General features: G+C 69.3%; 56 protein-coding genes (1 of these 56 running past the window's edge). 29 read left to right on the top strand and 27 right to left on the bottom strand.

Going from position 1 to position 55,742, the window contains the following annotated elements; genetic code table 11:
• Positions 1-229, bottom strand: the 5' end (the start) of a protein-coding gene (locus DT074_RS18180) for a phospholipase D-like domain-containing protein (RefSeq protein WP_162914990.1). Its footprint begins 1,250 nt before the window's first position; 229 of the gene's 1,479 nt are visible here — the first part of the coding sequence; its start codon is at positions 227-229; its stop codon lies beyond the left edge, outside the window.
• A 157-nt stretch (positions 230-386) separates the two neighbouring features.
• Here DT074_RS18180 and DT074_RS18175 point away from each other — a divergent pair, with 157 nt between their 5' ends.
• Complete coding sequence (locus tag DT074_RS18175) at positions 387-614, top strand: DUF2171 domain-containing protein (RefSeq protein ID WP_119421282.1); 228 nt, start codon at positions 387-389, stop codon at positions 612-614.
• 36 nt (positions 615-650) lie between these two features.
• On the opposite strand, the gene DT074_RS18170 is transcribed toward DT074_RS18175, so the two are convergent.
• Positions 651-1,418 carry an SDR family NAD(P)-dependent oxidoreductase gene (locus DT074_RS18170; protein ID WP_119421281.1) on the bottom strand — a complete coding sequence of 256 codons (768 nt, stop codon included), beginning with the start codon at positions 1,416-1,418 and terminating at the stop codon, positions 651-653.
• Between the two features lie 13 nt (positions 1,419-1,431).
• Entirely contained in the window at positions 1,432-1,989 is a 558-nt protein-coding gene (locus DT074_RS18165; protein WP_119421280.1) for a GFA family protein, read from the bottom strand.
• 62 nt (positions 1,990-2,051) lie between these two features.
• Between DT074_RS18165 and DT074_RS18160 the strand changes: the two genes are divergently transcribed.
• From DT074_RS18160 to DT074_RS18145, 4 genes are all read left to right on the top strand, one after another.
• Entirely contained in the window at positions 2,052-2,987 is a 936-nt protein-coding gene (locus tag DT074_RS18160) for an LLM class flavin-dependent oxidoreductase (RefSeq protein ID WP_162914989.1), read from the top strand.
• Positions 2,988-3,067: 80 nt separating this feature from the next.
• Complete coding sequence (locus tag DT074_RS18155) at positions 3,068-4,915, top strand: PAS domain S-box protein (protein WP_368744755.1); 1,848 nt, start codon at positions 3,068-3,070, stop codon at positions 4,913-4,915.
• An 88-nt stretch (positions 4,916-5,003) separates the two neighbouring features.
• Positions 5,004-6,002 (top strand): aldo/keto reductase, encoded by a 999-nt coding sequence (locus DT074_RS18150; RefSeq protein WP_162914988.1) that lies wholly within the window; start codon positions 5,004-5,006, stop codon positions 6,000-6,002.
• Between the two features lie 16 nt (positions 6,003-6,018).
• The gene (locus tag DT074_RS18145) at positions 6,019-6,405 is read left to right on the top strand and encodes a VOC family protein (RefSeq protein WP_119421276.1); all 387 of its coding nucleotides are present in this window, start codon (positions 6,019-6,021) and stop codon (positions 6,403-6,405) included.
• Positions 6,406-6,421: 16 nt separating this feature from the next.
• Here the strand turns inward: DT074_RS18145 and DT074_RS18140 are convergent, their stop codons facing one another.
• From DT074_RS18140 to DT074_RS18130, 3 genes are all read right to left on the bottom strand, one after another.
• Complete coding sequence (locus DT074_RS18140) at positions 6,422-7,057, bottom strand: trimeric intracellular cation channel family protein (protein WP_119421275.1); 636 nt, start codon at positions 7,055-7,057, stop codon at positions 6,422-6,424.
• Positions 7,058-7,136: 79 nt separating this feature from the next.
• The gene (locus DT074_RS18135) at positions 7,137-8,375 is read right to left on the bottom strand and encodes an acetyl-CoA C-acetyltransferase (RefSeq protein WP_119421274.1); all 1,239 of its coding nucleotides are present in this window, start codon (positions 8,373-8,375) and stop codon (positions 7,137-7,139) included.
• Positions 8,376-8,448: 73 nt separating this feature from the next.
• Positions 8,449-9,447 (bottom strand): LLM class flavin-dependent oxidoreductase, encoded by a 999-nt coding sequence (locus tag DT074_RS18130; RefSeq protein WP_119421273.1) that lies wholly within the window; start codon positions 9,445-9,447, stop codon positions 8,449-8,451.
• Positions 9,448-9,583: 136 nt separating this feature from the next.
• On the opposite strand from DT074_RS18130, the gene DT074_RS18125 reads away from it, so the two are divergent.
• The 3 genes from DT074_RS18125 (at position 9,584) to DT074_RS18115 (ending at position 12,858) form a co-directional block, all read left to right on the top strand.
• Positions 9,584-10,891: a peptidase C69 family protein gene (locus DT074_RS18125; RefSeq protein WP_119421272.1), complete on the top strand. Its 1,308-nt coding sequence runs from the start codon at positions 9,584-9,586 to the stop codon at positions 10,889-10,891.
• A gap of 20 nt (positions 10,892-10,911) precedes the next feature.
• Positions 10,912-11,700: an SDR family oxidoreductase gene (locus tag DT074_RS18120; RefSeq protein WP_119421271.1), complete on the top strand. Its 789-nt coding sequence runs from the start codon at positions 10,912-10,914 to the stop codon at positions 11,698-11,700.
• A gap of 69 nt (positions 11,701-11,769) precedes the next feature.
• The gene (locus DT074_RS18115; RefSeq protein WP_119421289.1) at positions 11,770-12,858 is read left to right on the top strand and encodes a DNA topoisomerase IB; all 1,089 of its coding nucleotides are present in this window, start codon (positions 11,770-11,772) and stop codon (positions 12,856-12,858) included.
• Here DT074_RS18115 and DT074_RS18110 read toward each other — a convergent pair.
• Positions 12,846-14,204: a DUF3179 domain-containing protein gene (locus tag DT074_RS18110; protein WP_162914987.1), complete on the bottom strand. Its 1,359-nt coding sequence runs from the start codon at positions 14,202-14,204 to the stop codon at positions 12,846-12,848. The genes DT074_RS18115 and DT074_RS18110 overlap by 13 nt on opposite strands.
• A gap of 173 nt (positions 14,205-14,377) precedes the next feature.
• Between DT074_RS18110 and DT074_RS18105 the strand changes: the two genes are divergently transcribed.
• Both DT074_RS18105 and DT074_RS18100 read left to right on the top strand, forming a co-directional pair.
• Positions 14,378-15,301, top strand: a complete 924-nt coding sequence (locus DT074_RS18105) for a DMT family transporter (protein ID WP_162914986.1) — start codon at positions 14,378-14,380, stop codon at positions 15,299-15,301.
• Between the two features lie 7 nt (positions 15,302-15,308).
• Positions 15,309-16,235 carry a DMT family transporter gene (locus DT074_RS18100; RefSeq protein WP_119421268.1) on the top strand — a complete coding sequence of 309 codons (927 nt, stop codon included), beginning with the start codon at positions 15,309-15,311 and terminating at the stop codon, positions 16,233-16,235.
• On the opposite strand, the gene DT074_RS18095 is transcribed toward DT074_RS18100, so the two are convergent.
• A complete protein-coding gene (locus DT074_RS18095; protein WP_119421267.1) occupies positions 16,236-17,522 on the bottom strand; it encodes a methyl-accepting chemotaxis protein in 1,287 nt (428 codons plus the stop codon). It lies immediately after the preceding gene.
• Between the two features lie 29 nt (positions 17,523-17,551).
• Positions 17,552-18,076 carry a PAS domain-containing protein gene (locus tag DT074_RS18090; RefSeq protein ID WP_119421266.1) on the bottom strand — a complete coding sequence of 175 codons (525 nt, stop codon included), beginning with the start codon at positions 18,074-18,076 and terminating at the stop codon, positions 17,552-17,554.
• Between the two features lie 218 nt (positions 18,077-18,294).
• Between DT074_RS18090 and DT074_RS18085 the strand changes: the two genes are divergently transcribed.
• From DT074_RS18085 to DT074_RS18070, 4 genes are all read left to right on the top strand, one after another.
• Positions 18,295-19,515, top strand: coding sequence for a CaiB/BaiF CoA transferase family protein (locus DT074_RS18085; protein ID WP_119421265.1), 1,221 nt, complete (start codon positions 18,295-18,297; stop codon positions 19,513-19,515).
• Between the two features lie 11 nt (positions 19,516-19,526).
• Positions 19,527-20,315: an SDR family NAD(P)-dependent oxidoreductase gene (locus DT074_RS18080; protein WP_119421264.1), complete on the top strand. Its 789-nt coding sequence runs from the start codon at positions 19,527-19,529 to the stop codon at positions 20,313-20,315.
• Positions 20,316-20,406: 91 nt separating this feature from the next.
• Positions 20,407-20,781 (top strand): YciI family protein, encoded by a 375-nt coding sequence (locus tag DT074_RS18075; RefSeq protein ID WP_119421263.1) that lies wholly within the window; start codon positions 20,407-20,409, stop codon positions 20,779-20,781.
• Positions 20,778-22,016, top strand: coding sequence for an RNA polymerase sigma factor (locus tag DT074_RS18070; RefSeq protein WP_119421262.1), 1,239 nt, complete (start codon positions 20,778-20,780; stop codon positions 22,014-22,016). Before DT074_RS18075 ends, DT074_RS18070 begins: the two co-directional genes overlap by 4 nt.
• Before the next feature lie 23 nt (positions 22,017-22,039).
• On the opposite strand, the gene DT074_RS18065 is transcribed toward DT074_RS18070, so the two are convergent.
• Together DT074_RS18065 and DT074_RS18060 are read right to left on the bottom strand one after the other, a co-directional pair.
• Positions 22,040-22,396, bottom strand: a complete 357-nt coding sequence (locus tag DT074_RS18065; protein ID WP_119421261.1) for a DUF488 domain-containing protein — start codon at positions 22,394-22,396, stop codon at positions 22,040-22,042.
• 38 nt (positions 22,397-22,434) lie between these two features.
• Positions 22,435-23,424: an NAD-dependent epimerase/dehydratase family protein gene (locus DT074_RS18060; protein ID WP_119421260.1), complete on the bottom strand. Its 990-nt coding sequence runs from the start codon at positions 23,422-23,424 to the stop codon at positions 22,435-22,437.
• 101 nt (positions 23,425-23,525) lie between these two features.
• Between DT074_RS18060 and DT074_RS18055 the strand changes: the two genes are divergently transcribed.
• Complete coding sequence (locus DT074_RS18055) at positions 23,526-24,086, top strand: hypothetical protein (RefSeq protein ID WP_162914985.1); 561 nt, start codon at positions 23,526-23,528, stop codon at positions 24,084-24,086.
• A 7-nt stretch (positions 24,087-24,093) separates the two neighbouring features.
• Here DT074_RS18055 and DT074_RS18050 read toward each other — a convergent pair whose 3' ends face one another.
• Entirely contained in the window at positions 24,094-25,260 is a 1,167-nt protein-coding gene (locus DT074_RS18050; protein WP_368744754.1) for a cobalamin-independent methionine synthase II family protein, read from the bottom strand.
• 7 nt (positions 25,261-25,267) lie between these two features.
• Positions 25,268-25,774, bottom strand: a complete 507-nt coding sequence (locus tag DT074_RS18045) for a hypothetical protein (protein WP_119421258.1) — start codon at positions 25,772-25,774, stop codon at positions 25,268-25,270.
• Between the two features lie 173 nt (positions 25,775-25,947).
• Here DT074_RS18045 and DT074_RS18040 point away from each other — a divergent pair, with 173 nt between their 5' ends.
• Positions 25,948-26,322: a response regulator gene (locus tag DT074_RS18040; RefSeq protein ID WP_119421257.1), complete on the top strand. Its 375-nt coding sequence runs from the start codon at positions 25,948-25,950 to the stop codon at positions 26,320-26,322.
• A 17-nt stretch (positions 26,323-26,339) separates the two neighbouring features.
• On the opposite strand, the gene DT074_RS18035 is transcribed toward DT074_RS18040, so the two are convergent.
• Positions 26,340-26,699, bottom strand: coding sequence for a hypothetical protein (locus DT074_RS18035; RefSeq protein ID WP_119421256.1), 360 nt, complete (start codon positions 26,697-26,699; stop codon positions 26,340-26,342).
• A 166-nt stretch (positions 26,700-26,865) separates the two neighbouring features.
• On the opposite strand from DT074_RS18035, the gene DT074_RS18030 reads away from it, so the two are divergent.
• A complete protein-coding gene (locus tag DT074_RS18030; protein ID WP_119421255.1) occupies positions 26,866-27,585 on the top strand; it encodes a Crp/Fnr family transcriptional regulator in 720 nt (239 codons plus the stop codon).
• 20 nt (positions 27,586-27,605) lie between these two features.
• Here the strand turns inward: DT074_RS18030 and DT074_RS18025 are convergent, their stop codons facing one another.
• The 4 genes from DT074_RS18025 to DT074_RS18010 all read right to left on the bottom strand — a co-directional run bounded on the left by DT074_RS18025 (position 27,606) and on the right by DT074_RS18010 (position 30,350).
• Positions 27,606-28,382 carry an MBL fold metallo-hydrolase gene (locus DT074_RS18025; RefSeq protein WP_162914984.1) on the bottom strand — a complete coding sequence of 259 codons (777 nt, stop codon included), beginning with the start codon at positions 28,380-28,382 and terminating at the stop codon, positions 27,606-27,608.
• A gap of 65 nt (positions 28,383-28,447) precedes the next feature.
• Positions 28,448-29,929 carry a M81 family metallopeptidase gene (locus DT074_RS18020; RefSeq protein WP_119421253.1) on the bottom strand — a complete coding sequence of 494 codons (1,482 nt, stop codon included), beginning with the start codon at positions 29,927-29,929 and terminating at the stop codon, positions 28,448-28,450.
• On the bottom strand, positions 29,926-30,120 hold the full coding sequence (locus DT074_RS18015) for a DUF2842 domain-containing protein (RefSeq protein WP_368744753.1): 195 nt from the start codon (positions 30,118-30,120) through the stop codon (positions 29,926-29,928). The genes DT074_RS18020 and DT074_RS18015 overlap by 4 nt, the downstream gene beginning before the upstream one ends.
• Before the next feature lie 8 nt (positions 30,121-30,128).
• Positions 30,129-30,350 (bottom strand): hypothetical protein, encoded by a 222-nt coding sequence (locus DT074_RS18010; protein ID WP_119421251.1) that lies wholly within the window; start codon positions 30,348-30,350, stop codon positions 30,129-30,131.
• Positions 30,351-30,545: 195 nt separating this feature from the next.
• Here DT074_RS18010 and DT074_RS18005 point away from each other — a divergent pair, with 195 nt between their 5' ends.
• Positions 30,546-31,292, top strand: a complete 747-nt coding sequence (locus tag DT074_RS18005) for a tetratricopeptide repeat protein (RefSeq protein ID WP_368744757.1) — start codon at positions 30,546-30,548, stop codon at positions 31,290-31,292.
• Here the strand turns inward: DT074_RS18005 and DT074_RS18000 are convergent.
• From DT074_RS18000 to DT074_RS17965, 8 genes are all read right to left on the bottom strand, one after another.
• A complete protein-coding gene (locus tag DT074_RS18000) occupies positions 31,287-31,709 on the bottom strand; it encodes an iron-sulfur cluster assembly scaffold protein (RefSeq protein WP_119421249.1) in 423 nt (140 codons plus the stop codon). The genes DT074_RS18005 and DT074_RS18000 overlap by 6 nt on opposite strands.
• A 3-nt stretch (positions 31,710-31,712) precedes the next feature.
• Positions 31,713-32,939: an aminotransferase class V-fold PLP-dependent enzyme gene (locus DT074_RS17995; protein ID WP_119421248.1), complete on the bottom strand. Its 1,227-nt coding sequence runs from the start codon at positions 32,937-32,939 to the stop codon at positions 31,713-31,715.
• A 5-nt stretch (positions 32,940-32,944) separates the two neighbouring features.
• A complete protein-coding gene (locus DT074_RS17990) occupies positions 32,945-34,567 on the bottom strand; it encodes an NTP transferase domain-containing protein (RefSeq protein WP_119421247.1) in 1,623 nt (540 codons plus the stop codon).
• A 7-nt stretch (positions 34,568-34,574) separates the two neighbouring features.
• Positions 34,575-35,273, bottom strand: coding sequence for an XdhC family protein (locus tag DT074_RS17985; RefSeq protein ID WP_119421246.1), 699 nt, complete (start codon positions 35,271-35,273; stop codon positions 34,575-34,577).
• 4 nt (positions 35,274-35,277) lie between these two features.
• Positions 35,278-35,616: an XdhC family protein gene (locus DT074_RS17980; RefSeq protein ID WP_119421245.1), complete on the bottom strand. Its 339-nt coding sequence runs from the start codon at positions 35,614-35,616 to the stop codon at positions 35,278-35,280.
• 28 nt (positions 35,617-35,644) lie between these two features.
• A complete protein-coding gene (locus DT074_RS17975) occupies positions 35,645-36,907 on the bottom strand; it encodes a vWA domain-containing protein (protein ID WP_119421244.1) in 1,263 nt (420 codons plus the stop codon).
• 10 nt (positions 36,908-36,917) lie between these two features.
• Complete coding sequence (locus DT074_RS17970; protein ID WP_119421243.1) at positions 36,918-37,838, bottom strand: AAA family ATPase; 921 nt, start codon at positions 37,836-37,838, stop codon at positions 36,918-36,920.
• A 135-nt stretch (positions 37,839-37,973) separates the two neighbouring features.
• Positions 37,974-38,351: a Ros/MucR family transcriptional regulator gene (locus DT074_RS17965; RefSeq protein WP_368744752.1), complete on the bottom strand. Its 378-nt coding sequence runs from the start codon at positions 38,349-38,351 to the stop codon at positions 37,974-37,976.
• 701 nt (positions 38,352-39,052) lie between these two features.
• On the opposite strand from DT074_RS17965, the gene DT074_RS17960 reads away from it, so the two are divergent.
• The 7 genes from DT074_RS17960 to DT074_RS17930 are packed head-to-tail and all read left to right on the top strand — an operon-like array spanning position 39,053 to position 46,562.
• Complete coding sequence (locus DT074_RS17960; RefSeq protein WP_162914983.1) at positions 39,053-40,642, top strand: ABC transporter substrate-binding protein; 1,590 nt, start codon at positions 39,053-39,055, stop codon at positions 40,640-40,642.
• 24 nt (positions 40,643-40,666) lie between these two features.
• The gene (locus DT074_RS17955) at positions 40,667-41,608 is read left to right on the top strand and encodes an ABC transporter permease (protein WP_119421240.1); all 942 of its coding nucleotides are present in this window, start codon (positions 40,667-40,669) and stop codon (positions 41,606-41,608) included.
• Position 41,609: 1 nt separating this feature from the next.
• Positions 41,610-42,488: an ABC transporter permease gene (locus DT074_RS17950; protein WP_119421239.1), complete on the top strand. Its 879-nt coding sequence runs from the start codon at positions 41,610-41,612 to the stop codon at positions 42,486-42,488.
• Positions 42,485-43,501, top strand: a complete 1,017-nt coding sequence (locus DT074_RS17945; RefSeq protein WP_119421238.1) for an ABC transporter ATP-binding protein — start codon at positions 42,485-42,487, stop codon at positions 43,499-43,501. The genes DT074_RS17950 and DT074_RS17945 overlap by 4 nt, the downstream gene beginning before the upstream one ends.
• A complete protein-coding gene (locus DT074_RS17940; protein WP_368744751.1) occupies positions 43,498-44,496 on the top strand; it encodes an ABC transporter ATP-binding protein in 999 nt (332 codons plus the stop codon). Before DT074_RS17945 ends, DT074_RS17940 begins: the two co-directional genes overlap by 4 nt.
• Positions 44,493-45,611, top strand: a complete 1,119-nt coding sequence (locus DT074_RS17935; protein WP_119421237.1) for a diaminopropionate ammonia-lyase — start codon at positions 44,493-44,495, stop codon at positions 45,609-45,611. The genes DT074_RS17940 and DT074_RS17935 overlap by 4 nt, the downstream gene beginning before the upstream one ends.
• 15 nt (positions 45,612-45,626) lie before the next feature.
• Positions 45,627-46,562, top strand: a complete 936-nt coding sequence (locus DT074_RS17930) for an N-carbamoyl-D-amino-acid hydrolase (RefSeq protein ID WP_119421236.1) — start codon at positions 45,627-45,629, stop codon at positions 46,560-46,562.
• A gap of 107 nt (positions 46,563-46,669) precedes the next feature.
• On the opposite strand, the gene DT074_RS17925 is transcribed toward DT074_RS17930, so the two are convergent.
• Complete coding sequence (locus DT074_RS17925) at positions 46,670-47,689, bottom strand: NAD(P)/FAD-dependent oxidoreductase (RefSeq protein ID WP_119421235.1); 1,020 nt, start codon at positions 47,687-47,689, stop codon at positions 46,670-46,672.
• Positions 47,690-47,790: 101 nt separating this feature from the next.
• On the opposite strand from DT074_RS17925, the gene tsaE reads away from it, so the two are divergent.
• From tsaE to addA, 4 genes are all read left to right on the top strand, one after another.
• On the top strand, positions 47,791-49,272 hold the full coding sequence (tsaE, locus tag DT074_RS17920) for a tRNA (adenosine(37)-N6)-threonylcarbamoyltransferase complex ATPase subunit type 1 TsaE (protein WP_119421234.1): 1,482 nt from the start codon (positions 47,791-47,793) through the stop codon (positions 49,270-49,272).
• Entirely contained in the window at positions 49,269-49,997 is a 729-nt protein-coding gene (locus DT074_RS17915) for a nucleotidyltransferase family protein (protein ID WP_368744750.1), read from the top strand. The genes tsaE and DT074_RS17915 overlap by 4 nt, the downstream gene beginning before the upstream one ends.
• A 16-nt stretch (positions 49,998-50,013) precedes the next feature.
• A complete protein-coding gene (gene addB / locus DT074_RS17910) occupies positions 50,014-52,920 on the top strand; it encodes a double-strand break repair protein AddB (RefSeq protein WP_119421232.1) in 2,907 nt (968 codons plus the stop codon).
• Positions 52,917-55,742, top strand: a 2,826-nt coding sequence (gene addA, locus DT074_RS17905) for a double-strand break repair helicase AddA (RefSeq protein WP_119421231.1), incomplete at its 3' end; no start/stop codon positions are given. The genes addB and addA, both read left to right, overlap by 4 nt.

Raw genomic sequence — 55,742 nt, 5'->3', positions numbered from 1 at the left:
TCGAGCGCTCTGCCTTCTGCAGTGCGGCAGCCAGATTGGCGAAATAGGCTTCGCCGTCGATCAGGACCGCCGCTTCTCGCGCTTCGGCGGTGCGCCAGCAGTTATTGCCTGGAGACAGAATCCACCCCCCGGTCCGCACCCGCTCGCCGCCAGAACCAGCTTGCGCCGCGTGGCGGCAATCACGCCGATCCAGCGGTCCGAACCAGGCCGTAGAGGCATCGGGGTCCACTTCATACGCTCCTAGAGACCGACCTCACTCCCCATCCGGCGCGACGCTTTGCATAGGGCGAACGTTTCTGCGGCGAATTGGTTCAAATGGACTCCGTCGCGGAACGAACCTGTATCGACCTCGGTTTTCCGGGTCGTCTCAACGGAAGGAGGCAACCATGAGCGTGCAAGCGAACAACATCCGCGAACATATGGAAGTGCTGGGTTCCGACCGCCAGCGCGTCGGCACCGTCGACCATGTCGAGGGCAACCGGCTCAAGCTGACCAAGAACGACGCGCCGGACGGCCAGCATCACTACATCGACCTCGCCTCGTGCGACCGCGTCGAGGGCGACAAGGTGGTGCTGAACCAGACCTGCGAGCAGGCCCGGAAATCCTGGCACTGACCGGAACCGTGAACGGGGCCCAGGAGCGGGCCCCGTTCACATCCGCCCGCCATCGACGACGAAATTCTGCGCGGTGACGAGGCGACTGTCGTCGCTTGCCAGCCACAGCGCCATGCGGGCGATGTCGGGCGGGTAGAGCTTCTCCTTCAGGCATTGCGCCTGCATCAGCGCCTTCTCGCTTTCGGGCGTCAGCCAGAGGTCGATCTGGCGCTGGGTCATGATCCAGCCCGGCGTGATCGCGTTGAGGCGGATCCCGTCCGGCCCGAGATCGCGGGCGAGGCCGCGCGTCATGCCGATCGTCGCCGCCTTGGCCGCTTGGTAGACGGAGAGGTTCGGCGTCATCACGTGGTAGCTGACCGAGGAGAAGTTCACGATCGAGCCGCCGCCGGTCCGCTTCATGCCCGGCGCCACCGCCTGGATGGCGAAATAGGCATGCCGCAGGTTCACCGCGATGCGCTCGTCCCAGTAGGCTGGCGTCACGTCCTCCAGCTTGTGGCGGTCGTCGTGCGCGGCGTTGTTGACCAGGACGGTGATCGGGCCGTGCGCCGCGGCCACCTCGGCGAGCGCCGTCTGATAGGCGCCGATCTCGCGGAGATCGCAGAGCTTGAACAGCGGCTTCGCGTGGCCGGCGGCGGCGATCTTCTGGACCAGCGCCAGCGAGGCGCCCTCGTCGATATCGGCGAAGGCGACACGCGCGCCCTGCGCGGCGAAATGCTTGACGATCGCGGCGCCGATGCCGCTGCCGCCGCCGGAGACGAAGACCGAGCGGCCCTTCAGGCTGGGGTAGATCGCAAAATCCGGCATCGAATTTCCTCCCTCAGAAGATTCCCTCGGCGTCGCGGCGCTTGCGGCGGCGCGGGCGCTCCCACATCACGCCGGGAAAGCCCTTGAGCGGCACCAGCGCCTCACCGCGATAGATCCACTCCACCTGGTCCTCCAGGCCGAGATGGTAGAGCGGCTCGCGCCCGGTGCGGCCGGCGAACAGCGCGCGCGGCACGTTCACCATCTGCGGCGCATGCGCGCGCTCATAGGCGAGCGGCGTGCCACAGCGGGCGCAGAAGCTGCGCACCGCGGCCGTCTCCGGTTCCTCGTAGCGCGTGACGTGCCGTTCGCCCTCGACGATGCGGAAGCGGCTCCGCCAGCTGCCGACATAGGTCGCGTAGGCGGAAGCATGGGCACGCCGGCTGGCGGCCGAGTGGTCGTGCCAGGCCCAGCGCGCCGGCACGCCGATCGCAAGCTTGACCGCACCGCAGGCGCAGCGCCCCTCCGCCTCCTTCGCCGGGGCCTTCCGCACCGCCGCCTTCCGCAAGCCCTTCGGCGGGCCGGTCAGCAGGTCGGCCGGGAAATCGTCTGGCAGACCTGTCGCCTTGCGCATGTCGAACCTCTCGCTGTCAGACGTCTATGATAGCGCCCGGACCGAAGGGAGAGGGAACGGCCATGCCGAAGCTCGGATACCTGCTGCCGACACGCGAGCGGGTGATGGAAGGGCAGCACGAAACCGCGCCGCTCTTCGCGCTCGCCGAACGCGCGGAAGGCCTGGGCTTCGCCTCACTCTGGATCGGCGATTCGCTGCTGGCGCGGCCGCGGCACGATCCGCTCACCCTGCTCGCTGCCATCGCCGCCCGCACGAAGCGGGCCGAGCTCGGCACCGCCGTGCTGCTGCCGGCACTGCGCAACCCGGTGGTGCTGGCGCATCAGGTGGCGACTTTGGACCGCATCGCCGAGGGCCGTCTGATCCTCGGCGTCGGCATCGCCACCGACGTGCCGAATATCCGCGCCGAGTTCCAGGCGGCCGGCGTGCCGTTCGAGCAGCGGGTCGGCCGCATGAACGAAGGCCTGGCCCTGGCCCGCGCGCTCTGGCGCGGCGAGCCGGTCGAATGGGACGGGCGCTGGCAGGTGAAGGGCGGCACGCTCGGGCCGACACCACAGCGGCCGGGCGGACCGCCGATCTGGATCGGCGGCTCGGTCGCGCCGGCGCGCGAGCGGGCCGGCAAGCTCTATGACGGCTGGTTCCCGAACGCGCCGACCGCGGCCGAGTACGGCCCGCAGTTTGCGGAGGTGAAGGCCGCTGCACGCGCCGCCGGGCGCGATCCTTCGGCGCTGACCGGTGCGATGTACCTGACCCTTGCGGTCGACGACGACGCGGCCCGCGCCGGGGCGCGCCTGGACACCTATCTCGAGCGCTATTACGGCCAGCCGGCGGCGGCGATGAAGAAGCGGCAGATGTGCTATGCCGGCCCGGCCAGGGGAGCCGGGGCCTGGCTCAAGGGTTATGCGGATGCCGGGGCCGGCCATCTCGTGCTGCGTTTCGCCGGCGACCATGAGCGCCAGCTGGATACGGTTTCGGCCCTGAAGCGGGAACTTGGCTGGTAGATGCCGGCCGGGCCGGGAACCAATCGCCTGCCGGCGCGTTATGGCTCTCCAGCCCGCGTTTGGTCCACACCATGCCCCAGATGAATTCCGAGGCCGCGGAGATCTCCGAGGCGCTGCGACAGCGCCTCGGATCGGAAGCGTTCCTCGACGCTCTGCCGATCGGCATCTATTGCTGCGATCGCGAGGGCATCATCCGTCAGTTCAACCGCCGCGCCGCGGAGCTGTGGGGCCGTGCGCCCAATCTTGGGGACGCCGAAAACCACTTCTGCGGTTCGCACTGCTTGTACCGTCCGGACGGCCGCATCCTGCCCGCCGACCAATCCCCAATGGCAACCGCATTGGCGACTGGCCGACAGGCAAAGGACGTCAAGGCGATCTTCGAGCGACCTGACGGCAGCCGGATCACCGTCCTGGCCAATGTCGAGCCGCTGTTCGACGAGGCGGGCCGCGTGATCGGCGCGGTCAACTGCTTCCAGGACATTTCCGAACTGGCCGAGCCCCAGACCGAGGGGCATCTGGCCGCGATCGTCGCGTCATCGGACGACGCCATCGTCAGCAAGACGCTGGATGGGATCATCAAGTCGTGGAATGCCGGCGCGGAGCGCATCTTCGGCTATACGGCGGCGGATATGATCGGGCAGCCGATCATCAAGATCATTCCCCCGGAGCTGCATGCCGAAGAGGCGGACATTCTGACCCGGCTGCGCCGGGGCGAGCGCATCGAGCATTTCGAGACGGTTCGGGTGGCGAAGAGTGGCCGGCGCCTGGCAATTTCGCTCACCGTCTCGCCGATCCTCGGAGCAAACGGCCAGGTGATCGGCGCTTCCAAGGTGGCCCGCGACGTCACCGAGCGGAAGCGCGCCGAGGAGCTGCAGCAGCTGCTGATAAGCGAGCTGAACCATCGGGTGAAGAACACGCTCGCCACCGTGCAGTCGATGGCGAGCCAGACGGTGCGCCGCGCCGCCACGCCGGGCGATTTCGTTGCCAGCTTCAGCGGCCGCCTGCAATCGCTGGCCCGCACCCATGACCTGTTGACCCAGAGCGCGTGGAACGGCGCCGATCTGGGTTCGCTGGCGCGCGATCAGCTGGTGCTGGGCGGACCCGAGAGCGGCCGCATCGCCTTCGGCGGGCCGCAGGTCTTGCTGGAGCCGCAGGCAGCACTGCACCTGGCGCTGGTCCTGCACGAGCTCGGCACCAATGCCCGCAAGCACGGGGCGCTGTCCCGCCCGGATGGCCGCGTCGCGCTGCACTGGGACGTGCGCACGACGGGATCTGGGGGCGGCAAGGAGCTGAGGCTGCATTGGCAGGAAAGCGGCGGTCCGCCGGTTTCGGTGCCTTCCAGCCATGGCTTCGGCACCACGCTGATCGAAAAGAGCCTGAGCGCGCATGGCGGCGGCGCGACCCTGCACTACCGCGCCGAAGGCGTCGCCTGCGACATCGCGCTGCCGCTGACCGATCCCGGTGCCGGCGGCGTCTTTGCGGTGCCGGCTCGCGACGGTGCATTGCCGCCGCAAGCCGCAGCGGTCCCGTCGCTGCAGGGACGGCGCGTCCTGGTGGTGGAGGACGAAGCGCTGATCGCACTCGACATCGCGGCGACCCTGGAAGAGGCGGGCTGCGTCGTGGTCGGTCCGGCCTCGACTCTGGAACAGGCGAAGGCGGAAATCCACGCCACGTCCATCGATGCCGCCTTGCTGGATGCCAACCTGGCCGGCCAGCCGGTCGACGAAGTGGCCGAGGCGCTCGCCGCGCGCGCCATCCCTTTTGCCTTCCTGACCGGCTATGGTCGGCAGGCCCTGCCGGCGGCGCACCGCCATGCGCCACTGATCCGCAAGCCCTTCGTGCCGCGCGAAGCGATCGAGGTCGTCGGCCGGCTGCTCGCACCCGACAATCGCGTGGTCAGCCTGAGGCCGAAAGGTCATAGCATCTGACGCCGCCGGCCCCTTGTCCGGCCGCCTTGCAGCATCGACACTGTCGCGCCGAGTGCTTGGGCCTGGGAGAAGACTGGGAGGAATGGCAATGCAGATGCGCGATTTCGGCCGCACCGGCCTGAAGGTTTCCGTGCTCGGCTTCGGCTGCGGCGCGGTCGGCGGGCTGATGGTGCGCGGCAGCGCCGCCGAGCAGGAGCAGGCGCTCGGCACCGCGCTCGATGCCGGCATCAACTACTTCGACACCGCGGTCCTCTATGGCAACGGCGCATCGGAAACCAATCTGGGCCGTGCATTCAAGGCATTGAAGCCGAAGGGCGCGCTGGTCGGCACCAAGGTCCGGCTCGCCGTCGGCGAGCGCGGGCGCATCGAGGCGGCGATCCGCGCCTCGCTGGAAGGCAGCCTGAAGCGGCTGCAGATGGAGCGGGTCGACATCCTCTACCTGCACAACCCGATCACGATGGCCGGCAGCGGCGAGACCCTGACCCCGGCAGAAGTGCTCGACCAGGTCGCCCCGGCGCTCGCTCGCCTAAAGGCGGAAGGCAAGATCGGCGTGGCGGGGCTGAGCGCGGTCGGCGAGACGCCGGCGCTGCACGCGGCGATCCACCGGGGCGGCTTCGGCGCCGCGCAGGTCGTCTACAATCTGCTCAATCCTTCCGCCGCCCGCGCGCTGCCGGCCGGCTATCCGGGGCAGGATTACGGGCGGCTGTTCGAGCGGACGAGCGCCGCCGGGACCGGCGTGGTCGGCATCCGCGTCATGGCGGGCGGCGCGCTCTCGGGCATTGCCGAACGCCATCCGATCGCCAGCCCGCCGCCGGAGCCGATCGGCTCGGCGCCGAGCTATGACGGGGACCTCGTACGGGCCGAAGCCTTCCGGCCCCTGATCGCCGAGGGCTTCGCTGGCAGCCTGGCGGAGGCCGCGACCCGCTTCGCCTTCTCGCATCCCGCCATGGGCACGATCCTGGTCGGCATGGCGAGCTTCGAGCAGTTCCAGGCCTCGCTGGACGCGGTGCGGAAAGGTCCGCTGCCGCCGGCGGCGCTCGATCTGGTCGCCCGCCTGCAGCAGGGCCTCGCCGCGCCACCGCGATGACAGGGAGGCGGACGCCATGCGGATCAAGCTGTCCAGCGTGATGGTGGACGACCAGGCGAAGGCGCTCGCCTTCTATACCGGCATACTCGGCTTCCGGAAGAAGCAGGACGTGCCGATGGGCGGCGCGCGCTGGCTGACCGTGGTGGCGCCCGACGACATCGACGGCGTCGAGCTGCTGCTGGAGCCGATCGGCTTCGACTTCGCCCGCACCTATCAGAAGGCGCTCTACGATGCGGGCGTGCCGATCACCGCCTTCCAGGTCGATCACATCGAGAGCGAATACCAGCGGCTGAGCCGCGAGGGCGTGGTGTTCCGCGCCGCGCCGGAGAAACTGGAAGGCGGCCCGACCACCGCCGTGTTCGAGGATACCTGCGGCAACCTGATCCAGATCTTCCAGGTCTGAACCGGGCCGGGCCGGGTCATTTGCCCGGCCGGAATACCGGCAGCTTCCAGCCGCGATAGAGCGCCATCAGGCGGAGAAACAGGCAGGTCCCCGCGCCGACCAGCGCCGTGACGGTGGCCGGCAGGCCGAGTTGCGCGCCGGCCACCACGACCAGCGTGCCGGCCAGCGCGGCGACGGCGTAGATCTCGGCCCGCAGCACCACCGGCACCTCCGCCGTCAGCACGTCGCGCACCATGCCGCCGCCGATGCCGCTGAGCACGCCGAGCGCTGCCGCCATCGGCCAGTTGATGCCGAAGTCCAATGCCTTCTGCGTGCCCGCCACGGCGAAGACGCCGAGACCGGCAGCGTCGAAGAACTGCACCGGATGGCGCAAGCGCTGCAGCAACCGGTCGAACCGCATGGCGAACAGCGCCGCGACCGTCGCCAGCGCAAGATAGTGCCAGGTGGCGACAGCGGCCGGCGGCACGGCGCCGATCAGGAGGTCGCGCAGGATGCCGCCCGACACCGCCGTCACGAAGGCGAGCACCAGCACGCCGAACAGATCGAGCCCGCGGCGCATGCCGAGCGCGGCGCCGCTGATCGCGAAGACGAAGGTGCCGATCAGGTCGAGCGACCAGACGAGGGCCACCGCCGGCCCGCCTTCGATCAGCATGCGGAACCGGTCCGCGCCATCGCGAAACGCGGCGGGGCGGCCGAAGCCGCCCCGCCCGCCTTCCGCACCGGAAGGAGCATCACATGCGCTCGATGATCACCGCCGGTGCCATGCCGCCAGCGGCGCACATGGTGACCAGGCCGCGCTTCAGGTCGCGCCGCTCCAGCTCGTCGAGCAAAGTGCCGATCAGGATCGAGCCGGTGGCGCCGATCGGATGGCCGAGCGCCATGGCGCCGCCGTTGACGTTGACCTTGTCGCGGTCGAGCTTGAGGTCGCGGATGAATTTTTCGGCCACGACGGCGAAGGCCTCGTTGATCTCCCAGAGGTCGATGTCGTCGACAGTGAGGCCGGCCTTGGCCAGCGCCTTCCTCGCCGCCGGCACGGGCGCGTTCAGCATCAGGGTCGGGCTGTCGCCCATATTGGCCATGGCGACGACGCGGGCGCGCGGCTTCCAGCCCTTCTTCTTCGCGTAAGCGGGCGAGGCGAGCAGCAGCGCCGCGGCACCATCCACCACGCCGGAGGAATTGCCGGCATGGTGCATGAATTTGATCTCGAGGCCGGGATACTTGTCTGTGATCAGCTTGCGGTAGGTGGTGCCGTGATTGTCGAGCGGCACATCCGCCATCGCCTCGAAGGAGGGCTTCAGCGCCGCCAGCGCTTCGGCCGTGGTGCCCGGGCGCGGAAACTCCTCATGGTCGAGCGCGAGCGTGCCGTCCTCCTTGTAGACCGGCACCAGCGACTTCTTGAAATGGCCGTTCTTGATCGCGGCGGCGGCGCGCTGCTGGCTGACCAGGGCGAGCGCGTCCAGATCGGCGCGCGGAATGCCTTCGAGCGTCGCGATGGCATCGGCGCAGACGCCCTGATGCGATTGCGGGTGCTTGGCGCGCAGCCGGAGATTGCCGCTGTCCATCATCGGCGGGCCGGCATCGGCGGCGCGCCGGCCGGTCATCGACATCATCTCGGTGCCGCCGGCGATCACCACATCCTCCATGCCGGACATGATCGACGCCGCGGCCAGATTCACCGTGGTGATGCCGGAGCCGCAGAAGCGGTCGAGCGTAACGCCGCTGGAGCGGATATCGTAGCCGGCATCGAGCGCCGCCATGCGGCCGAGATCGCCGCCCTGCTGGCCGACCTGGGAGCTGGTGCCCCAGATGATGTCGTCCACTTCGGCGGTGTTGATCTCGTTCCTCTCGGCCAGCGCCTTCAGCACGGTGGCGCCGAGCTGCTGGGGATGGATTTCGGCCAGCGCGCCCTTGCCGAGCTTGCCGATGCCGCGCGGCGTGCGGCAGGCATCGATGATGTACGCTTCACTCATGTCCTGGGCTCCTCCGGAATCGACCAGGCCGGATTGTGGGCGCCGGCCATTGCGGGGGATTGTCGGCGCCGGTTCAGGCCTTGGCAAGCCGGGTCTGCACTTCCGCCGCGATCTCGAAGGAGCGGAGCCGAGCCCGGTGGTCGTAGATCTGGCCGGTCAGCATCAGCTCGTCGGCGCCGGTCTCGGCGATGATCTGGGCGAGGCGGCGCTCCACCGTCGCCGGTGCGCCGACCGCGGCGACGGAGAGCGCGCGCTCGACGCCCACCTTCTCCATCGGCGACCAGAGCGCTTCCATGTCGTCGACCGGCGGCAAGAGCGGCGTCGGCATGCCGCGGCGCAGGTTGACGAATTGCTGCTGCGCCGAGGTGAGGATGCGGCGCGCCTCGGCATCCGTATCGGCCGCATAGATGCCGACGCCGACCATGGCATAGGGCTTGGCGAGCTGGGCCGAGGGCTCGAACCGGCTACGGTAGAGCTCGAGCGCCTGCATCAGCGCTGCCGGCGCGAAATGCGACGCGAAGGCGAAGGGCAGGCCCAGCATGGCGGCGAGCTCGGCCCCGAACAGGCTGGAGCCGAGGATCCAGATCGGCACGTTGGTGTCGGCGCCGGGCACGGCACGGATCACCTGGTTCGGCCGCACCGGCCCGAGCAGGGCCTGCAGCTCCAGCACGTCCTGCGGGAAGTTCTCGGCCGCCTGCATGATGTCGCGGCGGAGCGCATGGGCGGTACGCTGATCGGTGCCGGGCGCGCGGCCGAGGCCGAGATCGATGCGGCCGGGATAGAGCGAGGCGAGCGTGCCGAACTGCTCGGCGATGATCAGCGGCGCGTGATTGGGCAGCATGATGCCGCCAGAGCCGACGCGGATGCTCTTAGTACCGCCGGCGACATGGCCGATCACAACGGCGGTGGCCGAGCTGGCGACGCCGGGCAGGTTGTGATGCTCGGCCAGCCAATAGCGGTGATAGCCCCAGGCTTCGGCGTGCTGCGCGAGATCGAGCGTGTTGCGGAAGGACTGCGCCGGATCGCTGCCCTGGAGAATGGGAGAGAGATCCAGCACGGAGAACGGAATCATGCACGACCCTTGGGACAGACGCCGAACCGGCGGCGGTCCTTGATATAGGGGCAGATCGGTGCGGGGCAACCCGGGCGCTTTGCCGAGGCGCACAGCACGGATAGGCTCGGCAGCGAATCAGAGGGGGAATGGGCGTATGTGCGACACCATGGTCGCGCTCGGCGACCAGACAGTCGATGGCGCTGTCCTGTTCGGCAAGAACAGCGATCGCGAGCGCAACGAGGCGCAGTACCTGGAAGCGGTGCCGCGCGGGCGCCACGCCAAGGGCGCGAAGGTCAAGCTGACCCATATCGGCATCGAGCAGGCCCCCGAGACGCATGCCGTGCTGCTGTCCAAGCCGTTCTGGATCTGGGGCGCCGAGATCGGCGCCAACGAGCACGGCGTGGTGATCGGCAACGAAGCGGTGTTCGCCAGGCGCCTGCCGGCGCAGAAGCCCGGCATCATCGGCATGGACTATCTGCGCCTCGGCCTCGAGCGCGCCGCCTCGGCCGACGAGGCGCTCGACGTCATGACGCGGCTGCTGGCCGAGCACGGCCAGGACGGCAATTGCGGCCATCTGACCAGGCGCACCTACCACAATTCCTACCTGATCGCCGATCGCAGCGGCGCCTGGGTGCTGGAGACGGTCGGCCGTGACTTCGTGGCCGAGCGGGTGCAGGGCGTGCGCAGCATCTCCAACGCCTTCTCGATCGGCCACCGCTACGACCGCATCAGCGACGACCTGAAGGCCCAGGTGGGCGACCGGCCGGTCGCCAGCAGCATCACCAACCCGCAGCGCGATGCGCTGAGCCAAGGGCATCAGCGTTGCATGCGTTCGGCGAGCCTGCTCGGCAACCGGCGCGGACGGCTGGACCTGCCCGCGATCCTGGCGGCCTTGCGCGACCACGGCCCCGCCGAGGCGCGCTGGCAGCCCGACCAGGTGAAGACCAAGACCATCTGCATGCACGCGGCCTGGGGCACGTCCGGCGGGCAGACGACCGGCGCCATGGCGAGCTGGCTCAAGCCCGGCCGCCGGCCGGTGCATTGGGTCACCGGCTCGGCGGCGCCCTGCCTCTCGGTGTTCAAGCCGGTCTTCGTCGATCTCGGCCTGCCGGTCGAGGAGAAGAAGCCCACGGGAAAGTACGACGCGCAGACGCGCTGGTGGCGCCACGAGGCTCTGCACCGCGCCGTGCTGGAGGACTACGCGCCGCGCGCGGCGAGCTTAGCCGCCGAGCGCGACCGGCTGGAAGCCGAGTTCGTGCACCGCATCGCCAAAATCGCCGAGGCCGATGCAGCGACGCGGCGCGACGTGGTGGCCGCCTGCTGGGAAGAGGCAGACGACGCCGAAGCGCGCTGGCGGATGGCCACGGCGGCACTGCCCATCGCCGAGAAGCCGGCCATGGCCTATCGCCGCGCCTGGTCGAAGTTCAACCGGCTCGCGGGCTATGCTCCGGGAGCCGCGTAACGAGAAGGACGGGAGGAGCCATGCATCCGAAGGACAAGGTCTGCGTCGTCACCGGCGCGGCGGGCGGCATCGGCGAGGCAATCGCGCGGGCCTATGCCGCGGCCGGCGCGCGCGGTGTCGTGGTGGCCGACCTGCCGGCGGCGGGTGACCGGCTGAACAAGGCAGCGCGCGAGATCGGCGGCCTCGCCGTCGCCGGCGATATCGGCCGCGAGGCCGATGTGCAGGCTCTGGTCGCCGCCGCCGAGGCGAAGTTCGGCCCGGTCGACATCTTCTTCTCCAATGCCGGCATCGCGCGACCCGGCCACGAGGACGCGCTGGATGCCGATTGGGAGGCAAGCTGGCGCGTGCATGTGATGGCCCACGTCTACGCCGCCCGCGCGCTGGTGCCCGGCATGCTGGCGCGCGGCTCGGGCTATCTGCTCAACACTGCGTCGGCGGCCGGCCTGCTCGCCTCCATGGGCTCCGCCCCCTATGGCGTCACGAAGCATGCGGCGGTCGCGCTGGCCGAGCATCTCGCCATCCAGTACGGCGACCGCGGCATCCGCGTCTCGGTGCTGTGCCCGCAGGCGGTGGACACGGCGATGTATCGCGGCGCCGGCACCACGGCGGCCGGGGTCGACGGCATCATGAAGCCTGCGGAGGTGGCGCAGGCGGTGCTGCAGGCGATGCAGGAGGAGCGGTTCCTGATCCTGTCGCACCCGGTGGTGCACGACTACATGCAGCGCAAGGCCGGCAATATCGACCGCTGGCTTGCCGGCATGCGGCGCCTGCGCGACAAGACCGGCGAGGGCCAGCGGCGCGGGCAATAGCCGGAAGGGAACCGCAAGGCAGCCTCGGCCGTTCTCCGTTCCGCCGATTGCGGGATGGAAGTGAACGGGATGGCCGCGGGCCAAAGCGAAAAGGCAAGGATCGCTGCGATCGCCGAGGCGGCCGGCCTCAAGCTCGGCTCGGTCGGCTCGCTGACCATCCGGCGCGAGCGGCGCGGCAAGGGCTTCTGCTATCGGAACGGTCTCGGCAGGCTGATCCGCGATGCCGATACGATCCGCCGCATCAGGTCGCTCGCCATCCCCCCGGCCTATCACAATGTGCGCGTCGCACCACATCCGCGGCAACATCTGCAGGCCGTCGGCATCGATGCCGCGGGCCGACGGCAGCATCGCTATCATCCGGATTGGGCCAAGGTGCGCGAGCGCTTGAAGGTGCAGCGGCTGGCCAGCATGGTCGACAGCCTTCCGGCGGTGCGCGCCCGGGTCGCCCGTGACCTCAAAGGCAAGGACACGGATCGCCGGCTCGCCTCGGCGATCGCGGTGGCGCTGATCGACGATCAGTTGATCCGGGTGGGATCGGAGAGCTATGCGCGGCGCGATGGCGGGCGCGGCGCGGCGAGTCTGCTGAAGCGCGATGTCACGGTGAATGCGCGGGAACTGGAGTTCTGCTTCCGCGGCAAAGGCGGCAGCATCGTCAACTGTACGACGACACATGCCAGCCTGGTCAGGGCGATCCGCCGCATGCTCAAACTGCCGGGGGCGCGCCTTCTGCGCTTTCACGACGAAGCCGGCCGCCTTCGCAACCTCACCTCGGCGGAGGTGAATCGCTACCTTCAAGAAGCCGCCGGCAGCCCGGTCACGGCGAAGGATCTGCGCATGCTCGGCGCAAGCGCCGCCGCGGCGGAGCTGTTGGCGAAGGTCAAGCCCGCCCGGGTCGAGCGCAGGCGTCGCAAGCAGGTCGCCGAAGTGATCGCCGAAGTAGCAGAAAGCCTGGCCAATACCCCGGCCGTGGCGCGCAAGAGCTATGTGCACGAGGCGATTCCGATCGGATTCGAGACCGGCACGCTGGCCCGGGTGCATGCGCGGACGCGCGGCGGCGGCGGCGTGCGCAAGGCGGAGAAGACGGTTGCCCGCCTCGCCCGCCGCTACGCGCGCAAGCCACCCGGCCCCGGCGTCGCCGGACCCGCTCACTCCCGGTAGAAATCCGCCTCGGGCAGATAGCCGGACCAGGCGAACCAATAGGCGACATGGCCGGGCAGGCGATCGAGCCGCGCGCCGTCCGGCCCGACCAGCGCCGTCTCTTCCATGCGCCAGCTCGCGCCGTCCTGAGTGAGCAGCGCCGCGCTCGCCCCCTTCGCGAACGGTCGGCCGTTGCCGCGATAGGCGCGCACGGTGCGCTCACGGGCGGAGCCGATCAGCACCAGCGGCGTGTCGCCGATCCGGTCGTTGATCACCTTGCCCGCGCCGAAGGCGGCAAGCGGCCAGGCCTTCTCGCGGCCGTCGAGGCGCAGGCCGAACACCTGATCCTTCGGCTTCAGGCGGCCGTCCTTGGTCTCGATCGGGAACATCAGGTCGGGACTGGCGAAATAACCGCCATAGGGCCGGCCCGGCGTGTAGTCGCGCACATGGCCGGTCTCCAGTGACAGCACGCGCGTCATCGGATGGCGCGCGCGCCACTCGCGCCAGGAGGCGATGGCGACCGGCAGCACCTTGAGTTTGATCTCCCCGGCGGCGAGCGGGCCGATCACCGGCCGGCCGCTGAACTGGTTCCAGAGCGTGTCGGTCTGCCGGTCGTACATCAGCTTGTTGGAGCGGTAGAGCAGGCCGGAGGAGCCGAACACGAAGGGCTCGGCCCGCCCCTCCACGCGGGTGTCGAACAGAATGCCGGCGCCGCAGAGCGTGCAATAGGCGAGCGCCACCGGCACGCCGCCGACCACGTCGTTCGCCATCTCGTGCCAGTCCATGATGCGGAACGGATAGGCGCGGGCGTCGCCTTCGATCTCCACGCCGAAGACCGGCTCGTCGTCGGTCAGGTAGCGCGCCTCGGCCGCCGCAACCATCGCCGGATTGACCAGCGCCGGGATGCCGTCCTTGCGCACGCCGCCCCAGGTGACCTCCTCGATGCGGATGCGGTGCGGCGGCGGCGCCATCAGGAAATCGGCGAAGGCGAAATCGAACTCGCCGAACAGGCCCGCCTTGAACGTGGCGTAGCCTTGATAGGGCCTGATCTCCGGATGGGCTTCCTGCCAGCGCATCCAGTTGAACCATTCGCGGTCCGGCTCGCCCGCCGCGACCGCGCCGGTCACCGCCTGCAAGGTGCGGTCGATCTCGTCATGGTGGTTGAAGTTGAGCCGCATCACGTCGATCAGCCCGGCGACCACGTCCGGCTTGCCGCGGGCGCGGAGCCAAGCATGCGCCGCCGCCCGCGCGGCCGGGCCGCCGGCATAGAGCTTCCACAGGTGGTCGTTGATCGTCTCGGCTTCGGGATCGGCATCGGCCGCCCGCGCCGGACGCCAGAGCGCCGCCGCGGCCGCGCCCCACAGCATGCCTCTCCGGTGCATCGCCCAGGCCATGGCGGCAGGATAGAGCGCCGCCTCCGGCGCTCCGATTGACGTGTATGTGATACCCGCCGCCGGGGCTGCGCATGGCCGCCGTGTTGGCATCGCGGGTGGCCGGAGGTCGGCCGGCGGCTATAGTCTGGCCGCGAAGCGGAGGAAACGTGGCCGGACGGGGCATTGAGCTGGTGGGCGGGTTGAGCCCCACCTTGCGCGGCATGCTGTGGATGGGAGCCAGCGGCGCGCTGTTCTCGGTCATGAACACCGCCATGAAGGCGATGTCGCACGACCTCGACCCCTGGGTGGTCGGCTGCCTGCGCTACAGCTTCGGTTTCCTGGTGCTGACGCCGCTGATCTGGCGGATCGGTCCGGCTGCGTGCATGACGCGGGCGCCGCTGCTGCAGATTGCGCGCGGCGGATTGCATGCCTGCGGCATGCTGCTGTGGTTCATCGCCCTCCCCTCCGTCAGCATGGCGGAGCTGACGGCAATCGGCTTCACCGGCCCGATCTTCATCTGCCTCGGCGCCGTGCTGTTCCTCGGCGAGCGCATGACGGCGCCGCGCGTGGCGGCGGTGGCGACCGGCTTCCTCGGCGTGCTGATCGTCGTGCAGCCGTGGTCGCAGGGCGCCTTCACCGAAGTCACCATCGGCAACCTTTTCCTGCTCGGCGCCGCGCCGCTCTTCGCCGCATCCTTCCTGGTGGCCAAGGTGCTGACCCGGGTGGACCGGCCGGAGGTGGTGGTGTTCTGGCAGCACCTGACCGTCGGCCTGCTGCTGACGCCGTTCGCCCTCGCCTACTGGACACCGCCGAGTCCGCCCCAGTGGGCCGCGCTGGCAGCGCTCGGCGTGCTCGGGTCGCTCGGGCATTACTGCATGACGCGGGCCTTCCGCGTCGCCGATATTTCGAGCGTGCAGTCGGTCAGCTTCCTCAATCTGGTCTGGGCATCGATCGCCGGCTATGTGGTGTTCGCCGCCATTCCGGGCCTCTGGACCCTGATCGGCGCGGCCGTCATCTTCGCCAGCACCATCCTGCTGGCGCGTCACGAGGCACAGGCCGCCCGCGCCGCCGCGCCGCGCGCGGCCGCCTGAACCCGCGATGTCCGCCGCCTCCGCGCCCGAGCGCCTGGTCGAGGCCCTGATACCGAACCCGGTGGTGCGCGGCCTGCTCTACGCGGCGCTGGCCGGCGTGATCTTCCAGCTGATGAACATGGTGGTGCGCCAGCTCACCCTCGAGCTGCCGCCGCTGGTCGTGTCCTGGCTGCGCTGGACCTTCGGCTTCATGCTGGTGCTGCCGCTGTTCCTCCCGGTCGGCCTCGCCGTCGCCCGCACGCGACAGTTTCCGCGTCATCTGCTGCGCTCCGGCTTTCACGCCGCGGCCTATACGATGTGGTACCTAGCCATCCCGCTGATCAGCCTGGCCGAGGCGGCGGCGATCAGCTTCTCCGGCCCGATCTTCGTGACCCTTGGCGCCGCGCTGGTGCTGGGCGAGCAGGTGACGGCGCGGCGCTGGGTCGCCGTTCTGGTCGGCTTTCTCGGCGTGCTGGTCGTGCTGGCGCCGAAGCTTTCGCTCGGCATCTCGGCCAGCATCGGCGTGCTGCTCCTGCTCGCCTCGGTGCCGCTGGTCGCCGCCTCCAACCTGACGGTGAAGTATCTGACGCGGGCCGATGGCACGCTGACCATCCTGTTCTGGCAGAACGTGCTGGCCTCGCTCCTCTTCCTGCCGATGGCGCTGTGGTTCTGGGTGACGCCCTCGCCGCTCCAGCTGGCGCTCGCGCTGCTCGCGGCCGTGTTCGGTACCACGGCCTATTGGCTGATCACGGCCTCCTACCGCGCCGCCGACATCTCGGCGACGCAGTCGATCGTGTTCCTGTCGATCGTCTGGGCGACCGGGCTCGACTGGGTCGCCTTCGGCAAGCAGCCCGATCTCTGGACCATCGCCGGCGCCGCCATCATCGTCGGCGCCGCCGCCTTTGCCTCGCACCGCGAGGCGAAGGCGACACGCGCCGCGGCGAAGGTCGCCTAGCTAAGCCCTGATCTTCACCAGGAAGCCGTCCACCTCGCGACGCAGCATCTCCGACTGCCGCGCCAGCTCGCCGGAGGCCGATTTCAGATCGCCGGCGGCGTTGCGCGTCTCGCCGGCCATGCTGGACACCGCGTCGATGTTGGAGGCGACCGTGCGGGCGCCGGTCGCCGCGTCCTGCACGTTGCGGCTGATCTCGCCCGTGGCCGCGCTCTGCTCCTCCACCGCACCGGCGATGGCGAGCGAGATCTGATTGATCTGGTCGACCGTGCGGCCGATCGACTGGATCGCGCCGGCTGCCTGCTGGGTCCGCTCCTGGATGCGGGCGATCTGCGCGCCGATCTCCTCGGTCGCCTTCGCGGTCTGATTGGCCAGCGCCTTGACCTCGGACGCCACGACGGCGAAGCCCTTGCCCGCCTCGCCGGCCCGTGCCGCCTCGATGGTGGCGTTGAGGGCGAGAAGATTGGTCTGCCCGGCGATCTCGCGGATCAGCCGGACCACGTCGCCGATCTGCTGCGCCGACTGCACCAGCGCCGCGACGCTCTGGTTGGTGCGGCTGGATTCCTCGACCGCCGCGCTGGCGATGCGCCCGGCCTCGCTGACCTGGCGGCTGATTTCGCCGACCGAAGCGGTCAATTCCTCCGTCGCCGCCGCGACGGTCTGCGTGTTGCTCGACGCCTCCTCCGAGGCGGACGCCACCGCATCGGCCCGCTGGCCGGTTTCCTGCGACAGCTTGCTCATATTGCCGGCGGTCGTATCGAGCTCGGTGGCGGCGCCGGCCACCTGGTCCACGATGCCGGAAATGGCCGCTTCGAAAGCATCGGCCAGGCGATGCCGCTCCGCCCGCGCCTCGGCCTCCATCCGCTGCATCGCCTCGCGCGCGGTATTGATGACCCCGGCACCGGCACGAAACGATCCCGTCATGCCCTCCAGCAGGAAGGGCCGGTGGTATTCCCCGCGACTGGCGTGCTCCAGCGAGGCGGAGGCTTCGCGGATGAAGGCGTCCGAGAGGTCGAACACCCGGTTCAGCGCATTGAGGAACGGCACCGCGTCGCCGAGATGCTCGATCTGCAGGACGCGCGCCTCGAAGTCGCCCTTGGCCACGCGCCGGCAGGCCTCCGTTGCCTTGCCGAGCGCTTCGGCGAGGCGTGTCCGGTCAGCCTCGGCGGCGGCGAGCGCCGCGTCGCTGGCCGCAAGACGCATCTCCAGCTCGGCAATGCGGGGATCATCCATGATCACCGCCGCCGGAACGGTGCCGGCGGCAATGTTGCGACGGGGGGAGAAGAACATTCTGCAAATTCCTGGGCCGACGGGCGGCGCTAGATGGAAAATATGAAGGCGGCGTAGCTCTTTCCGGCGGCGTCCAGTGCCCGTTGCAGCACCTCCTTGCCGGCGGCGATCGCCTCGCGCGGCCCTGCCGCGGCAATCTCCGCCCGTCGCATCTCGCCGTAGAGCGGCTCGACCTGCTCGATCGCGCTGCGGCTCGGCACCCGCCGGTTCGAGTGGAAGCCGACAATGCTGCCCGCGGCATCCCGGCTCGGTGTGACATGGGCGAGGACCCAGTAGTGATCGCCCGACTTGGTCATGTTCTTCACATAGGCGAAGATCTCGCGGCCGCTCTGGATCGTCTCCCAGAGCACGGCGAAGACGCTGCGCGGCATGTCCGGATGACGGATCATGTTGTGCGGCTGGCCGAGCACCTCGCCCTCGCGGTAACCGGCGATGCTGAGGAACACGTCGTTGGCATAGACGAGCTTTCCCTTCGCATCGGTCTTGCTGACGATGACATCGTCGGGATCGAAGAAAACTTCCTTCCCGGTAGGGGAGATCGAAGAACGGGCCATGGCTCCATCATCTCAAACAATCGCACGGGATGAATCTGCGGTCCGAGGCTTAACCCTCGCTGAAAAAGCCGGATACGTAGTGTCGCTTAGGCCATCTGGCCGCGGCCGGCTGACGCAGCCCTCCCCGTGCGGCGCGCAGATCACCTTTGCAGCCGCGAGCCTGCACAATTTCCTCGCACATGTAAGATTGGCCGGTCCAATGGGAGGAATCGCCGCAAATGGCTCAATCCGGTCGTCCGCCGCTTGCCGGCATCCGCGTCGTCGACTTCTCGCGCGTCATCGCGGGGCCGATGTGCACGCAGATCCTGTCCGATATGGGCGCCGAGGTGCTGAAGATCGAGAACCCCGACGGCGGCGACGACACCCGCAAGGGCGCGGGGCCGCGCATCGGCGGCGAGCCCGGCACGTCCGACGGCGAGAGCCACTTCTTCATCACCTTCAACCGCGGCAAGAAGAGCGTCGCGCTCGACTTCACCACACCGGAGGGTCAGGCGATCGTGCACAAGCTGCTCGCCGATGCCGACGTGATGGTGGAGAACTTCCGCCCCGGCGTGCTGAAGAAATACGGCTTCGACCACGAGACCTTGGCGAAGCGCTACCCGAAGTTGATCTACCTCTCGATCTCGGCCTATGGGCAGTCGGGGCCGCTCGCCGACCGGCCGGGCTATGACCCGGTGCTGCAGGCCGAGAGCGGCATGATGTCGGTCAACGGCGAGGCCGACCGGCCGGGCGTGCGCCATGGCATCGCCGTGGTCGATACCATGACGGCGATTCATGCGGTTGCCGCGATCAACGCGGCGCTCTATGCCCGGCGCGATACCGGGCGCGGCCAGTATATCGACCTTGCGCTGTACGACACGGCGCTGGTCTCGCTCGGCAATCTCGGATCGTACTACCTGATCGGCGGGGAGAACCCGAAGAGGGCCGGCAACGGGCATTTCGCCTCGGCGCCGAACAATTCCTTTCCCACGAAGAACGGCCATATCTATATCGCGGCGGCGAACCAGAAGCTGTTCACCGATACCTGCAAGGCGCTCGGCCATCCGGAATGGGCGACCGATCCGCGCTTCGCCAAGCTCACCGACCGGGTCAAGAACAAGGCCGAGCTCTATCGCCTGATGGGCGATGTGCTGATGACCGACACCAAGGAGAGCTGGGCCGAGAAGCTGCGCCACCTGCCGGCCGGGCCGATCCGCGACATGAACGAGGCGCTGGAATATCCGGAAGTGAAGCGCCGCGGCATGCTGAAGACCTACCGGCACAACAGTCAAGGGCCGATGCCGATCATCGGCTCGAACTACCATTTCTCCGACACGCCGGTGGACGACAGCCGGCCGCCGCCGGCGCTGGGCGAGCACACGGAGGAAGTGCTGCAGGGTCTCGCCGGCTGCTCCGCCGCCGAAATCGCAGACCTGCGCGAGCGCAAGATCGTCGGCTGAGGGAGGCTCTGATGACGGGAAGATTGGCCGGCAAGGTCGCGGTGGTGACCGGCGCGGCGCCGCGCGGCGAAGGCGTCGGCAACGGCATGGCGACGGCAATCCTGTTCGCGCGCGAGGGCGCCAAGGTGGTGCTGGTCAACCGCCAGGCCGGCCGCGCCGAGGCGCTGGCCGAGCAGATCCGGCGCGAGGGCGGCGAGGCCGCCGTCTTCGCCGGCGACGTCACCAAGGCCGATGACGCCGAGGCCATGGCGGACTTCACCACTGAGCGCTACGGCCGGCTCGACATCCTGCACAACAATGTCGGCGTCGGCGCGCCCGGCACGCCGGAAACGGTCTCGCTCGCCGACTGGCACCGGGCACTGGAGACCAACCTCACCTCCGCCATGCTGTGCGCGAAATACTGCCTGCCGCGGATGAAGGCGGGCGGCGGCGGCTCCGTCATCATGGTGTCGTCGATCGCCGGCGCGCTCGGGTTGATGGGCAGCCCCGGCGCCATCGCCTATGCGACCTCGAAGGCCGGCCTGCACGGCTTCACCTTGTCGCTCGCCGCCGACTATGCCCAGCACAACATCCGCGCCAATTGCATCATCGTCGGCTCCGTCAACACGCCGATGGTGGCGCATCTCGGGCCGGAGGCGCGCGAGCGCCGGCGGCAGATGGTGCCGCTGCAGACCGAAGGCACCGCCTGGGACATTGCTCATGGCGCGGTCTACCTCGCCTCCGACGAGAGCCGCTGGGTGACCGGCATCCTGCTGCCGATCGATGGCGGGCTCTGCGCGCTGCGGGCCTGGCCGCGGTAGCCTCACAAATATTCCTCGGCACCGTGTCGGCAGCCGGCATAGTCGTTCGTCCTTGGGGTGACATGGCCCCGGCGAACGGCGGGTATTCGGCATGCTGTATGCGGTTCTTTGTTACAACGTCGAGGACGTGATCGGCACCTGGAGCAAGGCCGAGGACGAGGCCGTCATGGCCAAGCTCCGCACCGTGCAGGAGAAATGGTCGGCCCAGGGCCGGCTCGGGCCGGTGGCCCGACTGCTCCCCACCACCGCCGCGACCACCTTGCGCAAAGGCCGCGACGAGCCGCTGGTGATCGACGGCCCGTTTGCCGAGACCAAGGAACAGCTGCTCGGCTTCTACATGGTCGATTGCAGCTCGCTGGACGAGGCGCTGGGCTTCGCCAGGGAGCTGGCCGAGGCCAATCCGGGCACCGGCTCCTATGAAGTGCGGCCGGTCGGCATCTTCCGGCCGGGCTCGGTCGCCACGTGACCGATCTCGACTGGATCGGCAGGGCGCTCGCCTCGGCCCGGCCGCAGGTGATGGCCGCCCTGCTCCGGCATTTCCGCGACCTCGACATCGCCGAGGAGGCCTGCCAGGAGGCCGGCCTCAAGGCGCTCGCCGCCTGGGCCAAGAACGGCCCGCCGCGCGATCCGGTCGCCTGGCTGATCTTCGTCGGCCGCAACAGCGCCATCGATCATGTGCGCCGGCAAAAGCGCCTCGTCGCGCTGCCGGAAGAGGCGGCGATCTCCGATCTGGACGACGCGGAGACGGCCGTGGCGGAGCAGCTGGACCAGGCCGGTTATCGCGACGACATCCTCAGGCTGCTGTTCGTCTGCGGCCACCCGGAGCTGCCGGCGACGCAGCAGGTTGCCTTGGCGCTCCGCATCGTCTGCGGACTCTCGGTGGCGCAGATCGCCCGCGCCTTCCTGGTGAGCGAGGCGGCGATGGAGCAGCGCATCACCCGCGCCAAGGGGCGCATCGCCGCCGCCGAAGTGACATTCGAGACGCCGGGCGCGGTGGAGCGCGCCGAGCGCCTCGCCGCCGTCGCGGCGATGATCTACCTGGTTTTCAACGAAGGCTATTCCACCGCCGGCGCGGAGGCGGCGGCGCGGGCGCCGCTCTGTATCGAGGCGATCCGGCTCGGCCGTCTGCTGCTCAGGCTGTTTCCGGCCGAGCCCGAGATCATGGGCCTGCTGGCGCTGATGCTGCTGCAGCATTCGCGCCATGCGGCGCGGTTCGATGCGGCGGGCGAGGTGGTGCTGCTGGAGGACCAGGATCGGGGTCTGTGGGACAGCGAGATGATCGCCGAGGGCCTGGCGCTGATCGACAAGGCGATGCGCCACCGCCGCACCGGACCGTACCAGGTGCAGGCCGCCATCGCCGCCCTGCATGCCCGCGCGCGCCGGCCGGAGCAGACCGACTGGGCGGAGATCGACCTGCTCTATGCGACCCTGGAGCAGATGCAGCCCTCGCCGGTGGTCACGCTGAACCGCGCTGTCGCCATCGCCAAGCTCCGCGGTCCCGACGCGGCACTCGCCTTGATCGAGCCGCTGGCGCCGAAGCTCGGCAGCTATTTCCACTTCCATGGCGCGCGCGGCGCTTTCCTGCTGCAGCTCGGGCGCCGGGACGAGGCGCGCAGCGCTTTCGACCGTGCCATCGCGCTGGCCCATACCGCGGCCGAGGCCGCCCATATCCGCCGCCATCTGGATCGGCTGCAGAAGTAGCGCGGGGTCGGCGCTTTCGCGGCTCAATCGCCCGTCAGAACTTCCTTCAGCACCACGGCCTGGTTGCGCTCGGTATCGCGCGCGCCATAGACCAGCGTCAGCCGGCCGCGACGTGCATGCTGCCGCAGCGTCGCGATGTCCTCCGCGCGGTTGCGCAATTCGGCGAGGTAGCGCTGACGGAACTCGGGCCAGCGTTCGGGCTGATGGCCGAACCATTGGCGGAGCGCTGTCGACGGCCCGATATCCTTCATCCAGAGGTCGACCGCCGCCGCCTGCTTCGACACGCCGCGCGGCCAGACGCGGTCGACCAGCACGCGGAAGCCGTCATCCTCGGCCGGCGGTTCGTAAACCCGCTTCAGATGGACCGGGTGCTTCGCCATGTGAAGGATCTAACGCGCCCCGGTTGCGAGGCCAGCCCTCAGGCCGGCGGGTTCGCCTTGCGCCATTCGATCAGCCGGCGCACGCCCTCCTCGATCGGCACTTTCGGCTCCCAGCCCAGCACGCGCTTCGCCTTGCCGTTGTCGTAATGGAAGGCATGCGCCGAGGTGAGACGGACGCCGCCCGAGGCCGGGTCGCGGTGCTCGACCTTCAGGTTCGAGCCGGTGAGGCGCAGCACCAGCTCGGCCAGCGCCTTGGTGGTGATCTCCTTGCCGCCGGAAATGTTGACCGTCTCGCGCGTGACGTCGGCGCCCATCGCCATGCGGCAGGCCCGCGCCACGTCGCCGGCATAGACGAAGTCCTTGGTCTCGGCACCGTCGCCATAGACCACCGGCGGCTCGCCCTTGGCCACGCGGTCATAGGCCTCGATGATGTAGAGCGCGTTGGCGGCGCGGTAGTGCTGGCGCTCACCATAGACGGTGGAGAAGCGCAGCACCGCCCAGTCGAGCCCGTATTTCGCGCCGTAATCGGCGCAGAGCTGCTCGCCGATGATCTTGGTGGCGCCGTAGATCACCGCCGCCGGCGGCACGCCCTTGGTGTGGAACGGCGTGTCCTCCGTGATGGTGCCCTGGAGGCCATAGCCGTAGGCGGCCGAGGACGAGGCGAAGATGATCTTCTTCGCAGCCGCGACGCGGCAGGCCTCCAGCAGGTTCTGGTGGCCGCGGATATTGACGTCGAGCCCGGTCCAGGGATCGCGCGACATGGGCAGGGTCATGAAGGCGGCGAAGGAGAAGGCGCCGTCGACGCCCTGCATGGCATCGATCAGGTCGTGCAGTTTCATCACGTCGCCGCGGCGAATGGTCAGGCCCTTGCGCCCTTTCAGATGCGCCAGCGCGCTTTCGGCCCCGAAGGAAAGATTGTCGTAGATGACGACTTCGGCTGCACCCTGATCCAGCAACTCCTCCGCCAGATGCGAGCCGACCAGGCTGGCCCCGCCGGTGATCAGAAACCGGCGCCCTGTGATCTGCATTACACTTTCCTCCCAATCACGCGCTTGCGCATTTGCAATCGCCCCGCCCTCGACTATCTAGGAAGCGGGGTGGCTGGGGACTCTGCTTCGGAGTGCCTTGGATGTCGATACGGCATATCGCCTTGGCGGCGGCAACAGCAGCCTTGGCTGCCTGCACGCAGACCACACGGGTCGGCTCCGCCGACCTGACGACGCTCTACAGCTCGACCACGATGGGCTATGCGGCCCGTGGCGGCGAACTGGCGACCGAGATTCGCGGCAACCCCTTCCCCGCCCAGTACGAGGGCGAGCGGGTGGCGGCGGCGCTGAAGCCGCCCGGCTGGCACCGCAATTTCCGTTTCACCACGCGGCCGAACCAGGAGACCGCCTCGTCCTACCGGCTGATCCTGCGCTTCAACCCGCCGGCCGGCGGCCCGGTGGGCGACCAGCTCTGCCGCGGGCAGGAATGGGGCGGCTTCACCCCGGGCGGTGGGCCGATTGTGGCGCATGGCACGCTCTGCGTGGCCGATCGCCTGGCGTCCGAAGTGCGGGCCTATGGCGGGCCGGCGGCCTCGCCGGAGGACCCGGCCTTCCAGACCACCATGAACGCCATGCTGGCCGAGCTTCTGCCGCCGACCAACCGGCAGATCGAGATGAACGGCGACCGCTGCGGCGATTGCTGAGCGCGGCTCAGCCCCACAGGCGACGGGTGGCGAGCTCCGCGCCTTCCTTCAAGGCGCGGAGCTTGGCCCAGACCACGTCGGGCGCGACGAATTCGTAGCCGGTAAAGGTGCCGAAGCCGCAATCGCAACCGGCGATCACCCGCTCGCGGTCGCCGACCGCCGCGACGGCCTCGCAGATGCGGTTGGCCACCACTTCCGGGTGCTCGACATAGTTGGTGGTCGAATCGATCACGCCCGGCAGCAGCCGCATCCGCTCCGGCAGCGGCATCCGCTTCAGCGCCGCATATTCGTGCTGGTGCCGCGGATTGGCGAATTCGAGGCTGAGCGCGCCTACCTTGGCGCGCAGGACGACCGGGAGGATGTCGGCGAGCGGCACGTCATGCACATGCGGCCCCTCCCAATTGCCCCAGCAGCAATGCAGGCGAACGCGCTCCAGCGGGATGCCGTCGAGCGCCGCGTTGAGCGCGGCGACATGAATCTCGGTCGCGGCCAGGAACTCGGCGAGCGGCTTGTCCTGGAACATCATGCTGCGTTCCATGGCGAGATCCGGCGCGTCGATCTGCAGCACATAGCCGCGGTCCACGATCAGCCGGTATTCCTTGGCGAGCTCGCGCGCGAGCGCGAAGACATAGGCCTCGTGGCTGTCGTAATGGGCGTTCTGCATCGTGGTGGCGACGATGCCGGGCGAGGCGGCCGTCATGAAGCGATCGACGAAGCGCCCCTCGCGGCCTGACGTCGCGCGGTCGAAGACGTCGCACTCGGCGATCGCCGGCGCGAGGTCGGTGTAGACGATCTCGCCCACCGCCATCGGCGCGTTGGCCACCTTCGAGCGCGCGCCGAACCGGGTGACGGCCCGGCGGGCGAATTCCGGGAAGGCGAGATAGTCGGCCGGGCGCGACCGCCGCGATTCGCCGGCGAAGCCCTGCATGCGCTGCGGCACATAGGTCTGGAAGCCGACGCGCGGCTGCTCGCCGTCATTGATGATGTCGATGCCGGCCTCGATCTGACCGGCGACCACGGCATCCACCGCGCGGGCGATGGCGGCATCGAGGGCGGCGCGATCGATCGCCTCGCCTCGTTCCTGGCGGATCAACAGGTCGGACAGCACCGCATCGCGCGGCAGGCTGCCGACATGGGTGGTCAGGATGCGCCGGTCGCCGCCGCGCATCGCCATGCCGGCATCAACGCGGCTGCTGCCGCGCCCTCAGCTGCTGATTGTTGCTGTAGGCTTCCTTGGTCTGCGCCGCCTTGCAATTGGCATAGGCGTCGCTCATCCGGTCGAAATTGGCACAGGGCCGCGCCGCCGGCGGGTTCTCCGCCCGGTTCTGGTTGTACGACTTGGCGCCGCTGCCCTGGAAGGACGCGGGCGGGGCGAATGGATCGGCGGTCGCGCCCTGCTGATAGGGCCGATAGAGCGGGCTGTTGGTCGGCAGCTGGTCGGTGCGGAAATAGGGATTGATCTGATTGGCATTGGCTTCCGGCTGGGTCACCAGCGGGTCGCGCGGGGTCGGATAGGTACGTTGCGGCTGGACCGGCACCGGCGGACCCACATAGGCCGGCGTCTGCACATAGGGCCGCTTCGTGTTCTGCTGCTGCGCCTGTGCTTCCGCGGCCATCAGCGCCGCGGTGGCGAGACAGGACATGGCGGCGAGACAGGATACGGCGGCGAGATTGGGCAGTCGCATCATCGTTGACCATCCGTCCTAGGACCGGCGGAGCCTAAGGCCGCCCCGTGCCCGCGTCCATCGCCATGCCGCCGGCGTGACCGGCGTCGCAACCGGGCCGTGACCGGCGTCACAACCCGTTGTGCCATCGTGGGTTAGCTTTGGTTATCGCAATCTTACCGAAGGGGGGCCCAGGCATGCGCGCGGCTTGCCCGACCATTCTCGTCGTCGAAGACAACATTCTGAACCTGAAGCTGTTCGGCGACCTGCTGCATGCGCATGGCTATCGCACGCTGCTGAGCCGCAAGGGCGATGAGGGCCTGGAACTGGCGCGCCGGCACCGGCCCGACCTGATTCTGCTGGACCTGCAGCTGCCGGAAATTTCAGGGCTGGAAGTGGCAAGCCTGCTCAGGGCCGATGCCGAGCTGGCCCGCATCCCCGTGATCGCGGTTTCCGCCTTCACCCTGATGGCCGACCTGGACCGGCTGCTCGGCGCCGGCTGCAATGCCTATTGCCAGAAGCCGATCTCGGCCGACGAGCTGCTGACCACGGTGCGCCGTCTGCTGCACTGAGCGGCGCAGAGGCCGTCTCACCGCCGATCGATATCCTTGGCGAGCGCCGCGAGGTCGCGGATCGCCGCGGCCGTCTCCGGGTCGACATCCGGCCCGGCAGCGCCTTGCAGCTTGCCGAGATCGCCCCTGAGCTTGCCGATCGAGCGGTTCAGCTCCGCCAGCTCGCGCTGCAGGTTGGCCACGTCGCGGTTGAGGTCCATGACGGCGACGCCGACATGATCGACCTGCTTGCCCAGGTTCTGCACATCCACCGCGACACGCTCGGCGCCGCCGGCGCCGAGATCGGCCACGATCTTGCGGCCGAGGGCGACCAGATCGCCGAGCCGCCAGATCGCCGCGGCCAGTGCGATCACGATCAGCCAGTCTCCCACCGTCACGGCCTATCTCCCTGGTTCCGCATCGCGATTCTCTGCATATGCTAGACTAGCCGTCGGGGCGGCAGAAGGGCGCGCCGTCACAGCTTGGTCACTGTGACAGGCGCTATCCAGGTCCGGCCCGATGTGTAATATCCACATAGATATCAAGATCTTGGGGGAAGGGGTCATGGCGGCGCAGCCGGAAGGGCGATTGGACGGGGTCGAGCTCCTCGAGGGCATCGATCCCGGCGAGCTCCGGCGGCTCGAGCAGCGCTGCGTCTGGCGCCGCTATGCCAGCGGCGAGCAGATTCTCGACCGCAACAGTTCCAGCCGGGACGTGTTCTTCGTCGCCCAGGGTCGCGTGCAAGTGGTTAACTTCTCCTTGACCGGGCGCGAGGTCGCCTATGCCAGCGTGCCGGCCGGCGGCTTCTTCGGCGAGCTGTCGGCGATCGACGGCGAGCCCCGCTCCGCCTCCGTCGTCGCCGGCGAGCGCTGTCTGCTCGCCGCCCTGGCCCCGGAAGTGTTCAACGAGGTGCTGCTCGCCAACCCGAAGATCATGAACCGGGTGCTGCTCCGCCTCGCCCGCATCATCCGCATTTCGAACGAGCGGATCATGGACCTCTCGACCCTGGGTGCGGTGCAGCGCGTGCATATGGAGATCCTGAAGATGGCGAAGCCCGACCCGCTCGCCGCCGGTTCCTGGGTCGTCTATCCGCTGCCGACGCAGAGCCAGATCGCCGGGCTTGCCTCCACCACCCGCGAGACCGTGGCGCGGGTGATCAGCCAGCTGCAGGCGAGCGGCATCGTCAAGCGCAAGGAGAAGAGCCTCTATATCCGGGACCGCGCCCGGCTGGAGGCGGTCGCCGCCCGGCTCGGCGACGAAGGCACGGCGCGCGCCGCGGAATAGGGTCAGAAACCCGCAACAGCTCAAAAGCCTGGCAGCACCCGTACCGTCGGCGTCTTCGGCAGCTGGTCGCGGCTCAGCACGATGGTCGGCGCCGGATGGCGCTCGATCGCGAAATGCTTGGCCGCCTCGGTCAGGAAGCGCGCCAGCGTGTCGTTGGAAAAGAAGTGCATCGGCATGATCAGCGGCGCCTTGATCTGCCGCAGCACCTCCATCATGCCCTCCTGGTCGAGCGTGTAGCCGCCATCCACCGGCGCCAGCACGATGTCGATGGCGCCGAGCTCGGTCAGATGGGTCTCGGTCAGGGTGTGATGCAGATGGCCGAGATGGGCGACGCAGAGATCGCCGGCCTCGAACACGAAGATCGAGTTGCCGTTGCGGATGGTGCCGGCATAGGAGCGGATATTGGTCGGCACGTTGCGCACCCGCATGTCGCCGAGCTTGAGAAAATGCTGCGCCATGCCGCCATCCGGCGACCAGCCGCGCAGCACGTGCCTGATCTCGGGCTCCGGCGCCTCGGTGAAGTGGCTGGAATGGGCCCGGTTCATGGTGACGATGTCGGGCAGGCGCGGCGGCTTGATCCAGCCGTTGTAGTCGGTCACCGCGGTGATGCCGCCCGGCGTCTCGATCAGCCAGCTGGCATGGCCGAGGAAGCTGAGCGAGACATGGCCCTTCGGAACGGCGGCGAGCTCGAACCGCGCCGGGATCACCCGCGGCTGGTTCTGCACGATGGGGAGACAATTCGCGGCCGCGACGAGCGGCGCCAGCAGGCCCGCCAGGGCGGCCGACAGGATCAACAAGCCACGACGCATCCGCTCACCCCGGGCGACGGAACCGAGGGCGGGATTATAGCGCCATCAATATTTCACGCGGTGACATCGTCGAGAGGCCAGATCGGCCGGCGCAGCTTGCGGTAGGTGAACATGCGATAGTCGGGATTGGTCAGCGCGCCGGAATTGACCAGCAGCACTTCGGACGCGATCGGCTGGTAGGCGGCGCGGAAATGCTGCGACGACTTCAGGCCGATGACCGACTTGGCGCGCGGATCGATGCCGGCGGCGAGAAAGTGCTGCGGATCGGTCACCTGAAAGCGGTTGCTGGCCAGCACGATCTCGACCCCGCCGACCGCCAGCACGGCAATCTCGCCCATCGTGCCCTTGAGGCCCTTCCACATCGGCCCGTCGAAGGTGAAGGCGCCGTCACCCAGAAAGCGCACCGTACCCTCGACGCCGAGCGGCGGACCGAAAGCCGGATCGACCTGCCCGCCGATGGCGAGGCTGAGCCGGGCGCCGAGGCCGGCTTGCCGGCAGGCGGCGACCGCCGCCGGATCGGTGATCGGGCAGTAGGCGGCGTTCTGCAGACCGGCATTGATCATGCCCGCCAGCAGCCGGGTGGCATCGCCATAGCCGCCGCCGCCGGGATTGTCGGTGGTGTCGGCCAGCACCGCGGGCTTGCCCGGCTTGCCCATCTGTCGCGCCCGGGCCACCGCATCGGCCACCGGCAACAGGGTCGCCGTTGACTGCGTCCGCGTCTGCCAGACCTCGTCCATCAGCTCGTCGGCGATGGCGCGCCAGCGCGGCGAGTTGCCGTCGCCCGTCACGGTGACCGAAGGTCCCGCCTCGGCGATATCGGCCCATCCGAAGCCGGCATTCAGGCCGACCACCAGGACGCCAGGTTCCCGCTCGAAGGCGGCGGCACGGGCGAGCAGCGCCCGCATCGGGCCCTCGCTGGTGGTGCGGCCATGATCCATGCCGTCCAAGGTCGGCCGGCGCGCCACCACGGTCTGCGGCCGGATCTCGCCCGCCATGGCGCGCGCGACCAGTTCCGCCGCCTGGCGGGCGCGCTCCACTTGGTCGACATGCGGATAGGTGCGGTACGGAATGATGATGTCGGCCAGCCGCGCCATGCGGTCGGTGACGTTGGCGTGCAGGTCCAGCGTGATGGCGATCGGCACGTCATTGCCGACCGTTGCCCGCAGACGCTCCAGCAGATCGCCTTCGGCATCGTCCACGGTCTCCGTCACCATGGCGCCGTGCAGGGCCAGCAGGATGCCGTCCGGCCGCGGGCGCGCCGCCTCGACGATCTCGCCGGACAGCACCGCCCAGGCCTCGCCCGTCACCTTGCCCGACGGTGTCGCCGCGGCGGCGATCGGATGCGCGACTTGCCAGCCCTCGCGCGCTGCGATCTCGAGGAAGCCGCCGATCTCGGTCGATGTGCCGCGGAAATTGGCCGGCACCGCCTCGCCGCGGTGCAGATAGCGGTGGCGGAACGCTTCCAGGTCGGTCGGCAGCCGGGAGAAGGTATTGGTCTCGTGCATCACCGAGGCAATCAATACGCGACGCGTCATGACGGGCGGCCCCTTTGTACCCAGCGGACAAACGGCACGGCCGGCACGATCCAGACCACGCCGGCGGCGATGTAATAGAGCGTCTGCACGATCAGGTCGTCCGGCAGCACCGCGACGGCGAGGCGCATCGCGAGCAGCGCGTAGACGACCAGGCCGGCCAGCAGCACCACCAGACCGAACAGCTTGCGCACCGCATCACTCATCCGGCCGGGCCGAGCGTCACCACGCCCCGGTGCTCCCCGATGCGGACGCCGACCGCGCGCCGGCCATCCGCATCCTCGATCAGCTCGATTTCGGCCAGGCCGGCCTCGAATGCCTTCGCGACCTCCTCGGGCGCCAGCGCGAGCGCCTTCGATATCGCGTCGAGGAAGGCATTCAGATCGCTGGGGCGGGGATCGGGACTGGGGGCGCTGGACGACATGATCCTGCAACAATAGCCGCGCTTCGCGGCGGGCGGGAGGCCCGTGACGACAAGCGCCCCGCTTCCGGCGATTTCCCGCCGCGTCGCCCTTGACTCTCGCCCGCCGGCCTCGTTCCCTATCGCGTCCGCGGCACCAGGATCGCGGGCCAAGGGGATCGAGACGTGCGACACGTCCGGGGATCAGCGGGCACGTTGGTGGCCGCCGTCATGGCGCTGGCGATCGCCTGCGCACCGGTTCCTGCCCCCGCCGAGCCCGCCTCCGACGAAGTGGCCGCCATGCGCGCCGCCGCACAGGCGGGCCAGCCCGCGGCGCAATTCTGGTACGGCCTTTACAAGGAAGCCGAGGTGCGCGCGCCGGCCGAGGCGGCCGAATGGTACCGGCGCGCGGCGGCGCAGGGCCATCGCGAGGCCGAGCTCAGGCTGGCCCAGATGCTGGAGCGGGCGACCGGCATCCCCGGCGACCCGGACGAGGCGCGGCGGCTCTATGCCCACGCGGCCGAGGCCGGCATCGTGGTGGCCCAGTTCAACCTGGCCGTGATGATGGAAGAGGGCCGCGGCGGCGAGCGCGACGTGGAGGCGGCGGCCGCCTGGTACCACGCGGCGGCGCTGCAGGGCCACGGCCGGGCGGCGAACAACCTCGCCACCATGCTGGCCCGGGGCGAGGGCGTGGAGGCCGACCGCGATGCCGCGCTCCGCTGGTACCGCGTGGCGGCGCACCGGGGCGTCGACGACGCGCTCTACAATCTCGGCGTCCTGTATCTGAAGGAGCCGCATCGCGACATTGCCAGCGCCCAGGCCTGGCTGCGCCTCGCCGCGGCGCGGGCCGGCGGCCATGTGGCCGCGCTGGCGCGGGCCGGCCTGAAGGCGCTGGAGCCGGCGATGACGCCCGAGCTGATGCGCCAGGCGATGCAGCTGGAAGCGGATTTCAAGCGCCAGCTATGACGCCTTGGCCGCCTTGAAGGCGGCTTCGAGCGCGCGGAAGGGCAGGCGCACGCAGGCATGCCGGCTCTTCACCCGCGCGACCGGTCGAAACACGTCGAGTTCCGCCCAATGGCCGGCGCCGGCCGCCTCGCCCTTCAGCAGCGCATCCACCGCACCAAGCTCGGCCGCCAGGGCCTCCGCCGTCAGGCCGCCCGCATGGCGGGCGATCACCGCCGAGGCGGCCTGGCAGACGACGCAGGCCTTGGTCTCATGCGCCAGTGCGGCCACGCGGTCGCCGTCCAGGCGGATATCCATCGTCACGCGGTCGCCGCAGAGCGGGTTGTCGAGCGTCGCGCTCACGCGCGGCTCGTCGAGCCGTCCGGCGCCATCGGCGGCAGCGGCCATGCGAAGCAGGTCGGTCTGGTAGAGATCGCTCATGATTCAAGCTGTCAGGCGCCGGATGGTGCGGTCGAGGCCGGCGAGCAGCGCGTCGATATCACCGGCATCGTTGTAGAGCGCGAGCGAGGCGCGGGTGGTGCCGGTGACGCCAAAGGCAGCCATCAGCGGCTGGGCACAGTGGTGGCCGCCGCGCAGCGCGACACCGTCTTCGTCCAGCATCTGGCAGATGTCGTGCGGGTGTGCGCCTTCGACCGCGAAGGAAACCACGGGAAAGCGCGCCTGCAGGCCGGTCGGACCGATGACGCGGACCTTCTTCATGCCGTCGAGTCCGTCGAGCAGCCTGGCCGTCAGCTTCTGCAGATGGGCATGCGCCGCTTCCTGGTCGACGCTCTCGATCCAGCGCGCCGCCGCCGCCATGCCGACCGCCTGGGCGATCGGCGGCGTGCCGGCCTCGAAGCGGCGCGGCGGTTCGGCGAAGCTCGTCTCCTCCAAGGTCACGCGCGTGATCATCTCGCCGCCGCCGAGGAAAGGCGGCATCCTGGCCAGCAGCTCGCCCCTGCCCCACAGCACGCCGATGCCGTTGGGCCCGAACATCTTGTGGCCGGAGAAGGCATAGAAGTCGACGCCCAGCGCGGCCACGTCGATCGGTCCGTGCGGCGCGCGCTGCGCGCCGTCGAGCAGCACCTTGGCGCCGACCGCACGCGCGGCGGCGACCAATGCAGCGACATCGGTTTCGGCGCCGGTGACATTCGAGACATGGGTGACGGCGACCAGCTTGCAGCGCGGGCCAATCACTTTCGGCAGCGCGGCGAGGTCGAGCCGGCCCTCCGCGGTCACCGGGATCGCCTTCACCACCACGCCGGCACGCTTCGCCAGCATGTGCCAGGGCACGATGTTGCTATGGTGCTCCAGGGTCGAGAACACCACCTCGTCGCCGGGCTTCAGCAACGCGCCGAACGAATGCGCGACGAGATTGATCGCCGCGGTGCAGCCGGAAGTGAACACGATCTCGTCGGCGCCGGCGGCATTGACATAAGCCGCCATCGCGTCGCGCGCCTGGTCATAGGCCTCGGTCGCCGCCTCGGCGAGGAAGTGCACGCTGCGCTTCACATTGGCGCGGTGGCGCGTCTCGTGCCGGATCACCGCGTCGAGCACCGCCTGCGGCATCTGCGCCGTCGCGCCGTTGTCGAGATAGTGCAGCGGCCGGCCATGCGCGGCCGGATCGAGGATCGGGAACTGGGCGCGGATCGCGGCGACGTCGAAGGCCATGGCCGTCACCCCCGCGCCCGGAGGCGGGCCAGCGCCTCCGGCGTGTCGATATCTTCCAGCACGGCCGGGTCGTCGATCGCCACTTCGCAGACGACGTCACCATGGGCGCCGATCAGATGCCTGGCCCCGGTATCGCCCTGCACCTCGCGCATCTCGGCGAAGAATTCCGCGCCGAACAGCACGGGGTTGCCGCGCTTGCCATGCATGGTGGGCAGGCAGATCGCGCGGCCCTCCACCGGATTGAAGGCGGCGATCAGGCGGTCGATATGGCCGGCCTGCACGTCCGGCATGTCGCCGAGACAGACGACGGCGCCGTCGATGCCGGACGGCAGGGCCAACAGGCCGCGGCGGAGCGATCCGGCGATGCCGTCGGCGAAGTCGGGATTGAGGACGAAGCTGACGGCGCGGCCGGCCAGCGCCGCCTCGACCGCCGGGGCCTGATTGCCGGTCACCACCACGACCGGCCGCGCGGCGGAGCCGAGCACGGCATCGACGACATGCGCCACCATCGGCTTGGCCCCGAGCGGCTCGAGCAGCTTGTTCGAGCCCATGCGGGTGGAGCGGCCGGCGGCCAGCACGATCGCGGCGATGCGGGGCGCGCGCGGCGCCTTGGCCGCCCGGGCTTCGGCATCGCGCGGCTGCGGCCGGGTCGGAATCTCCTTGAGCAAGCCGCCGGCGCCCATGCGCGCGATATCGGCCGGCGTCACCGGCACATCGGCCAGCAGCCGCTCCAGCACCCAGTCGAAGCCGTTCATCTTCGGCGAGCGGGCACAGCCCGGAAGGCCGATCACCGGCCGGCCGCCCAGCCGCGCCAGCAGCAGCAGGTTGCCGGGATCGACCGGCATGCCGAAATGCAGCACCTCGCCGCCGGCGCCGGCGATGCCGGCCGGCACCACGTCGCGCCGGTCCACATTGGCGGAGGCGCCGAAGACCAGGATCGGATCGGCGCCTTCGGCGGCGAGCTTGCGCACCGCGTCCGCCACCGCCGCCTCCTCATGGGCACAGTCGAACGCCACCGCCAGCTCGGACCCGCAGCGCTCGACGCGGGTGCGCACCACCTCGATGGTCTTGTCGACGATCGATCGCTTGGTCTCCGGCAGCCGGGTCACCGCCAGGCCGACGCGCTTGCGCGCGAAGCCGGCGACGCGAACCAGCGGCCCGCCCTCGGCGGCGATACGCTCGGCCTCCGCCACCGCCGCCGCGGGCGCGGCGAAGGGAATGATCTTCACCGTCGCCAGCATCTGGTCGGGATCAACCAGGTCGAAGGGCGGTACCGTCGCGATGGTCACCGCCTCGTGGATCGCGTTCAGGCGATCGACGCGGGCATGGTCGATGACCGCGACACCCCGCACCGACGCGTAAAGATTGCAGCGGCCGGTGAACGGCTCCTGCCGCCGGACATTGGCTCCCGTCGCGGCCTGGGCGACGCGCCGCGCGGCCTCGTCCTCCGGCACGTCGCCGGATTCGAGCCTGGCGGCGATCACGCTCGCCTTGCCGGCTTCGCGCAGCAAGGCGAGGTCGGCGGCGGCGAGGCGATGGCCCTTCTTGTAGCGGCGCGTCCCGACCGAGACTGAATGCGCCAGAATGGCGCCCTCGGCCTGGTCGAGCGGAAGGGTACCGAAGAACATGCGCGCCCTACGCCGCTTCCTGGCGCAGCGCCTGGGTCATCTGGGCAAGGATCGAAATGGCGATCTCGGCCGGCGACTTGGCGCCGATCGAAAGGCCCACCGGCCCGTGGATGCGGGCGAGCTCGTTGTCGGAGAAGCCGGCGCGGCGCAGCCGCTCGAGGCGTGCGTTGTGCGTCTTCTTCGAACCGAGCGATCCGATATAGAAGGCATCCGACTTGAGCGCCGCATCGAGCGCCGGATCGTCCAGCTTCGGATCGTGCGTCAAGGTGACGACCGCGGTGCGCAGGTCCGGCTTCAGCCCAGCCATCGCCTCGTCCGGCCAGGCGTTCGAGAGCACGACGTCGGGGAAACGGGACTCGGTCGCGAAGGTGCGGCGCGGATCGACCACGGTCACGGCGTAGCCGGCGAGCGAGGCCATCGGCGCCAGCGCCTGGGTGATGTGCACCGCGCCCACCGCGATCAGGCGAAGCGGCGGGTTGAACGGATTGAGGAAGACCGGTCCGTCCTCGGTCTCCACCGTCTCCGCCTTGTCGGCGACCAGCACCGCACGGGCGCGCTCCGCCACCTGGTTCGGCCAGCCGTTCGCCCCCCTCTTGCCATAGAGATAGAGCAGGGTCTGAGCGCCGGACTTCAGGTTGGTCGCGACCGCGACCGGCACCTTGGCGGCGCGGTCGGCGTTGAGCTGGGCCAGAAGCGCGCGGTCCATCGCCCTACTCCACCTGCTCGACGAAGATGCGGATCTTGCCGCCGCAGGCGAGGCCGACTTCCCAGGCCTCCGAATTGCTGACGCCGAATTCCAGCAGGCGCGGCTTGCCGTCCTGCATCGCCTCCAGCGCCTCCTGCACGACGGCACCCTCGACGCAGCCGCCAGAAACCGAGCCGATTATGGCGCCGGTCTCGTCGATGCCGAGCTGGCTGCCAGCCGGGCGCGGCGCCGAGCCCCAAGTCTCCACAACGGTCGCGACGGCGCATTTCTTGCCCGCCTCGCGCCAGGCAGCCAGCTGGCCCAGAATATCCTCGTGCGCTGTCGTGACGGTGGCCGTGGTCATATGGATATCTCCCATCGGCTATATCGGTCTATGAATGTAGTGCGGCCGCCGGCTCATTGAAAGATGCCTTGCGGTCGTCTCGCCGCGGCACCGGCCGGGACAGCACGTCGACCAGCGAGCCCAGGCTCTCCAGGTTGTGCACCGGCCGGAACTCGTCGACATGCGGCAGGATGGCCCGGATGCCGAGCGCCTTCGGCTGGAACCCCTCCCAGCGCAGCAGCGGATTGAGCCAGATCAGCCGCCGGCAGGATTTGTGCAGGCGCTCGATCTCCTCTTCCAGGCCGGCCCCGCCGTCGCGGTCGAGCCCGTCGGTGATCAGCAGAACCAATGCCCCCTGGCCCAGCACGCGGCGCGACCAGCGGCGGTTGAACTCGTGCAGGGTGGTGCCGATGCGCGTGCCGCCGGACCAGTCCTCCACCGCGGCCGCCACCTTGCCGAGCGCCACGTCGACATCGCGCTGGCGAAGGTACCGCGTCACATTGGTCAGGCGGGTGCCGAACAGGAAGGTGTGCACGCGGTCGCGGTCGTTGGTGATCGCGTGCATGAAATGCAGGAACAGGCGCGAATAGCGGCTCATCGAGCCGGAGATGTCGCACAGCACGACCAGCGGGGGGTGCCGCCGCTCACGCTCGCGCCGGCGCAGATTGATTGCGCCCGGCGTGCGCAGGCTGTTCCGAAGCGTGCTTCGCATGTCAACGCGCCGTCCGCGCGGATCGGGATGCAAGCGTCGCGTCGGCACGTCGGCGATGGGCAGCCGCATGCGGGCGATCGCCTGCTTGGCCGCCGCCTCCTCTTCCGCCGACATGGTCTCGAAATCCATCGTCTGCAGGACTTCCTGGGCGGAGAAGGTGAAGGAGGCATCGAATTCGAGCTCCTCCTTCTTCTCGCTCGGCTCCTCGCCCTCGCCCGATTTCGGCAGCAGCGCGTCGGTGACGCGCCGGCCCGCCTCGCGCTTCTCCGGCGTCTCCTCCGCCGGCACCTCGGTCTCCGGCAGCATCATGCCGATCATCTTTTCCAGGATCTTCGGATTGCGCCAGAAGATGTGGAAGGCCTGGTCGAACAGCTCGCGCTGGTCGCGCCGGTTCACGAACACCGAATGGAGCGTCCAGTAGAAATCGTCGCGGCGGCGGATGCCGGCCGTCTCGGTCGCGCGGATCGCGTCGATCACCTTGCCGGGCCCGATCGGCAGGCCGGCTTCGCGCAGCACCCGCGCGAAATGCATGATGTTCTCGGCGAAGCGGCCTTTCGGTGTCGGCGAGGGGGACGGCGTCGGGCTGGCGGGCGCGTTCATCGCAAGCCGCTCAGGCCTGCGCCGCGAGCTCGTCCTGCACGCGGCGCAGCAATGCCGCGGCCTCGCTGCCCTGCATGCGCGCGATGTCGTCCTGGTACTTGAGCAGCACGCCGAGCGTGTTGTTGACCTTGTCGGGGTCGAGCGCCAGCGCGTCGAGATGGATCAGCGCCTGCGTCCAGTCGATCGTCTCGGCGATGCCGGGCAGCTTGAACAGCTCGACATTGCGCAGCTCCTGCACGAAGGCGACGATCTCGCGCGCGAGGCGCTGGTCGGCGCCCGGCACCTTGCGGCGCAGGATCTCGAGCTCGCGCGCCGCGTCCGGGTAGCCCACCCAGTGATAGAGGCAGCGGCGCTTCAGCGCGTCGTGGATCTCGCGCGTGCGGTTCGAGGTGATGATGACGATCGGCGGCTCCGCCGCCTTCTGGGTGCCGATCTCGGGGATGGTGATCTGGAAGTCCGACAGCACCTCCAGGAGATAGGCCTCGAACGGTTCGTCCGTGCGGTCGAGCTCGTCGATCAGCAGCACCGGCGCGCCCTCGGGCCCGCCCCTCAGCGCGCGCAGCAAGGGACGCTCGATCAAAAACCGCTCGGAGAAGATATCTTCACCCAGCCGCTCGCGGTCCCTGACGCCCTCCGCCTCGGCGAGGCGGATCTCGATCATCTGGCGCGCGTAGTTCCACTCGTAGACGGCGGAAGCGATGTCGAGCCCTTCGTAGCATTGCAGCCGCACCAGCGGGCGGCCCAAGGTCTCGGACAGCACCTTGGCGATCTCGGTCTTGCCGACGCCGGCCTCGCCTTCGAGGAAGAGCGGACGGCCCATCTTGAGGGCGAGATAGACAATGGTGGCGAGCGGACGGTCGGCGACGTAGTCGGCCCTATCGAGCAGGCCGAGCGTGTCGTCGATGGAGGCGGGAAGCGGCGCGCGGGTCATCGGCTCAATATTGGGGGCGGGGCGGCGGATGACCAGCCATACCCCACCCGGCAACGACGGTCGAGCATTGCCGCGGCGGCATGATGCGACGGCCCGACCGGCTTTCCCCGGCGCGGTCGGGCAGCCGGCCGCGACTCAGTTCTCGCGCGGACGGCGGCCAAGCCCGGTGCGACGGGCGATGGCGGAGCGCTGCTCGGCATATTTCGGGGCGACCATCGGGTAATCCGGCGGCAGGCCCCATTTGGTGCGGTACTCGTCCGGCGACATGCCGTAAGTCGAGCGCAAATAGCGCTTCAGCATCTTCAGCTTCTTGCCGTCTTCCAGGCAGACGATGTAGTCGTCATGCACCGAGCGCTTCACCGGCACGGCCGGCTTGGGCGGGGCATCCGGCGCCGGCGCACTGCCATTGGAAAGCTCGTTCAGCGAAGAATGCACGGCGCGCACCAAGTCGGCGATCTGGTTCGACGGGACCGAATTGTGACCGACGTATGCCGACACAATGTCAGCAGTCATGCGCAACAAGCCAGGCGATTTGCCGCCCGTACCATCGCTCTCGTTCATGGTCCAAACGATCCTTCTTATTGGGAAAGCGGCTTCCGCGCCGGGGGCGTTTCCTCGCATATTCCGTTTTTATTGTCAAAGCGACTCATCGCACTATTCCGATTGCTTGGAATTTCGCCGACTTCGCGACAGGATACGTTGCGGCATTGCATGGATGGATACAATCCGGCCGACTGCATCAATTGGCTAGACCGATCCCAGGTGCCCGCAACGCGCAAGTCTCCGGAACCCGCAACGCCCCGGCATCGGCCGGCGGACGGCACCTGAGCCGGAGAACCGGATCGGGCGCATATTCCGATGCGTATCGCCGGACGGCCAGTGACCTTTACCGGACGGCGGACGCCGCCGGAGGACCGCCACGCCGCCAGTCCGGCGCCACAGCTTTCCGGTTGCGCCCTGCGGGGGCGCCAATCCGGATGTCGATTGCTTCCACACTGCCTTTGGTGCCTAATTGAAGGGCAGCTGCCGTCAAAAAGGCACTGCGGGGGTGGCGGGAGTGGCGTTATTTCGTCTCAGCAGGTCGCAGCGCGCCTTCCCCGTGCCGGCGCGAGTGGCACGTTCTTCGCAACGTGCGCCGGGCCGCGCCGTCGGCGTCCAACGTGGCAGCAACTCTCCAATACGATAACGGCATGGCTCAAGGAGGCAGGAGGACGATGAACCTTTTCGCGAAGGCATTGCTGGGGACGGCGGCCGTGATGGCGCTGGGCATCGGCGGGGCGACGGAGGCGACGGCGCAGCAGAAGACCCTGCGCTTCATTCCGCAGGCGGATCTCAAGCTGCTCGATCCGATCTGGACGACGCAGTACATCGTCCGCAACCATGGCTACCTCGTCTACGACACGCTGTTCGCCACGAACAGCAAGTTCGAGGTGAAGCCGCAGATGGTCGACACCTTCGAGGTCTCGGCCGACAAGAAGCTCTACACCTTCAAGCTGCGCGACGGCCTCAAGTTCCATGACGGCCAGCCGGTCACCTCGGCCGACGTGGTGCCCTCGATCCAGCGCTGGGGCAAGAAGGACAGCCTCGGCATCCTCATCTTCACCAAGGTCGTCGCCATGAAGGCGGTCGACCCGAAGACCTTCACGATCGAGCTCTCCGAGCCGTTCCCGCTGTTGCTGGAGGGCCTCGGCAAGGTCTCGTCCAACGTGCCGTTCATCATGCCGGAGCGGCTCGCCAAGACCGATCCGAACGAGCAGGTGAAGGAGATCATCGGCTCCGGCCCGTTCAAATTCGCCGCCAACGAATGGGTGCCGGGCTCCAAGGCCGTCTACATCAAGAATACCGATTACGTGCCGCGCAAGGAGCCGGCCGACTGGGCGACCGGCGGCAAGGTGGTCAAGGTCGACCGCGTCGAGTGGCTGATCATCCCCGACAGCGCCACCGCCTCCGCCGCGCTGGAGAAGGGCGAGGTCGACTGGTGGGAACAGCCGCCGTCGGATTTCTGGGACCGGCTCGCCAAGATCAACGGCGTGAAGGTGATCCAGTCGGACCCGCTCGGCAATATCGGCGTGTTCCGCATGAACCATCTGCATCCGCCGTTCGACAACCCGAAGATGCGCGAGGCGATGCTCTACGTGGTCGACCAGGCGGACTACATCCAGTCGATGGTCGGCGACCTTAAGAACGGCAAGCTCTGCTACTCCTATTTCGGCTGCGGCGTGCCGATGGAGACCGATGCCGGGGCCGAGCCGATGAAGGGCAAGCGCGACCTGGCCAAGGCCAAGCAGCTGATCAAGGAATCGGGCTATGACGGCCGCAAGATCCTCGTCATGTCGCCGACCGACCAGCCGGTGATCGATCGCCAGACCCTGATGACGCACGAATACCTGAAGCAGCTTGGCCTCAACATCGAGTACATCGCGACCGATTGGGGCACGGTGGGCAGCCGCCGCGCCAAGAAGGATCCGGTCGACAAGGGCGGCTGGAACATCTTCCACACCTGGACCCTGGTGCTCGACCAGATGACGCCGCCGGCCAACCTTCAGGTCTCCGGCGCCGGCGACAAGGCGTGGTTCGGCTGGCCGAAGAACGAGAAGCTGGAGCAGCTGCGCAATGTCGATTGGGTGAAGGCCACTTCGGTGGACGAGCAGAAGAAGATCGCCGCCGAGATCAGCAAGGAGGCCTACAAGACGCTGCCTTTCATCGTGACTGGACAGTTCTATCCCAAGACCGCGCACCGCACGAACATCACGGGTGTCCCGGTGTCCCCCGTCGTGTTCTTCTGGGGCGTGGACAAGAACTGACGATCCACAAGCCGACCCGATAGCGTGTTCGCGTATATCGTCCGTCGACTGCTCGCCACCATCCCCGTCATGGGGGTGGTGGCGCTGTTCGTCTTCGCCCTGCTGCACCTGACGCCGGGCGATCCGGCGGTGCTGATCGCGGGCGAGCTCGCGACCGATGCCGATATCGCGGCTATCCGGGCCAAGCTCGGCCTGGACCAGCCGTTCCATATCCAGCTCGCGACCTGGCTGTGGAGCCTGGCGCGCGGCGATCTCGGGATTTCGATCTTCACCAACCTTCCGGTGACCCGGCTGATCGAGCAGCGGCTCGAGCCGACCCTGATGCTGACCCTGACGACCCTGATCGTCTCGATCGTCATCGCGCTGCCGCTCGGCATCATCTCGGCCTGGAAGGCCGGGACCTGGATCGACACCGCGGTGATGAGCTTTGCCGTGTTCGGCTTTTCGGTGCCGGTCTTCGTGCTCGGCTTCGTGCTGATCCTGGTGTTCTCGCTGCAGCTCGACTGGTTTCCGGTGCAGGGCTACACATCGATATCGGAGGGCTTCCTGCCCTTCCTGGCCAATATCACCCTGCCCTCGGTCGCGCTCGGCATGATCTATGCCGCGCTGATCGCCCGCATCACCCGCGCCTCGATGCTGGACGTGCTGGCCCAGGACTACATCCGCACCGCCGACGCCAAGGGCCTCGCCACTTTCGACGTGCTGATCCGCCACGGCCTGAAGAACGCCGCGGTGCCGATCGTCACCGTGATCGGCATCGGCATCGCGTTGCTGATCTCTGGAGTCGTCGTCACCGAGACGGTGTTCGCCATCCCGGGCCTCGGCCGGCTCACGGTCGATGCCATCGTCAAGCGCGACTATCCGATCGTGCAGGGCATGGTGCTGCTATTCTCCGCCGTCTACGTCTTCATCAACCTGCTGGTCGATCTGAGCTACACGCTGCTCGACCCGCGCATCCGCTACTGAGATGACGGCGACCGCGCTCGAGCCGACCGTTGCCGCGAAGCCGGCGGAAGGCCGCGTCCGCCGCGTCCTGCGCCGGCACCCGAAGATCGTCATCGGCGGCACCATCCTGCTGCTGATCGCGCTCGTCGCCATCTTCGCGCCCTATCTGGCGACGGTTGACCCGCAGAAGGTCTCGCCGGCGCGCCGCATGCGCTGGCCGCAGGAGCTCTACTGGTTCGGCACCGACATGATGGGCCGCGACGTGTGGAGCCGCACGCTCTACGGCACCCGCGTATCGCTCGTCGTCGGCATCGGCGCCGCGGCGCTCGCGACCGTCGGCGGCCTCGCCCTCGGCCTGATCACCGGCTTCATCCGCTGGGCCGATGCCATCCTGATGCGCATCATGGACGGGCTGATGTCGATCCCGGCCGTGCTGCTCGCCATCGCCCTGATGGCGATCACCCAGGCCAGCATCCAGAACGTCATCATCGCCATCGCCATCGCGGAGCTGCCGCGCGTGACGCGCCTGGTGCGCGGCGTCGTGCTCAGCCTGCGCGAGCAGCCTTTCGTCGAGGCGGCCACGGCGGCGGGCACCGGGCTCGCCATGACGATGATTCGCCACATCCTGCCGAACACGGTGGCGCCGCTGCTCGTTCAGGGCACCTATGTCTGCGCCTCGGCCATGATCACCGAGGCGATCCTCAGCTTCATCGGCGCCGGCACGCCGCCGATCATCCCGAGCTGGGGCAACATCATGTCGGAGGCGCGCTCGATCTTCCAAGTCGGCTGGTACATCGTGGTGTTCCCGTCGGTCTTCCTTTCCATCACCGTGCTCTCCGTCAACCTGCTCGGCGACGGCATGCGCGACGCGCTCGACCCTCGGCTGGCGAGGCGGATGTGACGGCGCCGCTGCTTGAGATCGACGATCTGCGCCTGCACTTCTACACGCGCGACGGCGTGGTGCGCGCGGTGGACGGCGTCACCTATCACGTCAAGGCCGGCGAGACCTTGGCCGTGGTCGGCGAGAGCGGGTGCGGCAAGAGCGTGACGGCGCAATCCGTCCTGCGCCTCGTCCCCTCGCCGCCCGGCCGCTACGTCTCCGGCCAGATCCGCTTCCAAGGCCGCAACCTGCTCGACCTCGACATGGCGGAGATGCGCAAGCTCCGCGGCGCCGAGATCTCGATGATCTTCCAGGAGCCGATGACCAGCCTGAACCCGGTGCTGACCGTCGGACGCCAGATCGGCGAGACGCTGGTGCTGCACCAGGGCATGGACCAGAAGGCGGCCGAAGCGCGCGCGGTGGAGATGCTGAAGCTGGTCGGCATCCCGGAGCCCGAGCGCCGGGTGCGGGAATATCCACACCAGCTCTCCGGCGGCATGCGCCAGCGCGTCATGATCGCGATGGCGCTCGCCTGCAATCCGAAGCTGCTGATCGCCGACGAGCCGACGACGGCGCTCGACGTCACCATCCAGGCGCAGATCCTGGACCTGATGCGCGAGCTGAAGAGCCGCGTCGGCGCTGCCATCATCCTGATCACCCACGATCTCGGCGTGGTGGCGGAGATGGCCGAGCGCGTGGTCGTCATGTATGCCGGCCGCAAGGTCGAGGAGGCCTCGGTCGACGACCTGTTCGCGCGGCCAAGGCATCCCTATACGCTCGGCCTGATGGGCTCGATCCCGCATCTCGGCTCCTCGCTCGTGCACAACGCGCCGCCCCGGCTCGCCGAGATCCAGGGCGTGGTGCCGAGCCTGCGCGAGGAGATCCCGGGTTGTGCCTTCGCGCCGCGCTGCGGCTTCGCGACCGAGCGCTGCGGCCGCGAGCGGCCGGAGATCGAAGAGCTCGCGCCCGGCCATTTCGCCGCCTGTTTCGAGGCCGAGCGCGTGGCCGCCCAATTCGCCGAGGCCGCGTCGTGAACGCGCAGGCGCCGATCGAGGCCGGGCCGCTGCTCGAGGTCAAGGACCTCAAGAAACACTATCCCGTGCGCAAGGGCGTGCTGCAGCGCGTGGTCGGCCAGGTCTATGCGGTCGACGGCATCTCCTTCACCGTCGGCCATGGCGAGACGCTGGGCCTGGTCGGCGAGAGCGGCTGCGGCAAGTCCACTGCCGGCAAGTCCATCATGAAGCTGATCGAGCCAACCTCGGGCGAGATCAATGTGGCCGGCAAGCGCATCGACAACCTGTCGCGCGGCGAGATGCAGAGCGTGCGCCGCCAGGTGCAGTTCGTGTTCCAGGACCCCTATTCCTCGCTCAATCCCCGCATGTCGGCCGGCGACATCGTGGCGGAGCCCTTGCGCAATTTCGGCGTGGCCGTGCGTTCCGAAGTGCGCGATCGCGTGGCCGAGATCTTTGCCAAGGTGGGGCTGCGCCGCGAGCAGATGGACCGCTTCCCGCACGAATTTTCCGGCGGCCAGCGCCAGCGCATCGGCATCGCCCGGGCGCTGGCCCTGCATCCGCACCTGATCATCTGCGACGAGCCGGTCTCGGCGCTCGACGTCTCGGTGCAGGCGCAGGTGATCAATCTGCTGATGGACCTGCAGCAGGAATTTCGCCTCTCCTATCTTTTCATCGCGCACGATCTCGCTGTCGTGGAGCACATCAGCCACCGCGTCGCGGTGATGTATCTCGGCAAGATCGTCGAGATCGCCGACAAGCGCGACCTGTTCGGCCGCGCGCAGCATCCCTATACCGAGGCGCTGCTTTCCGCCGTACCCGTGCCGAACCCGCGCGCCAAGAGCCAGCGCATGATCCTGAAGGGCGACGTGCCGAGCCCGATCCGCCCGCCTTCCGGCTGTCGCTTCCACACCCGCTGTCCCTACGCGGTGGAGCGCTGCAAGGCGGAGGAGCCGAAGATCCGCGAGATCGCGCCCGGCCACCATGTCGCCTGCCACTTGCGCGGTCCCGACGCATGACGGGCGATGCCACGTCCAAGGCGCTGCGCCACGCGCGCAACGCCAAGGCGGCGGCGCGCGAGGCACCGCCGCCGAAGACCCTGGAGGCGATCGGCTTCGTCGATGCGGCCAGCGCGATCCGGGCCTGGCCGGGCTATGCACCGACGCCGTTGGTGCAGCCGCCCGGCCTTGCGGAGGAACTCCGCCTTGAAGCCCTCTATGTGAAGGACGAAGGCCAGCGGCTCGGCCTGAAGAGCTTCAAGGCGCTCGGCGGCGCCTATGCGGTGCAGCGGCTGGTCGCCACGGCCAAGGGACCTGTGACGGTGACCTGCGCGACCGACGGCAACCACGGCCGCGCCGTCGCCTGGGGCGCCAGGTCGTTCGGCGCCAAGGCGGTCATCTACATGCCGGAATTCGTCAGCCCCGGCCGCGCCGCCGCGATCGAGGCATTGGGCGCCGAGGTGCGCCGCGCGCCCGGCAATTACGACGAGATAGTGCGCCAGGTCGCCATTGATGCGAAGCAGAACGGCTGGCACGTCGTCTCCGATACGTCCTATGCCGGCTATACCGACGCCCCGCGCCAGGTGATGTACGGCTACGGCGTGATGGCCGAGGAATGCATCGCCGCCTTCAAGGGCGAGCCGCCGACCCATGTCCTGGCCCAGGCCGGCGTCGGCGCGCTGGCCGCTGCGCTGTGCGCGCGGTTCTGGATCGAATGGGGGCCGCGGCGTCCGCGCTTCCTCACCGTCGAGCCCGAGACCGCGGATTGCGTCTTCGCCAGCATCGAAGAAGGCAAGCCCGCCACGGTGACCGGCGACCTCGCCACCGTCATGGGCGGGCTGTCCTGCGGCGAGGTGTCGAAGCTCGCCTGGGAGGTGCTGCGGACGGGTGTCGACGACGCGCTCGCCATCGGCGACAGCTGGGCGATCGACGCCATGCGCATGCTGGCCCGCGCCACGCCACCCGTTATCGCCGGCGAGACCGGCGGCGCCGGGCTTGGCGCGCTGATTGCGTTGGCCGAGGCGCCGAATCTGAAGCGGCATCTGGACCTCACGCCGGACAGCCGCGTGCTAGTCATCAACAGCGAAGGCGATACCGACCCGGCGATCTACCGCGAGATCGTCGGCGCGAGCTGAAGGAGGCCGAACCCGATGTCCCGCATCGTCACCATCGGCGCGGCCCAGCTGGGCCCGATCGCCAGGAACGAATCCCGCCAGGAAGTCGTGGCGCGCCTGATCGCGCTGCTGGAACAGGGTGCCAGGCACGGCTGCGACCTTGTCGTCTATCCCGAGCTGGCGCTGACCACCTTCTTCCCGCGCTGGTGGATCGAGGACGATGACGAGCTCAAATCCTGGTTCGAGCGCGAGATGCCCTCGGCCGCCACGCGCCCGCTGTTCGAGCGCGCCAAATCACTCGGCATCGGCTTCAATCTCGGCTTCGCCGAGCTGATCCAGGAGGACGGCAGCGAACGGCGCTTCAACACCTCCATCCTGGTCGACAAGCAGGGCAAGATCGTCGGCAAGTACCGCAAGGTGCATCTGCCCGGCCATCACGACAACGAGCCCTGGCGGCCCTTCCAGCATCTGGAGAAGCGCTATTTCGAGCGCGGCAATCTCGGCTTCCCGGTATTCAAGGCCTTCGACGGCGTGGTCGGCATGGCGATCTGCAACGACCGCCGCTGGCCGGAGGTCTACCGCGTCATGGGCCTGCAAGGGGTGGAGCTGGTGCTGATCGGCTACAACACGCCGGTGCACAATCCGCCGGCGCCGGACCAGGACGCGCATGCCGATTTCCACAATCACCTGGTCATGCAGTCGGGTGCCTATCAGAACGGGTGCTGGGTCGTCGGCGTCGCCAAGGCGGGCAAGGAGGAAGGCGTCGACCATATCGGCCAGAGCTGCATCATCGCACCCTCCGGCCAGATCGTGGCGCAATGCTCGACGCTCGGCGACGAGATCGCCGTGGCGCGCTGCGACCTGGATCTCACCAGTTCGTACAAGACGACGATCTTCAACTTCGCCATGCACCGCGAGCCCGACACCTACAAGATGATCGTCGAGCGGAAGGGCGCGATCCCGCCAGCTTGAACAATATTATTCACCACGGAGGACACGGAGATCGCGGAGGCACGCGGAGTTTGTTTCTCTTTCTCCGCGTGCCTCCGTGTCCTTTGCGGTCTCCGTGTTGAATGTTTCTACGCGCCCGGCACGCCGCGGGTGGTCGAGTATTCGAAATGGTGCACCTGGCCCGGATGCACGATGTTGCGGGCGGCGTGCATGGCCATCGCCGCCTCGCTGAAGCCGGAGAGGATCAGCTTCAGCTTGCCGGGATAGTGCGCGATGTCGCCGACCGCATAGATGCCGGGCGTCGATGTCTGCAGGGTCGCCGGGTCGACCGTGATGTGCTGCTTGTCGTGGTTCAATCCCCAGCTTGCGATCGGGCCGAGATCCATCGAGAGGCCGAAGAAGGCGAGCAGGTGATCGGCCTCCAGCCGCCGCGCCTCGCCGTCGAGCGTCTTCACGATCACCGCCGAGAGCTTGCCGCCCGCCCCCTCCAGCGCGTCGAGCTGGTAGGGAATGACCAGCTCGACCTTGCCCTCCTTGGCGAGTTGGTGCAGGCGCCTCTCGCTTTCCGGCGCGGCGCGGAATTTGGGCCGGCGATGCACCACCATCACCTTGGCGGCGACTTCGGGCAGCGACAAAGCCCAGTCGACCGCGCTGTCGCCGCCGCCGGCGATGACGATGCGCTGGCCGCGGAAATCCTCGCGCCGGCGCACCAGATAATGCACCGACTTGCCCTCATAGGCTTCGAGCCCGGCAATGGGCGGCCGGTTCGGGCCGAACGCGCCGCAACCGGCGGCGATCACCACCGCCTTCGCCTGCACCTTGGCGCCCGCTGCCGTTTCGATCGCGAAGCCTTGGCCCGCATCGCCCTTGAGCGTGGTGACGGCCGAACCCAAGCGGTATTCCGGATGAAACGGCGCCGCCTGCTCGACCAGCTTCTCCACCAGGTCCTGCGCGTCGATGCGCGGGTAGCCCGGAATGTCGTAGATCGGCTTCTCGGGATAGAGCGCGGCGCATTGCCCGCCGGTCATGTCGAGCGCGTCGAGCACGACGCAGCGCATGTCGAGCATGCCGGCCTCGAACACGGCGAACAGGCCGACCGGGCCGGCGCCGATCACCGCGATATCGGTCTTGAGGGGGACGTCGCTCATCCGGGGGCTCCAGAAACCGCCGCTAACATGGTGGGCCGGCGGGTTTCGATCAACTCGTCTCGGCGGTTGCGGCACCCGCCCGCCGCGGGATAGAAGCCCGCATGACCGGGACCGATTCGGCCGTCTTCCGCCTCAACCTCGATCTTGCCGATCTCGACGCCACCGCGCGCCTGGCCCGGCGGCTGGCACGGGTGGCGGTGCCGGGCGACGTGATCGCGCTGGAAGGCGATCTCGGCGCCGGCAAGACCGCCTTCGCCCGTGCCTTCATCTCCGCCGCGACCGGCGCCGAGACCGAGGTGCCGAGCCCGACCTTCACCCTGGTGCAGACCTATGAGACCCACATCGGCCCGATCTGGCATTTCGATCTCTATCGGCTGAGCGCGGCCGAGGAAGCGCGCGAGCTTGGGCTCGACGAAGCCTTTGCCGAGGGCATCAGCCTGATCGAATGGCCGGAGCGCCTGGGGCCGCAACTACCGCCCAAGGCGCTGACCTTGCGGCTGGAGATGGGCGCCGATGAAGACGCGCGCCGTGCCACGCTCGAAGCCAAGGGCCGCTGGGCGGCGCTGCTTCAGGGCGCGGCCGGCGACGGCTCGCGCAACCGCGCCATCGAGGCCTTTCTCGCCACGCATGGCTGGGGCGACGCGCCGCGCCGCCCGGTCTCCGGCGATGCCTCGTTCCGGCACTACGAGCGCCTGTCCAGGGACGGGCGCAGCGTCGTGCTGATGGACGCGCCGCCGCCGCAGGAGGACGTGCGTCCCTTCATCCGCATCGACGAGATCCTGTGCCGGCTCGGCTTCAGCGCGCCGGAGATCCTGGCCCGCGACACCGACCAGGGCTTCCTGCTGCTGGAGGATTTCGGCGACGCCACCTTCACCCGCCTGCTCGCCGCGGGCGGCGACGAGACGGCGCTCTATGCCGCGGCGGTCGACGTGCTGGTCGCCCTGCACCGGCACCCCGCGCCCGCCGATCTGCCGACCTATGGCGGCGAGCTTCTGCTGGAAGCGCCGGAGCTGATCGTCGACTGGTACCTGCCGGCGCGCGACGGCCGGCCGACGCCGGAGCCGGTGCGCGCCGCCTTCCGCGCCGCCTGGTCGCAGGTCCTGCCGCTGGTGGGTCGCTTTCCGCCCGTGCTGACCTTGCGCGACTACCACGCCGACAACCTGATGTGGCTGCCCGAGCGAGAGGGTGTGCGTCGCGTCGGCCTGCTCGACTTTCAGGACGCGCTGATCGGCTCGCCCGCCTATGATCTCGTCTCGCTGCTGCAGGACGTGCGCCGCGAAGTCTCGGCTGCGCTGGAGGAGGCGATGATCCGGCGCTATCTCGACGCGACCAGGCTGGACGAGGCGATGTTCCGCGAGACCTATGCGGTGGTCGGGGCCTTCCGCAACGCGCGCATTACGGGCCTGTGGCCCAGGCTCTGGAAGCGCGATGGCCGGCCTCGCTATCTTCGTTTTCGGCCACGCACCTGGGCCGTGCTGGAGCGCGATCTGGCGCATCCCGCGCTGGCCCCGGTGCGCGCCTGGTTCGACCGCGAGATGCCGCCGGCGACGCGACTCGAGCCCTTTCCCGGAGAGATGCCGTGAGCCGATTTCCCCAAAAGCTGCCAAACACCGCAATGGTGCTGGCGGCCGGCCTCGGCCTTCGCATGCGGCCGCTCACCCTCGACCTGCCGAAGGCGATGGTCGAGGTGAAGGGCCGCAGCCTGATCGACCGCGCGCTCGACCGGCTGAAGGCGGCCGGCATCGCCAAGGTGGTGGTCAATCTGCACCACAAGGGCAATACGCTGAAACGCCATCTGGCCGAGCGTAACGACATCGAGATCGCCTTCTCCGACGAGACGGAGTTGCTGCTGGAAACCGGCGGCGGCGTCGCCAGGGCGCTGCCCTTGCTCGGATCCGGCCCGTTCTTCGTCGTCAACAGCGACGTCATCTGGCTCGACGCCCAGGGCGACTCTCTGCACGCGCTGGCGGCAGCGTGGGACGATGCCGCGATGGACGCGCTGCTGCTGATGCATCCGACGGTCATGGCCGTCGGATATTCGGGCATGGGCGATTTCGACATGGCGGCGGACGGCCGGCTGACCCGGCGCGAGCAGCGCCATGTCGCGCCCTTCCTGTTCACCGGCATCCAGCTGTTGCATCCGCGCCTGTTCGACGATGCCCCGCCGGGCCCGTTCTCGCTCAACCGCCTGTATGACAAGGCGGCGGAATCGGGGCGCCTCTTTGGCCTGCGCCACCAGGGCATCTGGATGGATGTCGGCACGCCCGCCGGCCTCAAGGCGGCGGAAGCGGCGCTCGAGGATCTTTGACGGTGCCCGGCCTCTGATGGCGGCGGCCCGCCCGTCCGTCTTCTCCATCCCGACCGGCACGCCGTTCGTCGATGCGCTGGCCGCCGGCATCCTGGCGCGGCACGGCACCGACCCGCTCGAGCTTTCCGAGATCCTGATCCTGTTGCCGAACCGGCGCGCGGCGCGCGCTTTGCGCGAAGCCTTCCTGCGCGTGGCCGAGGGACGCGCGCTGCTGCTGCCGCGGATGCGCGCGCTCGGCGATGTCGACGAGGACGAGCTGGCGCTCACCGGCATCGACCTGCTCGCCGTGCCCAAGGCGCTGCCGGAACTGCGCCGCCTGGTCCTGCTCGCAAGGGAAGTGAAGCACCGGCCGGAAGTGGCGAAGCTCGCCCAGGCGCTCGCCCTTGCCGGCGAGCTCGCACGGCTGATCGACGAGGTGCGCATCGACGGCGTCGACCTTCGCAAGCTGGCCGGCCTCGTGCCGGAAACCTACGCGGCGCATTGGCAGGCGACGCTTGACTTTCTTCGCTTGCTGACCGACCGCTGGCCGGAGGTGCTGGCCGAGAGCGCCGCGCTCGATGCTTCGGAGCGACGCAACCGGCTGCTCAAGCTGCAGGCCGAACGCTGGCGCGGTTCGCCGCCGGTCTCGCCCGTCTACGTCGCAGGGTCCACCGGCAGCATCCCGGCCAGTGCCGAGCTGATCGGCGTGGTGGCGCGCCTGGCGCAGGGCGCCGTCGTGCTGCCGGGCTTCGACACCACGATGACGGCCGACGACCGGGCAGCGATCGCCGTCGAGCCGACGCATCCGCAAGCCGGCATGCTGCGCCTGCTCGCCGCCATCGACGTCGATGCGCGCGAGGTCGGCATTTGGGATTCGACCGTCGTGCCGGCCGCGAACGCCGAACGGCTGCGACTGGTGCGCGAATCGCTGCGGCCCGCTGATACCGCGCACGGCTGGGCGGCGGCGGCAACCTTCGAGGCCGAGGCCTCGAACGGACTGCGCTTCATCGAGGCGCAGAGCCCGCGCGAGGAAGCCGCCGCCATCGCCCTGCTGCTCCGCGAAACCCTGGAGACGCCCGCACGCCGCGCCGCGCTGGTGACGCCGGACCGCGACCTGGCCCGACGGGTCGCCGCCATGCTGGCACGGTGGGGCATCGCCATCGACGATTCCGCCGGCATCGAGTTGGCCCGCACGCCGCCGGGCGGGCTGCTCCGCCTGCTGGCCGCGGCCGCGGCGCAGGATTTCGCCGCCGTGCCCCTGCTCGCCGCGCTGAAGCACCCGCTTGCGGCCGGCGGCATGGCACCGGTCCGCTTCCGCCGGGCCGTGCGGCGGCTGGAGCGGCGGGTGCTGCGCGGCCGCCGTCCGCCGCCGGGCCTCGACGGCTTGCGGGACGCCGTGCTGGCAGCGGATGTCGAGCCGGAGCTGGCCGCTTTCGCGGAACGGCTGATCGAACGGCTCGGACCGATCGCCGCCGAGCCGACCGGCGACAGCCGCATGCTGGGCGATCACCTGCACCGCCTGGTGACGGTCGCCACCGCGCTGGCGACGGACGAGCGCGGCTGCCGGCTGTGGCACGGCGACGCCGGCGAGGCGCTGGCCGCTTTCGTCGACGAAGCGAGCGGCGCGCTCGACGATTCCACCGAGGTCGCGGTCGGCGAATGGCCGGCCGTGCTCGACCGGCTGATGGCCGGCATCGTCGTGCGGCCGGGCTATGGCCGGCATCCGAGGCTCGCCATCTGGGGCCCGATCGAAGCGCGCCTGCAGCAGGCCGACCGGCTGGTCCTCGGCGGCCTCAACGAAGGCACCTGGCCGGCCGAGGCCGCGGCCGATCCCTGGCTCAACCGGCCGATGCGCGAAGCGCTCGGCCTGCCGCCGCCGGAGCGGCGCATCGGTCTTGCGGCGCACGACCTGCAGCAGGCGCTCGGCGCCGGCGACGTGATCCTGACGCGGGCGCTCCGCGTCGAAGGCGCCAAGACGGTGCCGTCGCGCTGGTGGCTGCGCCTCTCCACCCTGCTCGGCTCGGCACGGCCGCTCGACCGCGACGTGGCGGCCTGGGCCGCCGCCCTCGACCAGCCGGCGCAGGCCGTGCCCGAGAAGCCGCCGGCGCCGAGGCCGCCGGTCGAGGCGCGGCCCGTGCGGCTTTCGGTCACGCGGGTCGAAGCGCTGATCCGCGATCCCTACGCCATCTACGCGCGTTTCGTGCTCGGCCTGAAGCCGCTCGATCCGCTCGACCCCGCCGCCGATGCGCTGGAGCGCGGCAATTTCGTGCACGCGGCGCTGGACCGCTTCGTCCGCGCCTATCCGCAAGCCCTGCCGGGCGATGCGGAGCGACAGCTGGTCCAGATCGGCAGCGCGATCGTCGCCGAGCGCGCCATCCATCCGGCCACGCTCGCCTTCTGGTGGCCGCGCTTCCGGCGCATCGCCGCCTGGTTCGTCGACTGGGAGCGCGCGCGCCGCGCGAGCGGCATCCTGCCGATCGCGACCGAGGTCGGCGGCACCCTGGATCTCGGCGGGTTCACCCTCACCGGCACGGCGGACCGCATCGACCGCCTGCCGGACGGGCGGCTCGCCCTGCTCGACTACAAGACCGGCAACCCGCCCTCCGACAAGCAGGTCGAAGCGGGCTTCGCGCCGCAATTGCCGCTCGAAGCCGCGATGGCGGCGCGCGGCGCCTTCACAGGGATTCCGGCAGGCACCGCGGGCGAGCTCACCTATCTTCGCCTCTCCGGCGGCCGCGAGGCCGGCAAGGTCCAACCGGTGAAGCGCGACGCCGCCGTCCAGGGCGAAGCGGCGCTGGAGGGATTGAAGCGCCTGGTCGCGCGCTATGGGCGCCAGGCGACGCCCTATCTGTCGCGGCCCCGGCCGCAATTCCTCGATGCTCCCGGCGACTACGACCATCTCGCCCGGCTCGGCGAATGGTCGCCCTATGGGGACGAGCGATGAGCGCGCCGATGCCGTTCGAGGAGCAGCGCCTCGCCGCCGATCCGGCGAGCTCGGTCTGGGTTTCCGCCAATGCGGGCTCCGGCAAGACCAAGGTGCTGGTCGACCGCGTGATGCGCATCCTGCTCGCGGGCACCGCGCCGGACCGCATCCTCGCCCTCACCTATACGCGTTCGGCGGCGGCCGAGATGGCGAACCGGCTCGGCGAGAGGCTCGGCGCCTGGGCCACCACGGGCGATGCCAAGCTGGCGGACGAGCTCGCGCTGCTGCTCGGCCGGCCGGCGACGGCCGCGGAGTCGAAACGGGCACGCCAGCTGTTCGCCCGCGCGCTGGATTCGCCGGGCGGGCTGAAGATCCGCACCATCCACGGCTTCTGTCAGTCGCTGCTGGCGCGCTTTCCGCTGGAAGCCGATATCGTGCCGCATTTCCGCGTCATCGAGGGCACCGAGCAGAGCGACCGGCTGGACGCTGCGCGCGACGAAGTGCTAGCCGCGCTGCACGAGGACGACGACGCGGCCGTGCGGGCCGTGCTCGACCAGCTGATGGCACAGGTGGAAGAGACGCGTTTCGGGCCGCTGATCGGCGAGCTGATCTCGGGCCGTGCCCGCGCGCGGCTGGAAGCGCCGCTCGGCGGGACGATCGGCCGGCTGCGCGAGCGGCTCGGGCTCACCGGGAACGAAACGCGTGCGACCATCCTGGCAGCCGCCTGTGCCGAGCTTGCCTTCGACGCGGTGTCGCTGCGCCGCGCGGCAAAAGCCCTCAGGCGCGGCTCCGCCACCGATCGCGCCCGCGCCGAATTGCTGGAATCGCTGCTCGGCGACCCGGCCCGTCGCGCGCTCTGCTTCGAGACCGACTATGCCGGCATCTTTCTCACCAAGGCGGGCGAGGTGCTGAAGCGTCTCGCGACCAACGGCGCGGTCGACGCCGATCCCGACATCGTCGACATTCTCCGCACCGAGGCCGAGCGCATGCTGGCGGTGAAGGCGAAGCTCGCCGCCGCCGATCTCGCCCATCTCACCGGCCTGCTGTCCGGCCTCGCCCGCCGGCTGCTGATCGTCTACGAGCGCCACAAGCGGGACGCAGCGCTGCTCGACTACGACGATCTGATCGCCCGCACCGTCGCGCTGCTGGAGCGGCCGGGCATCGCACCCTGGGTGCTGTACAAGCTCGACGGCGGCATCGACCACATCCTGGTCGACGAGGCACAGGACACCGCACCCGAGCAATGGCGCATCGTCGCCGCACTGGCCGAAGAGTTCTTCACCGGCGAGAGCGCGCGCGCCGTCGAGCGCACCATCTTCGCGGTCGGCGACGAGAAGCAGTCGATCTACGGCTTCCAGGGCGCCGTACCGGCGGAGTTCGGCCGTCTCAAAGGCCTGTTCGCGGCCCGTGCGAAGGGCGCTGGCCGCGCCTTCGAGCCGGTGGGCTTGGGTCTCTCGTTCCGCTCGGCGCCGGCGATCCTGCGGGTGGTCGATGCGGTGTTCGCCGGCGAGGAGCGGCAGCGCGCCGTCACGGCCGGCGGCGACTGGCTGGCGCATCGCGCCCATCGTGTGGGCGAGCACGGCCGCGTCGAGCTCTGGCCGACCGTTGCGCCAGCCGACGGCGCGGACGAGCCGGAGGCCTGGGACGCGCCGCTCGACCGCATCGCCGCCGACGATCCGCGCGCGCGGCTGGCCGGGCGGATCGCGGCGCAGATCCGTGGCTGGATCGCGAGCGGCGAGATCCTCTCCTCGACCAGGCGTCCGATCGCGCCGGAGGACATCCTGATCCTGGTGCGCCGGCGCAATGCCTTCGTCGACGAGCTGGTCCGCCGGCTGAAGGCAGCCGGCATCGCGGTCGCGGGTGCCGACCGCATGCAGCTGCTGGAGCAGATCGCCGTCAAGGATCTGCTGGCGGCGATCGGCGTCGCCATCCTGCCGGAGGACGACCTTACGCTCGCCGCCGCGCTGCGCAGCCCGCTGATCGGGCTCAGCGAGCATGACCTGTTCGAGCTTGCGCACGGTCGGAAGGGCGAGCGGCTGTGGCACGCGCTGGTGCGCCGGCGCGGCGAGCCGGCCTTCGGGCCCGCGCATGACCGGGTCGCGCTATGGCTCGGCGCCGCCGACCTGCTGCCGCCCTTCGAGTTCCTGTCGCGCATCCTGGATGAGCAGGGCGGCCGCCACGCCCTGGCGGGACGCCTCGGCACGGAGAGCTGGGACCCGGTCGATGAGCTGCTCGCGCTGGCGCTCGCCTACGAGCGGACGGAGCCGGCGAGCCTGCAGGGCTTCCATCACTGGATCACCGCGCATGATGCCGAGGTAAAGCGCGACCTGGAACAGGGCGGCGGCGCGGTGCGCATCATGACCGTGCACGGCGCCAAGGGGCTGGAGGCGCCGGTGGTGATCCTGCCGGATACCTGCCAGCCGCCGGATCACAGCAACGATCCACGCGTGCTGTGGTTGAACGAGGATCCGCCGACGCCGGTCTGGGTGCCGAACAAGGATCTGCACACGGATACGACCCTGGCCGCACGCGACGCGCACCGCGTCCGCCAGCGCGAGGAATATCTGCGGCTTCTCTATGTCGCCATGACGCGCGCACAGGACCGGCTCTATGTCACGGGCTATGAGACCGGCAAGGGCCGCGGCGAAGGCTGCTGGTACGACCTCGTCGCCGCGACGCTGCTGCCGATGGCGACCGAGGTGGAGCTGGCCGGCATCGGCACCGGGCACCGCTACGAAGACGGCGCCGCGCCGGAGGCCGCCGCAACGGACCGGCCCGCCGCGCTGGCAACGCGCGCGCTGCCGGGTTGGGCGCTGTCCGCCGCGCCGCCGGAGCCGGTGCCG

Origin of the sequence: Desertibaculum subflavum (assembly GCA_003576705.1) — a bacterium.
Lineage (GTDB): Bacteria > Pseudomonadota > Alphaproteobacteria > Ferrovibrionales > Ferrovibrionaceae > Desertibaculum > Desertibaculum subflavum.
The sequence above is the reverse complement of the archived record's forward strand: the minus strand, read 5'-3'. Positions and strand labels throughout refer to the sequence as shown.

Excerpts from the sequence above, each read along its gene's own strand:
- DT074_RS18075 (WP_119421263.1), top strand. The coding sequence starts at position 20,407 with ATGCTGTATGCGGTTCTTTGTTACAACGTCGAGGACGTGATCGGCACC.
- DT074_RS18050 (WP_368744754.1), bottom strand. The coding sequence starts at position 25,260 with ATGGCGATGCGCGGCGGCGACCGGCGCATCCTGACCACCCATGTCGGC.
- addB (WP_119421232.1), top strand. The coding sequence starts at position 50,014 with ATGGCGGCGGCCCGCCCGTCCGTCTTCTCCATCCCGACCGGCACGCCG.
- DT074_RS17990 (WP_119421247.1), bottom strand. The coding sequence starts at position 34,567 with ATGTTCTTCGGTACCCTTCCGCTCGACCAGGCCGAGGGCGCCATTCTG.
- DT074_RS18000 (WP_119421249.1), bottom strand. The coding sequence starts at position 31,709 with ATGAGCGATCTCTACCAGACCGACCTGCTTCGCATGGCCGCTGCCGCC.
- DT074_RS17965 (WP_368744752.1), bottom strand. The coding sequence starts at position 38,351 with ATGACTGCTGACATTGTGTCGGCATACGTCGGTCACAATTCGGTCCCG.
- DT074_RS18065 (WP_119421261.1), bottom strand. The coding sequence starts at position 22,396 with ATGGCGAAGCACCCGGTCCATCTGAAGCGGGTTTACGAACCGCCGGCC.
- DT074_RS18170 (WP_119421281.1), bottom strand. The coding sequence starts at position 1,418 with ATGCCGGATTTTGCGATCTACCCCAGCCTGAAGGGCCGCTCGGTCTTC.
- DT074_RS18150 (WP_162914988.1), top strand. The coding sequence starts at position 5,004 with ATGCAGATGCGCGATTTCGGCCGCACCGGCCTGAAGGTTTCCGTGCTC.
- DT074_RS18145 (WP_119421276.1), top strand. The coding sequence starts at position 6,019 with ATGCGGATCAAGCTGTCCAGCGTGATGGTGGACGACCAGGCGAAGGCG.
- DT074_RS17970 (WP_119421243.1), bottom strand. The coding sequence starts at position 37,838 with ATGACCCGCGCGCCGCTTCCCGCCTCCATCGACGACACGCTCGGCCTG.
- DT074_RS18125 (WP_119421272.1), top strand. The coding sequence starts at position 9,584 with ATGTGCGACACCATGGTCGCGCTCGGCGACCAGACAGTCGATGGCGCT.
- DT074_RS18080 (WP_119421264.1), top strand. The coding sequence starts at position 19,527 with ATGACGGGAAGATTGGCCGGCAAGGTCGCGGTGGTGACCGGCGCGGCG.
- DT074_RS17935 (WP_119421237.1), top strand. The coding sequence starts at position 44,493 with ATGACGGGCGATGCCACGTCCAAGGCGCTGCGCCACGCGCGCAACGCC.
- DT074_RS18100 (WP_119421268.1), top strand. The coding sequence starts at position 15,309 with ATGTCCGCCGCCTCCGCGCCCGAGCGCCTGGTCGAGGCCCTGATACCG.
- DT074_RS18040 (WP_119421257.1), top strand. The coding sequence starts at position 25,948 with ATGCGCGCGGCTTGCCCGACCATTCTCGTCGTCGAAGACAACATTCTG.
- DT074_RS18045 (WP_119421258.1), bottom strand. The coding sequence starts at position 25,774 with ATGATGCGACTGCCCAATCTCGCCGCCGTATCCTGTCTCGCCGCCATG.
- DT074_RS18055 (WP_162914985.1), top strand. The coding sequence starts at position 23,526 with ATGTCGATACGGCATATCGCCTTGGCGGCGGCAACAGCAGCCTTGGCT.
- DT074_RS17925 (WP_119421235.1), bottom strand. The coding sequence starts at position 47,689 with ATGAGCGACGTCCCCCTCAAGACCGATATCGCGGTGATCGGCGCCGGC.
- tsaE (WP_119421234.1), top strand. The coding sequence starts at position 47,791 with ATGACCGGGACCGATTCGGCCGTCTTCCGCCTCAACCTCGATCTTGCC.
- DT074_RS18110 (WP_162914987.1), bottom strand. The coding sequence starts at position 14,204 with ATGCTGTGGGGCGCGGCCGCGGCGGCGCTCTGGCGTCCGGCGCGGGCG.
- DT074_RS17985 (WP_119421246.1), bottom strand. The coding sequence starts at position 35,273 with ATGGACCGCGCGCTTCTGGCCCAGCTCAACGCCGACCGCGCCGCCAAG.
- DT074_RS18130 (WP_119421273.1), bottom strand. The coding sequence starts at position 9,447 with ATGATTCCGTTCTCCGTGCTGGATCTCTCTCCCATTCTCCAGGGCAGC.
- DT074_RS18140 (WP_119421275.1), bottom strand. The coding sequence starts at position 7,057 with ATGCTGATCGAAGGCGGGCCGGCGGTGGCCCTCGTCTGGTCGCTCGAC.
- DT074_RS18090 (WP_119421266.1), bottom strand. The coding sequence starts at position 18,076 with ATGGCCCGTTCTTCGATCTCCCCTACCGGGAAGGAAGTTTTCTTCGAT.
- DT074_RS18115 (WP_119421289.1), top strand. The coding sequence starts at position 11,770 with ATGGCCGCGGGCCAAAGCGAAAAGGCAAGGATCGCTGCGATCGCCGAG.
- DT074_RS18120 (WP_119421271.1), top strand. The coding sequence starts at position 10,912 with ATGCATCCGAAGGACAAGGTCTGCGTCGTCACCGGCGCGGCGGGCGGC.
- DT074_RS18165 (WP_119421280.1), bottom strand. The coding sequence starts at position 1,989 with ATGCGCAAGGCGACAGGTCTGCCAGACGATTTCCCGGCCGACCTGCTG.
- DT074_RS18160 (WP_162914989.1), top strand. The coding sequence starts at position 2,052 with ATGCCGAAGCTCGGATACCTGCTGCCGACACGCGAGCGGGTGATGGAA.
- DT074_RS17950 (WP_119421239.1), top strand. The coding sequence starts at position 41,610 with ATGACGGCGACCGCGCTCGAGCCGACCGTTGCCGCGAAGCCGGCGGAA.
- DT074_RS17995 (WP_119421248.1), bottom strand. The coding sequence starts at position 32,939 with ATGGCCTTCGACGTCGCCGCGATCCGCGCCCAGTTCCCGATCCTCGAT.
- DT074_RS18175 (WP_119421282.1), top strand. The coding sequence starts at position 387 with ATGAGCGTGCAAGCGAACAACATCCGCGAACATATGGAAGTGCTGGGT.
- DT074_RS18095 (WP_119421267.1), bottom strand. The coding sequence starts at position 17,522 with ATGTTCTTCTCCCCCCGTCGCAACATTGCCGCCGGCACCGTTCCGGCG.
- DT074_RS17960 (WP_162914983.1), top strand. The coding sequence starts at position 39,053 with ATGAACCTTTTCGCGAAGGCATTGCTGGGGACGGCGGCCGTGATGGCG.
- DT074_RS18085 (WP_119421265.1), top strand. The coding sequence starts at position 18,295 with ATGGCTCAATCCGGTCGTCCGCCGCTTGCCGGCATCCGCGTCGTCGAC.
- DT074_RS18030 (WP_119421255.1), top strand. The coding sequence starts at position 26,866 with ATGGCGGCGCAGCCGGAAGGGCGATTGGACGGGGTCGAGCTCCTCGAG.
- DT074_RS17930 (WP_119421236.1), top strand. The coding sequence starts at position 45,627 with ATGTCCCGCATCGTCACCATCGGCGCGGCCCAGCTGGGCCCGATCGCC.
- DT074_RS18010 (WP_119421251.1), bottom strand. The coding sequence starts at position 30,350 with ATGTCGTCCAGCGCCCCCAGTCCCGATCCCCGCCCCAGCGATCTGAAT.
- DT074_RS18020 (WP_119421253.1), bottom strand. The coding sequence starts at position 29,929 with ATGACGCGTCGCGTATTGATTGCCTCGGTGATGCACGAGACCAATACC.
- DT074_RS17980 (WP_119421245.1), bottom strand. The coding sequence starts at position 35,616 with ATGACCACGGCCACCGTCACGACAGCGCACGAGGATATTCTGGGCCAG.
- DT074_RS17975 (WP_119421244.1), bottom strand. The coding sequence starts at position 36,907 with ATGAACGCGCCCGCCAGCCCGACGCCGTCCCCCTCGCCGACACCGAAA.
- DT074_RS18135 (WP_119421274.1), bottom strand. The coding sequence starts at position 8,375 with ATGAGTGAAGCGTACATCATCGATGCCTGCCGCACGCCGCGCGGCATC.
- DT074_RS18060 (WP_119421260.1), bottom strand. The coding sequence starts at position 23,424 with ATGCAGATCACAGGGCGCCGGTTTCTGATCACCGGCGGGGCCAGCCTG.
- DT074_RS18155 (WP_368744755.1), top strand. The coding sequence starts at position 3,068 with ATGAATTCCGAGGCCGCGGAGATCTCCGAGGCGCTGCGACAGCGCCTC.